Annotated in this window: 36 protein-coding genes; 6 read left to right on the top strand and 30 right to left on the bottom strand. The window is 40.5% G+C overall.

The window, feature by feature from the left end:
• Positions 1 to 250 (top strand): integrase core domain-containing protein (locus L877_RS13830; RefSeq protein ID WP_156922982.1); only part of this gene is annotated, 250 nt, incomplete at its 5' end.
• Here the strand turns inward: L877_RS13830 and L877_RS12125 are convergent.
• The 4 genes from L877_RS12125 to L877_RS13400 form a co-directional block, all read right to left on the bottom strand.
• Complete coding sequence (locus L877_RS12125) at positions 230 to 1,051, bottom strand: endo-1,4-beta-xylanase (RefSeq protein ID WP_051437673.1); 822 nt, start codon at positions 1,049 to 1,051, stop codon at positions 230 to 232. The genes L877_RS13830 and L877_RS12125 overlap by 21 nt on opposite strands.
• 475 nt (positions 1,052 to 1,526) lie before the next feature.
• The gene (locus L877_RS0104215; protein WP_026835022.1) at positions 1,527 to 2,261 is read right to left on the bottom strand and encodes an alpha/beta hydrolase family protein; all 735 of its coding nucleotides are present in this window, start codon (positions 2,259 to 2,261) and stop codon (positions 1,527 to 1,529) included.
• A 28-nt stretch (positions 2,262 to 2,289) separates the two neighbouring features.
• Positions 2,290 to 3,684, bottom strand: coding sequence for a family 43 glycosylhydrolase (locus L877_RS0104210; protein ID WP_034785070.1), 1,395 nt, complete (start codon positions 3,682 to 3,684; stop codon positions 2,290 to 2,292).
• A 491-nt stretch (positions 3,685 to 4,175) separates the two neighbouring features.
• Positions 4,176 to 5,552, bottom strand: a complete 1,377-nt coding sequence (locus L877_RS13400) for an alpha/beta hydrolase-fold protein (protein WP_051437672.1) — start codon at positions 5,550 to 5,552, stop codon at positions 4,176 to 4,178.
• A gap of 245 nt (positions 5,553 to 5,797) precedes the next feature.
• Between L877_RS13400 and L877_RS0104200 the strand changes: the two genes are divergently transcribed.
• Positions 5,798 to 6,322: an S-ribosylhomocysteine lyase gene (locus L877_RS0104200; protein ID WP_026835020.1), complete on the top strand. Its 525-nt coding sequence runs from the start codon at positions 5,798 to 5,800 to the stop codon at positions 6,320 to 6,322.
• On the opposite strand, the gene L877_RS12115 is transcribed toward L877_RS0104200, so the two are convergent.
• The 10 genes from L877_RS12115 to L877_RS0104150 all read right to left on the bottom strand — a co-directional run bounded on the left by L877_RS12115 (position 6,317) and on the right by L877_RS0104150 (position 18,182).
• A complete protein-coding gene (locus L877_RS12115) occupies positions 6,317 to 7,783 on the bottom strand; it encodes a carbon starvation CstA family protein (RefSeq protein ID WP_051437671.1) in 1,467 nt (488 codons plus the stop codon). The two genes, L877_RS0104200 and L877_RS12115, sit on opposite strands and share 6 nt — an antisense overlap.
• 56 nt (positions 7,784 to 7,839) lie before the next feature.
• Positions 7,840 to 9,897, bottom strand: a complete 2,058-nt coding sequence (locus tag L877_RS13395) for a CDP-glycerol glycerophosphotransferase family protein (protein ID WP_051437670.1) — start codon at positions 9,895 to 9,897, stop codon at positions 7,840 to 7,842.
• A gap of 84 nt (positions 9,898 to 9,981) precedes the next feature.
• Positions 9,982 to 11,025 carry a zinc-binding dehydrogenase gene (locus L877_RS0104185; RefSeq protein WP_026835019.1) on the bottom strand — a complete coding sequence of 348 codons (1,044 nt, stop codon included), beginning with the start codon at positions 11,023 to 11,025 and terminating at the stop codon, positions 9,982 to 9,984.
• 1 nt (position 11,026) lies between these two features.
• Positions 11,027 to 11,752 carry an IspD/TarI family cytidylyltransferase gene (locus tag L877_RS0104180; RefSeq protein ID WP_026835018.1) on the bottom strand — a complete coding sequence of 242 codons (726 nt, stop codon included), beginning with the start codon at positions 11,750 to 11,752 and terminating at the stop codon, positions 11,027 to 11,029.
• Positions 11,753 to 11,780: 28 nt separating this feature from the next.
• Positions 11,781 to 13,442 (bottom strand): phospho-sugar mutase, encoded by a 1,662-nt coding sequence (locus L877_RS0104175; protein ID WP_026835017.1) that lies wholly within the window; start codon positions 13,440 to 13,442, stop codon positions 11,781 to 11,783.
• Complete coding sequence (locus L877_RS0104170; RefSeq protein WP_026835016.1) at positions 13,435 to 14,373, bottom strand: GDP-mannose 4,6-dehydratase; 939 nt, start codon at positions 14,371 to 14,373, stop codon at positions 13,435 to 13,437. The genes L877_RS0104175 and L877_RS0104170 overlap by 8 nt, the downstream gene beginning before the upstream one ends.
• Positions 14,370 to 15,404: a GDP-mannose 4,6-dehydratase gene (gmd, locus tag L877_RS0104165; protein WP_026835015.1), complete on the bottom strand. Its 1,035-nt coding sequence runs from the start codon at positions 15,402 to 15,404 to the stop codon at positions 14,370 to 14,372. Before gmd ends, L877_RS0104170 begins: the two co-directional genes overlap by 4 nt.
• A 9-nt stretch (positions 15,405 to 15,413) precedes the next feature.
• Positions 15,414 to 16,484: a mannose-1-phosphate guanylyltransferase gene (locus tag L877_RS0104160; RefSeq protein WP_026835014.1), complete on the bottom strand. Its 1,071-nt coding sequence runs from the start codon at positions 16,482 to 16,484 to the stop codon at positions 15,414 to 15,416.
• Positions 16,485 to 16,507: 23 nt separating this feature from the next.
• Positions 16,508 to 17,470 (bottom strand): type I phosphomannose isomerase catalytic subunit, encoded by a 963-nt coding sequence (locus L877_RS0104155; protein ID WP_026835013.1) that lies wholly within the window; start codon positions 17,468 to 17,470, stop codon positions 16,508 to 16,510.
• A gap of 7 nt (positions 17,471 to 17,477) precedes the next feature.
• Positions 17,478 to 18,182 (bottom strand): glycosyltransferase, encoded by a 705-nt coding sequence (locus L877_RS0104150; protein WP_026835012.1) that lies wholly within the window; start codon positions 18,180 to 18,182, stop codon positions 17,478 to 17,480.
• Positions 18,183 to 18,353: 171 nt separating this feature from the next.
• Between L877_RS0104150 and L877_RS0104145 the strand changes: the two genes are divergently transcribed.
• Positions 18,354 to 19,991, top strand: coding sequence for a glycerophosphodiester phosphodiesterase family protein (locus tag L877_RS0104145; protein WP_026835011.1), 1,638 nt, complete (start codon positions 18,354 to 18,356; stop codon positions 19,989 to 19,991).
• Here L877_RS0104145 and L877_RS0104140 read toward each other — a convergent pair.
• From L877_RS0104140 to L877_RS0104065, 16 genes are all read right to left on the bottom strand, one after another.
• The gene (locus L877_RS0104140) at positions 19,988 to 20,392 is read right to left on the bottom strand and encodes an acyl-CoA thioesterase (protein WP_026835010.1); all 405 of its coding nucleotides are present in this window, start codon (positions 20,390 to 20,392) and stop codon (positions 19,988 to 19,990) included. The genes L877_RS0104145 and L877_RS0104140 overlap by 4 nt on opposite strands.
• Before the next feature lie 10 nt (positions 20,393 to 20,402).
• Positions 20,403 to 21,326: an antiterminator LoaP gene (gene loaP / locus L877_RS13390; RefSeq protein ID WP_051437669.1), complete on the bottom strand. Its 924-nt coding sequence runs from the start codon at positions 21,324 to 21,326 to the stop codon at positions 20,403 to 20,405.
• Positions 21,327 to 21,347: 21 nt separating this feature from the next.
• Positions 21,348 to 21,986, bottom strand: a complete 639-nt coding sequence (locus tag L877_RS12100; protein WP_084554761.1) for a DUF4230 domain-containing protein — start codon at positions 21,984 to 21,986, stop codon at positions 21,348 to 21,350.
• Between the two features lie 14 nt (positions 21,987 to 22,000).
• Positions 22,001 to 22,489, bottom strand: coding sequence for a flagellar export chaperone FlgN (gene flgN, locus L877_RS0104125; protein ID WP_026835009.1), 489 nt, complete (start codon positions 22,487 to 22,489; stop codon positions 22,001 to 22,003).
• 49 nt (positions 22,490 to 22,538) lie between these two features.
• Positions 22,539 to 22,919, bottom strand: a complete 381-nt coding sequence (gene fliS / locus L877_RS0104120; protein ID WP_026835008.1) for a flagellar export chaperone FliS — start codon at positions 22,917 to 22,919, stop codon at positions 22,539 to 22,541.
• A 122-nt stretch (positions 22,920 to 23,041) separates the two neighbouring features.
• Positions 23,042 to 25,300, bottom strand: coding sequence for a flagellar filament capping protein FliD (fliD, locus tag L877_RS0104115; RefSeq protein ID WP_026835007.1), 2,259 nt, complete (start codon positions 25,298 to 25,300; stop codon positions 23,042 to 23,044).
• A gap of 126 nt (positions 25,301 to 25,426) precedes the next feature.
• Entirely contained in the window at positions 25,427 to 25,831 is a 405-nt protein-coding gene (locus L877_RS12095) for a flagellar protein FlaG (protein WP_051437668.1), read from the bottom strand.
• Between the two features lie 186 nt (positions 25,832 to 26,017).
• On the bottom strand, positions 26,018 to 26,236 hold the full coding sequence (gene csrA / locus L877_RS0104105) for a carbon storage regulator CsrA (RefSeq protein ID WP_026835006.1): 219 nt from the start codon (positions 26,234 to 26,236) through the stop codon (positions 26,018 to 26,020).
• A 4-nt stretch (positions 26,237 to 26,240) separates the two neighbouring features.
• On the bottom strand, positions 26,241 to 26,693 hold the full coding sequence (fliW, locus tag L877_RS0104100) for a flagellar assembly protein FliW (protein WP_026835005.1): 453 nt from the start codon (positions 26,691 to 26,693) through the stop codon (positions 26,241 to 26,243).
• A 168-nt stretch (positions 26,694 to 26,861) separates the two neighbouring features.
• Positions 26,862 to 28,346: a flagellin N-terminal helical domain-containing protein gene (locus L877_RS13385; protein WP_051437667.1), complete on the bottom strand. Its 1,485-nt coding sequence runs from the start codon at positions 28,344 to 28,346 to the stop codon at positions 26,862 to 26,864.
• A 10-nt stretch (positions 28,347 to 28,356) separates the two neighbouring features.
• On the bottom strand, positions 28,357 to 30,216 hold the full coding sequence (locus L877_RS0104090) for a flagellar hook-associated protein FlgK (protein WP_026835004.1): 1,860 nt from the start codon (positions 30,214 to 30,216) through the stop codon (positions 28,357 to 28,359).
• Positions 30,217 to 30,265: 49 nt separating this feature from the next.
• Complete coding sequence (flgK, locus tag L877_RS0104085) at positions 30,266 to 32,047, bottom strand: flagellar hook-associated protein FlgK (RefSeq protein ID WP_026835003.1); 1,782 nt, start codon at positions 32,045 to 32,047, stop codon at positions 30,266 to 30,268.
• 64 nt (positions 32,048 to 32,111) lie between these two features.
• Positions 32,112 to 32,627 (bottom strand): flagellar protein FlgN, encoded by a 516-nt coding sequence (locus L877_RS0104080; RefSeq protein ID WP_026835002.1) that lies wholly within the window; start codon positions 32,625 to 32,627, stop codon positions 32,112 to 32,114.
• Positions 32,628 to 32,657: 30 nt separating this feature from the next.
• On the bottom strand, positions 32,658 to 32,927 hold the full coding sequence (locus tag L877_RS0104075) for a flagellar biosynthesis anti-sigma factor FlgM (RefSeq protein ID WP_026835001.1): 270 nt from the start codon (positions 32,925 to 32,927) through the stop codon (positions 32,658 to 32,660).
• A gap of 104 nt (positions 32,928 to 33,031) precedes the next feature.
• A complete protein-coding gene (locus L877_RS0104070) occupies positions 33,032 to 35,302 on the bottom strand; it encodes a DNA gyrase/topoisomerase IV subunit A (protein WP_026835000.1) in 2,271 nt (756 codons plus the stop codon).
• A 17-nt stretch (positions 35,303 to 35,319) separates the two neighbouring features.
• Positions 35,320 to 37,251 (bottom strand): DNA gyrase/topoisomerase IV subunit B, encoded by a 1,932-nt coding sequence (locus L877_RS0104065; protein WP_026834999.1) that lies wholly within the window; start codon positions 37,249 to 37,251, stop codon positions 35,320 to 35,322.
• A gap of 226 nt (positions 37,252 to 37,477) precedes the next feature.
• On the opposite strand from L877_RS0104065, the gene L877_RS0104060 reads away from it, so the two are divergent.
• From L877_RS0104060 to L877_RS0104050, 3 genes are all read left to right on the top strand, one after another.
• Complete coding sequence (locus tag L877_RS0104060) at positions 37,478 to 38,377, top strand: hypothetical protein (protein WP_026834998.1); 900 nt, start codon at positions 37,478 to 37,480, stop codon at positions 38,375 to 38,377.
• Positions 38,378 to 38,382: 5 nt separating this feature from the next.
• The gene (locus L877_RS0104055) at positions 38,383 to 39,642 is read left to right on the top strand and encodes a chloride channel protein (protein WP_026834997.1); all 1,260 of its coding nucleotides are present in this window, start codon (positions 38,383 to 38,385) and stop codon (positions 39,640 to 39,642) included.
• Between the two features lie 83 nt (positions 39,643 to 39,725).
• Positions 39,726 to 40,994 carry a diaminopimelate decarboxylase gene (locus L877_RS0104050; RefSeq protein ID WP_026834996.1) on the top strand — a complete coding sequence of 423 codons (1,269 nt, stop codon included), beginning with the start codon at positions 39,726 to 39,728 and terminating at the stop codon, positions 40,992 to 40,994.
• Positions 40,995 to 41,422: the final 428 nt, after the last annotated feature.

The following is a 41,422-nucleotide window of genomic DNA, read 5'->3' as shown; positions in this document are numbered from 1 at the left end:
AAGTATGAATAGTGACGGTGGTCGCTGTCATGATAATGCTCGATGCGAGAGTATGTGGGCAAGGTTCAAAACGGAGCTTCTCTACGATAGATATGATACCAAATCTATGACTGTCAAAGAGTTAAAAACAGTTATCTGGAGGTACTTCATGTCCTATTGGAACAACCGAAGGATCTGCTCTGCTAACGGAGGACTCCCTCCTGCAGCTAAACGCAGGAAATACTATGATTCACAGCCCGTTGCGGCATAGTGATAAATTTTCCCAAAGAAATCTGCCAACCAATATTGACAATTTCATATTATAGTCGTTATAAAACAAACTAACTTTATTTGTTAAGCCCCAGTAACTAAGTGTCTCATTGGCATACTGGAAGGCGCGCTTTACAAATGCAGGTCTTGTTGTCTTGCCACCGTAGATAGCAGACCAACCGGAACTTGTTGCATGTAAGTACTCATTCACAACATCCCAGCAATATACAACACTTCCGTATTTGCTACTGTAAACATGATTCATAACAGATTTGATATAGTACTCCATTCTCTGATACATTTGGTTCTGGCTTACATATCCATAATTCTTTGAATATCCTACACGGAAGAACCAATCAGGAGTTTGACTGTGCCATATTAATGTATGTGCCCGAACGCCAAGTCCATTGTTATAACAAATTTGTAATACCTTATCAATTGTGCTAAAATTAAGTTTTGGAAGATAAGAATCCTGGCAATTAGATGGCACGTAATATCCCTGATTTTTTGCCTCTGATTGAGACATAAGATTTGGAGAATATCCAAGAATAGCATCTGGTTTCATCTCATTTTCCAATGTAATACTGTTGTACTGTGTCTTAATGTGATTTAAAGTTGATGAGTTCTGCAACTGAGCTAATGTGACGCAATTACCGCATCTTCCCAGTGCTTTTCCATAAGTTGATAATAATGTATCTGATGCTGCTTTGCTCTCTGGAGCTGTAATTGCGAGCATCGAAAATACCATTATTACACTCATTATCACACCCATAATACGCATGCTTAACGCATGTTTTTTCATTTGACAAAATACCTCCTTTTTATATGTTTTGCCCAATACTTACTTTTTTATAATAGAGTTTTTTGTCAAATTTAACAATGATTAATCTCGCTAGAGTTTTGATATATTCAGCATGGCATTTGACAGATTCTGATTTGTCATGAAATGATCAGCTCCTTCATTTCCTGCTCTACTGCGATTGGATTTTGTGTGTTTAACATTCTATGGTAATACTGTGTGGAAATATTTCTCTGTAGTGCATCCAAGACAGTATCTCAGATTGTGGACTCACTGAGTCCACAATCTGAGGATTCTTGTCTATCTTTCATAATCCCATTCTCCTACTAAAGTATACTCTTTGCTACACTACGACTCTTATCTACCAATGACATGTCAATCTGAGTTTTTATCATATCATTATAGTCCTTTCACTTCTAATCCCACAAAAAAATAGCCCGCCTAAAAGACGGACTATTTTAATAATATTTTTGATATTTTATTTCCAAAACCCTCTTACAGCTTCTGCCAAATCATCTAGATGATCATCAAAGCAGTGATTTGCTCCTCCTATTCCAACTAACTTAGCATTCTTGTAAAGTCTTTCGGCCTCCTCACCAAAAGAATACGGTATTATTTCATCATCCATTCCGTGAACTATATACACCGGTCCATCATATCTAGCTATCTCGTCCTCCACATGAATTGTCTGAGCTACGCGAACATAATCACCTGATATCTCCCAATCATCAGCTATTATCTTCTCTGGGATGTGCCTTGGGTCAATCTGGATTCCCAACAAATTTCCCTGTCTAGTTCCCTCCGGGATATTCCAAGCCGGAGATAATGGAATAATCCCTGCAAAGTAGTCAGGGCACATTCCACCTACTAACATCGTCAGAAGTCCTCCCTGAGAATGCCCACTTAGGTATAATTCAGTGGCAAACTCGAGAGATCCGGCGTACTTTACAGCAGCCAGAGCATTGGTAACCCACTTATATAAAGTGTGGTTATAAAACTCTCCATCACTTTCTCCGTGTCCGTACATTTCCACACGAAGAACAGCGATTCCCACATCATTCATTGCCTTTTGAACTGTGACAATATGATCTTCCTCCATATGTCCGGTAAATCCATGAATCAACACGCAAAGCGGACATTGTTCCACTCCTTCCGGCATATCTAGTTTTGCATGCAGCCTGGTTCCATCACTATCAATAAAGAATTCTTTCATACTACTTCACCTCATCCTTTATTATTAATTATATAAACTCGAAGTCTCTGATTCCCACATTTCCATTACCTCTATATGTGAGATATAATGCCGCTACTCCATCCGGAATATTAACATCCGTTTCATATGACTCCCAAATATCTGTGTATTTTAGTTTCACCTTTCCGAGCACTTCTCCATCCCATGACGTCCTAATCTCGATTTCACCATCTCCATATCCTCTGGCAGAAATCTTCATTTTCTTCACACCCGAATACTCAAAATACTTGAATCCAACAGCAGATCCATCAGTTACATTGGCAACAAAACTGAGTTCTCTATCTCCGTCTCCACCATCTTGCATGACCTTTGGAGCCTTTCCATCACTGACATATTTATCCATTCCAGGTGCCATGAGATTGCAGGCAATATAGGCAGGATAAATCCCCCTAGCTTCCAGTGGACCTCCGTTGAGACCACATGAAGTAATCTCGACCTGCGGAATATTTCCATCTGCATCAAAGCTAATCTTCTCGGCACAGCCCTGCCTGCTGTACCAAGTATCGTTGGTATGTCTGTGGTAGAAGATATACCAATCCTCTCCTATCTGAACTATGCTTCCATGGTTATTGGCCCCCGCTGCACCAGGCATATCTGCCGGCTTGTAAGTATCTATATGAAGATCCGTATTACTTACAATCACGCCTCCGTAGGAAAATGGTCCGAGAGGTGAATCACTCACAGCATAGCAAAGCTCATGCATAACACATGATGAATATACAAAGTAATACTTATCTCCACACTTTCTAATAGATGATGCCTCGAAGAAAGTATGATCCACAAAGTCTCTTATATCATCACACATACATCCTGGAGCAACCAACCTAGGTTCCTCTATGATTGTAAGCATATCTGGTCCAAGTACTGATGCCATAGCACCGGTTCTCGATTTATCTCCGGGGCCACAAAAGCCACTATAGAGATATGTCTTATCCCCTTCTGTGAGCACTGCAGGATCAAACTGAGGTTCATCTCCCTCTCTATCACCAAGCTTTGTTCCATCTTCATAGCGAACATATCCATAGAATTTATATTCACCTGCAGGTGTGTCACATACTGCAACAGATATAACTGAGAGATGATCTAATACATAATATAAGTAATATCTTCCATCCGGTCCAACAGTCACATCAGGAGCATATAAGCACATTGACCCATCTTTATTTGCAGGATCCTCTTCTTTTCTATAAATCACTCCCTCATAACGCCAATTTCCAAGATCATTTATAGGTGCTGAATAACATATATAATCACCCATGCAGAACACTGCACCATTATAATAATCATGGGAGCCGTAGACATAAACCCTATCATTAAATACATATGGTTCCCCGTCTGGGATGTATTCATAATGAAGAAGATACGGATTTACTGCTTGTTTAATTCCCTTTTTAGCAGATATTTTTATGATTATTTCATCAACATTATTTTCAATTTCACAAGCAAGTTCCGCATTAGTAACCCACTGAAGTTCATCGCTATCTGTTGTAATTCTTGCTTCAAATTTATCAGATATTTCTCTCGATATACCATTTATTTCTAGGAATATTTTACAAGATTTCCCCGTATTATCTTCTCCATCGAGGATAAATCTTGCGTCCAAATTTCTTATATTTCCATGTTCAACTTTTTCTACTATTGTAGTTTCATTTTTTATTTTTCCTTTAAAATATTCCGTTGAACTCTCACCACTAACACTTATCAATTCCACATCTTCGCTGTGTCCCTTTAGACTTGTCTTTTTTAATACATTAAGATTAAGGCAGACTATTTTCTCAAAACTTATGCCCGCTGATGGCTTTTCAAACATAATTTCCCTCCAGTTTTTAAACACGGATTTGCCCAGGCTCTCGCAAGGACAAATCCGTGAATTTATCAGTGATTAAATATTCTCTTTGCAAAGTTGTAAAGACTTGCTCTCCAAACTTCCCAGCCGTGAGCTCCTGTAGACTCTTTACCACTTGTTGTAAATCCACCTGTCTCATAGTAAACATGAGGGGTTCCATTCTCTACAAAGTGCTCATGATAGGTACGTGGCCAATCACCTACTATCTCATCGCCAATACCCTTAGTTATAAATACAAGTGTATTATTCTTGTACTGATCTGACAATGCGAATGATTCCTTAGTAAACAATCCACCCTCATTGGTGTAAGGAAGCAAACCAGGAGCTGGCTCAAATGCTCCGATATATGCAACCTGATCTAACATCTTTAATCCAATATTAAGAGCTTCTCTACCACCCATAGAGTAACCAGCAATTGCTGTATTATTTCTATCTGTGAGTGTTGAATAATGTGAATTGATATATGGAATCAAATCAGTCTTAAACTCATAGTAGAAGTTGTCATAATCAGAATATCCATTGCTCTCTCCATTGAGATGTGTAATAATTCTAGGAATTACTACGATCATATCCTTGGCCTGACCCTTAACAATAAGGTTCAAAAGGATAAATGGAATCTTACCTGACAACCAGCTGTTCTCATCATTGTTTCCACCGTGGAAAAGATATAGAACAGGATACTTCTTATCTGTTGAGTAGTTTCTTGGTAAGTAGATATTGCAAGGCTTTTCCTCACCACTAACTGTGGCAGTATAAGTAATAGACTGGAATGTCAATTGCTCATAATCAGGATCATCCAATTCTACTCCCTCAGGTGTTTTGATATAGCTATCAAAATTCTTCATTCCATTAGGGTCGTTGGAATTGTTAAATCCGCCATAATCTTTCTCATCTTGTTCCTGAGAAATATTCCAAGATGGTTCTACTGTAGGCGCCACTGTAGGTTCTACTGTAGGTGCCACTGTAGGCTCTGCTGATGGAGCTACGCTTGGTGCTTCTGTTGTTGCCGCGCTAGCTACTGGCTTTGCTGTCTCAACATTAGTAGCTGGCTTAGTATTATCTGCTGCCTTCTTAGCTGCTGAGATAACTACTTTTACAGTTCCAAGCTTTCTGGTCTTTTTCTTGAGTTTCTCTGAAACTTTTACTTTTGCTGTTCCGGCTTTCTTTGCTGTAACAACACCTTTCTTGCTAACTTTTACTTTCTTATTGTTAGCTTTGAAAATATACTTTGCTTTCTTATTCTTATTCTTGATCTTAATTGTAACTTTCTTTCCAACCTTCACTGAATAAGATTTTTTTGCAAGACTCGCTTTCTTTGCTGCGTCTGCTTGTGTACTTCCGACTCCTGAAAGTACCATCGTTGCTCCCAATGTAAGAGCAATCAAACTTTTTGCTTTTTGGTTCATTTCCAATCCTCCAATCATATTTCATTTAGTGTTATTATTGAACGGGAAAACATCCTTTCCCGTTGCTTGCAAAAAAAATGAGACTACTCCCCTAACGATATAGTCCCAAATAAATAATTCATCTTTATTTTAATATTTTTTTCACTTTATGTCAAGACAATGCCAAGAAAAACATTGAGCATATCCAATGGTTGTGCTATAATTGGTGTGTAGTTTTTCAAATCACAAAAAAAGGAGATCCAATTATGGAATTAATACAAAGTTTTTCTGTAGATCATACACTTATCGTACCCGGTATATTCACAAGCAGAATTGATTATCTCGGTGATTATACTGTTACCACTTATGACATTAGACTAAAGAGGCCCAACAGAGAGCCGGTTATCGATGTCGCTGCAATGCATACACTGGAGCATATAATTGCGACTTACCTGCGCAACGAACCAGATTGGAAGGACGAAGTTGTATACTGGGGACCTATGGGATGTCTTACAGGTTTTTACCTAATACTCAAGGGAAATCGCGAACCACGCGAACTTCATCAACTATTATTGAATGCATTCAAGTCTGTTGAAGATGCCACCGAAGTTCCTGGATCCAATCCGGAAAACTGTGGACACTACCTCATGCACAATCTTGAAATGGCCAAGTGGTATGCTCGTGAATTTGCCGCATACCTTGAAGAAAATGAAAAAAATGCCGCCATCTACGAGTATCCCAAGACAGAACGCCTTGTGACAGATGATGGACAGCATTTCTATGATTCATAATTTAGGAACATTTTTCTTTTTTATGTGAGGCCTTATACGGGTTCTATACAGTTCTATTACATATGATCTAAAGGCTACCAATGCAGTTCCCGCACCTACAATATAGGACAGTTTGTTATCAAATCTAAAGCCCTCCGGAGCAAGGAGGATATAAGTCGCACTTACTGCGGTCATAAATGTTGCGGGAATAGCTGTGATAAGTGAACCATAGCGATACTTGCCTTTTTTGAGCAAGTACGCTGAGGCCATCCACAGTGCTAACATCGCCAGGGTCTGATTACTCCATGAAAAATATCTCCAGATTATCTGAAATCCATCTTTATAGGAGATGGCATACCATGTGAGAAAACCACCAATTGCCAGCAATGGAATAGTAATGAGTAGTCGATTCTTTATATACTTTTGTTCTAATTTGAATGCCTCGCCCAGGATAAGTCTTGCACTTCTAAATGCAGTATCACCTGATGTAATCGGACAGATTACAACGCCGGCAATAGCGAGAAATCCCCCGTATGACCCAAGAACCTCATGGGAAATATCATATACAACATTCGATGCACCACTTTTTAATGCATCATTCAAAAGCTGTGTTGTTCCGTAAAACGACACGCCAGCAGCAGCCCATACAAGAGCTATTACCGCCTCGCAGATCATGGCTCCATAGAATATACTCCTACCCTCTTTTTCTGATTTTATGCACTTTGCAATCACGGGAGACTGCGTAGCATGAAATCCCGAGATTGCACCGCATGCAACTGTGATAAACATATATGGCCACATAGGCGTATTCTCAGGGTGTAAGTCCTTTATTACCAATTCAGGAATGGTATATTTCCCGCCTGAGAGAAGAATTCCTCCCATGACCGCTACAGCCATGACTATGAGCAGAATTCCAAAAACAGGATATATCCTTCCTATCAACTTATCAATAGGCACGAGCGTCGCCACGAGATAATAAATCAATATTACAACGGCCCAAAATGTTCCATTCATCCACGACGGTGTAAGTTTATCTAATAACTCCGCTGGACTTGTGACAAATACCGTTCCACACAGCACAAGCAAGACAACAGAAAATACTCGAATTACTCTTTCTTCAATTTTTCCGAGATATTTTCCTGACATCTCAGCAATAGATGCACCTTTGTGTCTGGAACTAATCATACCATCCATATAATCATGAACAGCACCACCTAGTATCGAACCAAAAACAATCCACAAAAAAACTACCGGTCCGAATACTGCTCCCATCAATGCACCAAATATCGGCCCTGTACCGGCAATATTCAAAAGCTGAATCAGAAACGACTTCCACCTAGGCATAGGCACACAATCAACACCGTCATTTATGGCAATAGCTGGCGTCTGCCTGTCATCCGGACAAAATATCCTCTCTGCCACACGACTGTATAGCAAATAACCTATTACTAAAGTCCCAAAAGCAATAACCAATGAAATCATACTTCCATTCTCCTTTTACATACTTTTGCTGGATAAATTTATTCAGCTCCAATTATCTATAGGATAAAATCATCAAGATTTCTTCTCTCATATACCTCTAAAGCACCACCGCGAGTAGCATTATATATATTAACTCCTCTCTTCATGGCATGTTCTTTGAGAAGTGTATATGCATTGAGAGATCCGTCGAGGAAATATTTTTCATAATCATCTCCCTCGATTCCAAGCTTTCTCATCCTGGCGATAATCTTTTTGGCATCCTTTGCCTTGAGATTATCATCTGTATAATCCTTAATAAAGTGTGTATTTCCGCTAAATGTGGATGTACAATCACATCCAACAAGGTATATTTCCTTAAAGCCCATATATACAGCCATCTCAATCATAAGTGACATAACCGTAGATCCCGATGGAATATAATATGCAAGTGGGCTTGAATGAACTCTATACTTCGCCTTGGCGATATTATATAATATCACAGGATTTTTAGGTTTCTGACGAAAAATATTATAAGTCGTTATATTGGTGAAAAGAGGAATATCACCGATAGCCTCATCAATTTCCTCACTTCGGTACTTCGCACATATTCTATCAATCATAAAATAGTAATCAGGACGCCACTTTGTCTGATCAAAAACTTTAGTAACCAAATTACATCCAAATGTAATTTCACCTTTTTCTTGCAAGCCCTCAAGATCGGATATCTTCAGGCTCGGACCATTTCCAATCAAGAAACATCTCTCGCCCTTGTGCTTATTCTTATATGAGCGAAGAAGCTTGCTATTGTCCGTAACGCACAAACCCATGCGTCTAAATAGTCCGCTCAACTTGATATAGTTGTCTCTAGCCGCCTTTCTGAGAACATTTTTGCAATGAATTGTTCCCTTGTACATGCTATAAAGCGGTCCACAATCCAGACTTATAGTCTTCTCCACAACTCGCTTTGCTGCATTGGCATCGTCAAGATAATTGAATTTTTCTGTAAATGCCTTGTATTTATCGTCATACTTAAAGTTCTCAAACTGATCTCTAATAGCATCCAACAAATCCTTCTGAGTCTTGACAATAGGGCCCGGAAGCTCATCAATATCAAAGTAAAAGTCCCTGACTTCACCCTGATACTCATCCAGGTCATACATATAAAATACCATCGGTCTCTTCAAGTTTCCATAGTCAAACATCGTAGAAGAATAATCAGTAATCATCATATCACTTATAATATACAAATCATTGACATCATCTACCTGAGTCACATCGATAACATTAGTCACGTCGCTTGCCACGTCCTTGAAGCCGATTTGATGATGGGCTCTAAAGAGGAGAATATAATCATCTCCCAATTCCTTCATGAGTTTTCCGAAGTCTAGCTCAGTATTGTACTGGAAACCATCGCCCTTCTTGAACTGATTATCTCTCCAAGTCGGAGTATACAAAATCAGTTTTTTGCCCTCTGGAATGCCGATTTCCTCCTTGATTCGAGCTACATCTTCGTCTGTAAACTTGAAGAGGGCATCATTTCTTGGATAACCTGTTTCTATGATGATATCTTCTTTACCCGACTTATCAAGTCTAAAACATGATATCATCTTCTCTGAGTAGAATCTTGATGGAGATACGAGGTAGTCCATCTTGCGTCCCTTGACATAATACTTCTTGTGCATCTCAGCCAAAGTCTGTCTTGGATCCACCTCATACTCAATGTCATTTCCAAGTTTCTTAAGAGGTGTACCATGCCACGTCTCCACATATACCTGACGTGGACGTGGAATCAAGTAATTCGGAAGGGCCACATTGTTAAACCAATACTTCGCCTTGGCATAGAGAATATATGCAGCTCTTGAATCCTTCTTAACAACTCTTGTATTTCTTCTGACCTTTAGATCTCTATGTGCCTCAACATCTGTCACAATCCAAACATATCTAAACTCCTTGTACTCCTCGGCTGTCATCATATATTCATAGATTGCTCGGAGATTTCCTCCACATCTCTTTCCACTAAATGCCTCAAAAACCACAAGGTGTTCGTTGAGAATTGGATGAGTAATACACTCCTTCCAAAACTTTGCTCTCTTCTTTAAAAATCTCTTGTTCTTCTTTGAAATCAAAGCACACATAATAATCCTCCAAAAATCAATAGGTTATTCTTTCGCAAGGAAATCCCACTGTGCTGTGGGATTTCTGAATATTTTACTTGAATTTTATTTGTCGAAGTGCATCCACTCCATAATCGTCTTTCCAAAATTAGTCTGACTATCTAATTCAAATGCTCTCTTCATGTCATCAATTGTTCTCACCTTGACAACAGCTCCAACAATATTTTTTAGATAATCCACTAGTTCCGGATGACTCTTGTAAAGCTCAATAGTCTTCATAAAATCAGCTCTACCACTTCTAGAACTTCCGAAAACCCTCAGGCCTTTTTCCAAAATCATTCTCGTATTAATAGCTACCGGATTCTCTGAAACACCGAGTATAGATATAGTTCCCTCAGGATTAATATAATCTATAATTTGGTTAATTGCCTTTGGCGCGCCCTCGCCTCCAACGCACTCAAAACCATGGTCAATCTTCAAACTTTCAGGAATCTTATTAACTAAAAATGTATCATCTGCAAATGAAAAATCAGATAATTTATCTCTATTTAATCCAAATACATAGAGCTTTGTATCAGGAAACATTACATGGAAAAATAGTGCCGTAATAAATCCCAGATTTCCATCTCCCCAGATTCCCACTGCATCTCGTCTCTCGTGGGCAATCTTATCAAACCTAGACAGGGCATGAACGCTGACTGATACTATCTCTGTAAATGCAGCCACATGTCTGTCAATATCAGGTGGAAGTCTGAGGATTCTATCTCTTCGAATCTCCACAACATCCTGCATGAACCCATCAAATCCACTGGCTCTAAACTTGGAAGTTCTCCTGTAATTCTCCCCTATTATCTGTCCATCTTCGTTTAATTCCTCGGGTGTGTTGGGGATCATCACAACCAATTCTCCCGGTTTAAACTCTCCCTTCGAATCGTGCAACACTTCACCTATTCCCTCGTGAATAAGGGCCATCGGTAACTTTTCCTTTAATACTTCTTCTCCTCTCGTCCCTTGATAATACCTCTGATCGGCATTACAAATAGACAAGTACGTCGGTCTTACTATCACATTTTCATTTCTCAAATCAATATCTGAGAATTCAATCTCAATTCGTCTCGGTGCCACAAGACGATATACCGCGTTTAACATCTTATTCCTCCGTCTCGTTCTCTACTTTCTCTTTGATCAAGCTCTCTGCTACTCTAAGATCATACGGATAGGTGATTTTGATATTAAATACTTCACCATCCACAATATGAACTTTTTCGCCCTTCATAACGTAGATTTTGGCCGCATCGGTGAGAATCTCCTTCTCCTCTGGGCTCAATCCCTCATATAACTCTCTCAATCTCAGTGCCTTAAATGTTTGCGGTGTTTGTCCCTGATACATCTTCTTTCTTTCCGGAATATCGCTAATTGTCAAGTTGTCATCACTACAAACTATAGTATCTGTAGCTGCCACGGCTGTATCGCATGCGCCATACTTCTTGGCATACTCGATATTCTCCTGCAATATTCTCTGTGTGACAAATGGTCTGACAGAATCATGAGTTACGATAATAGTATCCTCATCTAACTTACCTTCGCCGTCAATGTAAGCTATCGCATTCATGATTGTCTCATTTCTCGTATCTCCACCCTGAAGAACGACCACTCTCTCCTCGTCCTTGATATACTTCTTCACAAGATTCTTAGTATGGCTGATCCACTCTGCCGGACAGAGCACTAAAACCTTCTCAAACTCGCTCTGCATATAAAATTTCTCCAAAGTGTGAATCAGTATAGGCTTGTCTCCAACGAGCAAATACTGCTTAGGCTTTCCTACATTACCCATACGACTACCTACGCCACCTGCTAAAACTACTCCGTATATCATTTGAAATATTCCTCCTTAATACCGGGTTCTATAATCCAGAAAAATATTCTCTGAACCCACATATGATTTCTTCTGCCTTTTCTCTATTATCTCCCTCAACAAGATAATAAATCTTGATCTTCGGCTCCGTGCCGGATGGCCTGATGATAATGCTTATATTGCCCTCCAACTGGAATTCCAGAACGTTGGACTTAGGAAGATCTTCAACTCCCTGACTGTAGTCCTTGGTTCCAACAACCTTTACTCCTGCTATATTCTCCGGAGTATTTTCTCTAAAATCATTCATTATCTTCTTCATTTTCATGACACCCTCGGCGCCAGGAAATGTGATGGATTGCAAATCTTCTTTAAAATAGCCATATCTATTATACAACTCATCTAGGACTTCTAGCAAGTTTTTTCCGATTTTCTTGTAATGTGCAAACATCTCACATATGAGAAGTGCCCCATTCACCGCATCTTTGTCCCTTACATGTGGTCCAGACAAGTAGCCATAACTCTCCTCAAAACCAAATACATATCTGTCAACTTGATTCTTCTCTTCCAGGAATCCGATCTGCTCTCCTATAAACTTAAATCCGGTCAATACCCTTCTAACCTCTGCACCGTACTCCGCTGCAACTTTATCAATCATTCGAGTGGATACGATGGTGGTAATTACTACAGGGTTATCCGGGAGCGAACCATTTTCCCTTCTTATACTACAAATGTAGTTAAAAAGAAGGATTCCCATCTGGTTACCATTTATTAATTCATAGTTTCCCTCTCCGTCCCTGACAGCAATTCCAATTCTGTCAGCATCCGGATCAGTGGCAAGAAGCATATCGCTTCCCACTTCTTCTGCCTTCCTAAGTCCAACTTCCAACGCCTCGCGAATCTCCGGATTCGGATATGGACAAGTCGGAAAATCACCATCCGGCATCTCCTGCTCCGGTGGGATAACTATGTTGGTATATCCATTCTCACGAAGACATCTGGTAACCGGCATTCGACCAGTGCCATTAAGTGGAGTATATACAATTGAGACAGCTTTGTCAATATCCTTTGGATTCAATGCCCTCTCGGAAACAGCATCAATATATGCCCCTATGACATCTTCTTCAATATAATTAATTCTCTCAGACTCGATTCCATCGTCAAAATCAATATTTCTCACATCTTCGAACATATCGAGTTTTTCTATCTCAGCCAGAATCTCCTCTGCCGCCTCTAGAGTTATCTGGCAGCCATCACTGCCATATACCTTATAACCATTATACTGCGCCGGATTATGGCTGGCAGTAATAACGATTCCTCCATCACAACCAAGCTTTCTAACTGCAAAGGAAAGCGCCGGAGTCGGCATGAGTTCTCTATAAATATATACTTTAATATTATTTGCCGCAAACACACTTGCCGCCACTCTGGCAAAAATATCAGACTTATTTCTACTGTCATAGGCAATCGCAACCTTCGGAGAAGAAAAATGTTCCGCAAGATAATTGCTATATCCCTGGGTCGCATGAGCAATAGTATAGATATTCAGCCTATTTGATCCCGCTCCAAGCTCTCCTCGCAGACCACCGGTTCCAAATTCTAAGTCTCTATAGAATCTCTCGTTAATCTCTTCCGAATCCCCTTTTATGGATTCAAGTTCTCTCAAAACTTCCTTATCTGTCACATTTTCAAGCCAATAATTATACTTATTCATATAGTTTTCTCCAATACTTAATTGTATCTGTAATTGTTGTTTCCAAATCATATTCCGGCTTCCACCCCGTCATACTACTGATTTTTCCTATGTCCGCCTCTATAACCGGAACATCCACAGGACGAAGCTTGTTCTCATCTACAACAACCTCTACATCCGCTCCGGATAAGCGAATAATGGCATCAAGAATCTCTCGAATACTTATGGCCTTTCCGGAACCAACATTGTAGGTTTCACCGGCCTTCCCCATGCGTCCCAGATACTCATATGCTCTGACAACGTCCCTAACATCGGTAAAATCTCTCTTTGCCTCCAAGTTTCCAACACGCAAAATAGGTTCTCTAAGCCCCTTTTCAATCTCCACAATCTGCTTGCAAAAATCCGATACCACAAACACTTCACTCTGCCCCGGCCCAATATGGTTAAATGCCCTCACAAGAACGATATCCAACCCATAAGCCTTCGCATATATAGTCCCAAGCATATTCTGACATCCCTTGGTTGCCGCATAAATATTCCCGGGACGAAGGACTGTCTTCTCCGCAATCGGGACTTCCCGGACATCAATAGTGCCATATTCCTCACCCGAGCCAATCAATACTGCCTTCCCCTTGTACTCGGTTTCTCTCATGGCATCCAGAACATTTAGCGCGCCCTTGATATTCACATCAACTGTCAACTGCGGATTCTTCCAAGAGAGCGCCACCGAACTCTGAGCAGCGAGATGAAAAATACAGGAAAATGTTCCGCTCTCCAACAAAGCCTTCACTGAAAGATAATCCAGTATATCTAGATCAGCCACCTCAAATCCCTCAGCATCTATCGCCTCATTCTCCATCTTGGTGACAACAACCTCATATTTATCTTCCAAAAGGCGCCTCGTCAGGTACTTTCCAACGAAGCCGGCACCTCCTATTATCAAAGCCTTCATTGTAATCCTGCCTCTTTTCTAGCTAGCTGCAAATCGTGTTCTGCCATGATTGCACAGAGCTCTTCATAACTTGTTTTCTGCGGATTCCATCCAAGCTTAGTCTTGGCTTTTGTAGGATCACCGAGAAGGTTTACTACATCTGTAGGACGGAACCACTGTGGGTTTACGCTTACGAGAAGCTTTCCCGTCTCCTTATCATAACCCTTTTCATCAAGACCCTCACCGCGCCATTCTATCTCCATGCCATCATTTTTGAATGCGAGCTCGGTAAACTCACGAACTGTGTGTTGCACGCCCGTGGCAATCACATAGTCGTCCGGTTCATCCTGCTGCAAAATAAGCCACATACACTCCACATAATCCTTGGCATATCCCCAATCTCTGAGGGAATCCATATTTCCAAGTTCAAGGTGATCCTGGAGCCCGCATGCAATACGTCCTGCTGCCAGAGTAATCTTACGAGTTACAAAGTTATCTCCCCTGCGCTCTGACTCGTGGTTAAACAGGATTCCATTGCAGGCAAACATTCCATACGCCTCGCGATACTGCCGAATCATCCAATATCCATATTGCTTCGCAACAGCATATGGACTATAAGGGTGAAACGGAGTCTTCTCATCCTGAGGACAAGCCTCGACTTTTCCGTAGAGTTCAGATGTAGATGCCTGATATATTCTACATGTTTTGTCAAGTCCGGCAGTATGCACTGCTTCAAGAATTCTAAGAACTCCCAATGCATCCACATCACCTGTATACTCAGCCGCGTCAAATGAAACTTGAACATGACTCTGAGCTGCCAGGTTATATATCTCATCCGGCTTAACATTTAATACAATTCTAATAATGCTTGAAGAGTCGGACAAATCGCCCTCGTGAATAATTAATTTATCCATAATATGATCGATTCTTTCTGTGGTAGAAACCGATGCTCTTCTGATAATTCCATGTACCTCATATCCCTTCTCCAACAAAAGCTCTGCGAGATATGAGCCATCCTGTCCTGTAATTCCCGTAATTAATGCTTTTTTCATAACATCCTCCTAGATATATTCTCGTCTATTACAAATCTTTAGATTCTCCAAAACCTTCTTAATATCTCCTGCGCTGCTCTTCTTGCAGACAAGTAGAGCATCATCTGTATCAACTATTATCACATCATCAAGGCCCACAGCCGCAATTAACTTATCTGAGCCCTCTATGATAGAATTCTTAGTCTCAACAGTGATAACATTGCCGGATACTGCATTTCCATATTCGTTGGTAGGGCGAATTCTTCCCACTGCCAACCAAGAACCAACATCATCCCAGCCAAATGTTCCCGGAATGACAAATATATTATCCGATTTTTCCATAATTCCATAGTCAATGGACTCCGCCTGCATATTTTCAAATTCTTTCTCTAAAACTATTTCCTGTGAATCGGTTCCAATAGCTTCTCCAATATTACTAAGTCCCTTATACATATCCGGCATATAATCTTCAATTTTCTTGAGTATCGTCGATACTTTCCAGACAAACATTCCACTGTTCCACAAGTATGATTCGTCTTGTAAATAGGCTTGGGCTGTAGCTAAATCAGGTTTCTCCACAAATTGCTCAACCCCATATGCTCTTCCAACATTCTCATCCGGGTCAAACTTTATATAGCCATATCCTGTCTCTGGATATGTCGGAGTAATTCCTATTGTCGTGAGATTCTCACCTTGTTCAGCCAGCTCACATGCGTCTTTCAAAACGCTCAAAAACATGGCATTGTACATAATTAGATGATCCGATGGAAGCACAATCATGAGTGCATCATCATACTTTTTCTTGATATGAACCGCTGCCAGACCAACGCATGGTGCCGTATTTCTTCCTACCGGCTCACACAGAATATTTTCCTCCGGAATCTCCGGTAACTGCTGCATTGCCAGTCCTTTGTAATCTCTATTTGTAACTACGTAAATATCCTCTACATCCACAAGCGGCTTAACTCTATTAATTGTATTCTGAATCATCGTAGTTCCGTCATCAGTCAAACTCAAAAACTGTTTGGGCAAGTTCTTCCTACTCTTAGGCCAAAATCTCTCTCCTCGGCCTCCCGCCATTATCAAAACCGTTATCTTCATAGCACCCTCCTTTGCCAGATATCCTACATTTTCGTCAATAACACTTCGGCATTACCCTCGAGATAATACTCTGCAAATCCAGCCGGCAAAAACCAACTGTCTCCCGCCTTAAAACTATACTTCTTTCCCTTATTCTCCAGGACCCCCTCTCCCTCTATTATTAGCAGCGAGTGAAAGCTCATGGGGTCACACCAAAACTTCATCTTTCCATTCTTTATATTCAATCTCATGACAGAAAAATATTCGCACTCAATAAGTTGCCTGATTTCGCCACCGGGAACATTTATAATATTATTTTCATGTACTTGATTTGGAATAATAGGTGATGTGTCGAGCACCCTTAGAGCTTCTTCTCTGTGCAATTCTCTAGCTCTTCCATACATGTCTCTTCGATTGTAATCAAATATCCTAAAAGTTGTATTGGAACTCTGCTGAATCTCCGCCAATACCACTCCTGCGCCAATAGCATGAATTGTTCCTGGCTTTATATAAAAAACATCGCCCGGATGCACTTCTACTTTATTGAGATATCTTACAATCTCTCCCGTCTCTATGGCCTCCCTCAGTTGTTTCTCACCAAGCTGTTGCTTAAATCCGTAGTAAATATATGCTCTTGGCTTCGCACTGATAATATACCACATCTCAGCCTTGCCCTCTTCGCCTGCCTCAGCATTTGCCAATTCATCCGAAGGATGCACCTGAATAGACAAACTGGATTTGGCATCAATAAACTTTATAAGAAGCGGGAAACGGTCATTTCTGGAATAAGAATAACCCACATACTCTGGGAATTCATCGAAAATCTGATTCAATTTTTTGCCCTTAAATATACCATTTCTTACAGTATTAATACCATCGCTTATGGAACACAACTCCCAACTCTCGGCGATGGTATTACCTCTTACTTCTTTACCGTACATTCTCTCCAACTCATGTCCACCCCATATATAATCCTTTAATACTGAGTCTAATTTAAATGGATACATATATGTTTTAACCTCTAATCCTTGTTGCAGTAAGTTTAATTAGCGTTTTAATATAACTAATAATAAATGGAATCAATCTTCTCTTCGACTCCCCATATATTCTCTTATCGAACTCTATCGGAACTTCACCAATCTTGAGCTTTTTGTTATCCTTGGCAAGTCTTAGTTTTAAGAGCACTTCTTGCAACACGTCATAGTTCTTACAAGTCAACTTGACTTTCTTTAACTGGTGGGTGCGATACATGCGATAATCTGTCGACACATCCTTGGCTTTGATTCCAAGAAACAATCTAAATGTTCCATTCAAAATATGAGACATCACAACAGAACTCTTGGCATCATTGGTCTTACCGCCCTCCACATACCTAGAGCCTATAACTACATCGCATCTATCATCCACAAACTTCTTATAAATCCTTGGAATATACTTTGGATTATGCGAACCATCGCTATCGAGTATCAAAAACTTATCCTTCTTGGCACATCTTATACCAGTCCTGAATGCACCACCAAATCCCGGATACTTCTGATTGACATATCTAGCGCCATACTTCTTGCAAACCTCCGCTGTATTATCAAGAGGCTTTTCTGTATCGACCACGATAATTTCATACTCTTCTCTCGTCTTTCCAAGATTCTCTATAATCTTTGGCAATAGCACTTTTAAATTTTCTTCTTCCTTGTATGCTAGCAAAACAACACTAATTCCCATGTTTCCTCATCTCCCTTTCTGCTCGACTTTTGTTGCTATATCACATTACATTATAACACAAAATTGTAGTTATCCGCAACCCTATCTATCTCTATCTTTTCACATATCCTCTTTATTCTCATCCAATCATGTGTTATACTTAACATATCTGAGAAAATGGAGGATAATACTATGAAACATAATTATTATAAAAGAATCTTGCTGACCCTAGCAGCATTTATACTTAGCACACTCCCATTGTTCTACAACGAACAGAATATTTTCGCACAAAAAAATAGTCCGTCAAGCATAAAGCAATACAAAAAAATCAGAAATGCATTCAAGAAAATACCTGAAACTCTGACTATATACAGCGGATACAAGAAGAAAATCAAGATACAATTACCGTACAAAATCAGATGGTCTTCCGCAAATCGGAATATTTTTACTGTGAATAAAAAGGGGCAAATCAAAGCAAAAAAAGTCGGTCAAACTCAGTTGACAATCTCTGTAAAAAAAGCAAGAAAAACTGTGACCGTCAACGTTTTACCCGGCACTATATCACTAAACCAGGATTCAAAGAAATTATATATAAATAGGACATTTACGCCCAAAATAATATTCAAACATGTTAAAGATAAAAAGCTTAAAATGGTATCTTCTAACCCGGAGGTTGCAAGCGTCAATAAAAGTGGTATGATTACTGCTGTCACCCCGGGATCAGCTACCATAACCTATAAAACCCAAGACGGAGCAATTGCAAGCTGTCTTATCGCTGTAAACAGAGGATATAGACTTGGTTTTGAAAATGAAATAACGACCATGGAAGTCGGGAGCACTACCATGAATCCGGTCAAAAAATCAAGCCAATTCAATGATATCATAAGTTACAAGAGTTCCAACGAGAACGTAGCTGTAGTCACATCCTCAGGAAAAATAATAGCTCTTTCTCCGGGCGTTACCACAATCACAGCCTGTGGATCTCAAGATTCGTGCGTCAGCAAGGTAACTGTCACAAAGAAAATCCTTGCCACGTCAGCAAGTGCGAATACTATAATCAAACAAACAATTCTCCCAAGCACTGCTGCCCACTTTATTGCACATAGGGGATATGTAAATGGCGGTGTGGAAAACACTATAACTGCATTCAAAAATGCGATAATAGCTGGATTCTGGGGCGTAGAAACAGATATTTACTCCACAAAAGACGGTGTATTTGTCCTCAATCACGATGGAAAAGTGTGGACAAATGGGAGAAAAGCACCCTCAAATCTCACAGATAAAGACGAAATTGAAGGTATAATAAATAAACTAACCTATGAACAGGTAGAAAACCTTTCTCACGGAGAGATACCAACTCTAGAATCACTACTCAAACTGGTTGAACCTTGGGATATCACTCCACTTTTGGAAATTAAGAATCTAGTCAGAGGAAACCAGAAAACTCTTGACCGCAACAATGAACAAGAAATAGCATCCCAAGTCCACCGACTTCTCAATCTCATTGACAAGTACAGCATGACTAAACGATGCTACATAACGAGTTTTTCCAGCACGTACCTAGAACATGTACGCGCGCAGAATAAGGATATAAAAATCCAATTTATTACAAACAAAAAGGAAGTTGACCTAGACTATTTAGAGTCCAATAATTTTGGTCTTGACTGGGCAATAGCCTCTTCCAATAAAGAGACAATCAACGAGATTAAGAAACGCAAAATCAATCTATGCCTCTATATTGCTGATACACCCGAGGAGGCCAAAAAAGCAATCGAGCTCGGAGCCGACGCCATCACTTCAAATGTCAAGGTCTTCGAAAAAACCAACTAGGCAAATTCTAAAAGTTTTTTATAAAACTCCGGATACTCTTTGTCGAATCTCACAAACTTACCATCGGATCCGACAAAGCAGTGTTCCGAGTGACCGATACAGCAAATTTCCCCCTGCGCATCAGTCATCTCATATAACAGCTTCAACTTTACACCTTTGCAATTTTCCACTTTTACCTGTATGAAAACTTCGTCGGCGAAAGTGGTTGGTTTCTTGTACTTACAATCCACTGCAACTACAGGAGAGCCAATCCCTTCTTCCTCCATCTTATTATATCCCCATCCTATCTGCTCCAGAAAGTAAACCCTCGCCTCTTCCATCCACCTAATATAATTGGAGTGATGAGTTATTCCCATCTTATCCGTTTCATAATACTGTACTTTATGCTTATATGCTTCCATAATTATCCCATCACTTTCCATTATTTAATATCATTATTTCATCTTCTTCGAATTCCACATTGGACATGTCTCCAAAGACATTTAATAAAACTTTATATCTGCCATTCTTCTCGGAAACCAACTCGCCCCTCATACCAGAAAAGACTCCCGACTTTATCAGAACATTTCCAGGAGGTATCTCCGCTCCCAAGTGCAATCCCTCTAACAAACTCTCCATGTTAAAAGTCAAATGTTCCGATGAACTACCACGACTATTCTTGTGAGAAGCACCACTCTTCGGCGGTTTTTGCACTTTTGGGTTTTCTTCTTCTTGTCCCTTTTCCTCTTCTACCTTCTTCTCTTTCACTTCTGTTTTGTCTTCCTCGTCACCCCACAGCGCCTTCTTCCAAGCCTCAAACTCCTCAGTTGAAACTTTCTTGGCAACTTCTAGCCCTATCTCAACTGGCGTAGGTCGACCAAAGACATCCACATCGATCCAGGCAAGCCGTCTGTGCCTGTCAATTTTCTTAATCATGCCGCGATAATCCTTCAAGGCGCCATTTAATATCACAAGCTCATCTCCCAGGATAAGCCCCTCCGACATTCTTATTGTATAATCTTTATCAACAACCGATCGGATAAATTTTTCCTCATGGGGGTATATGGGCACAGGAGTATCCTCGTGACATATGAGCTTAGTCATTCTAGGAACTTTGGCCAGCTCATCTCTCACCCAACTAATTGGATCTTCCCTCTCTTCCTCACTCAAAGGTTGAACAAATATATATCCCGGGAAAAGATTCCTCTCCTGCACATGCCACTCGCCTTTATATCTTTTTTTGCACTCATAACGCGGAATGAACATTTCCTTGTAACACTCCGGATCCATGTACTTTTTACACAAAAATACAGTCTCCGATTCCTTACCTGTCTCCACCTGTATTACATATAGCAAAACACACACCTCTTTAAATAATTATTTAAACTCTATTCTATAATCCTCAAAATGCTGTTTCAGCATACCAGTTATAAGCTTTTCTCCATTAACTCTGGCCTTGTCAAGAAGTCCCGCCTCTATAGCTTCCTTCTCAGCTTCTACATTCATCTTAGTCGTCTCTTCTCCAAACTCCTTTAGCTTAATCGGATTGAAAGCACTGCTCTTCTCATTATATACTTTAAATGACTTGGGGTCAATTCTGGATCCAAAAGTTTTCACCTGTGGAAGCGTGACCATAACTACCTTTTTCTCCTCGTCAACATCCCACTTTATCTCAGAAAAATCATATCCGGCTTTAATCTCAAAGTCATAGCTAAAAATAACATTGGAGTGGGTGAAAGGCATGTCAAATAGTCCGAAAAAGTCCATCGACTTATCCACACTCTTTACCTTTGTCACCCTTGACTCCTGAGTAGCCAGTTCTCCGATATCCTCAAAGCCAATGGCTATAGTCTTGTCCTGCGTGTTATACTTCTGCCAGATAGTAGTCCCTAGCACACCAATAGCCGCGGCAATCACCGCGACTATTATTATACCTATAAATTTACCATATATCTTCTCTAAAAGTCTACCTAAAATACCCTTTGTTTTCTCTTCCGTATTGTTATTGCCTAACATTAAATGTCTCCTTATTATTTGTTTTTGTCAAAAAAATATGACTGCTCTGCCTGATGAGTATTGGCCATATGCTGATAATATCCTTCGGATATTTTTCTATTCATATGAAAGCTTTTTATCTCTTTTTTCTCATTGGCAAGATATATTTTAAAGTGCTCGCTATTCTGCTTTTCCAATGCCTGAATCTGTATACCCAACTCGGATATCTCTCTAATCAGATCCTGCATTGTCAAAATATCACTTTTATATGCATCTCTATTGGCCTTTATCACTGCCTCCATTCGCTTGAACAGTGAATCGAATCCATTGTCGATCTGAGTAAGTTCATCTATCAGCTTCCCCTTCTCATCGACTATCTCCTGAAACTTATCATAGTCTAGTTCGTCAGCTTTTAGTGCCTTTTCTTGCTCACATGTCAACTCATATATGGACTTTAACACCCTCTTCTTTCTATGCAAAGAATCGGTCATCATACCAACATAAATCGAATCGTTCTTTACCATAAACTGCCTCCTGTCTCAAATGCCTGAACCACTGATGGCATACCACAAACTAGTCCACCTTTTGATTGTTAAGCTGCATCACTTCTTTCCAAGTGTCTCGCATCTCTCTAATCCTACCTAGTCCTTCTTCTATCATCTCTTTGTCCTTGTGAATATTTCCATCTATAAGACAATTATATATGTATTCGAAGACTCTGTCAAAGTCTTCCCAAACAGGATACTTGTGATCTAGTGTAATTCTGAATTCCAAAATTATATCCTGTGCTCTTTTCAAATTCTCATTACATTTTCCATAATCATTTTTTTCCAATGCTATCAGTGCTATATTACAAAACTTGATTGCACCATCGTACAACATAAGCGTAAGCTCTGCCGGTGATGCTGTTAATATCGCGTTTGTCTTATAAGAATCTGCCATGTTTGTATTCATAATTTTGTCCTCCCTGAAACTCCCCCAAAGAACGGGGTTGTGCAATATACAATCGCCCTGTGGCACTCTCTGCCACAAGGGCGACCGTCATAGTTCAAACCAAACCACCCAATGCCAAATTATCAATTGCCAAACAGTGACGACAAGTTGGTCTGTTGCGCCTGAAGCTTCGCCATTGCCGACTCCATCTTGGAGAACTGTTTGTAATATTTTTCTTCTATTTCCTCCAACCTTGTCTCCCAGTCAGAGATTTCCTTTGTATAATTCTTAAGTTCGTCTTTAATCTTAATATCATTATAGAATGTCAATGCACTACTCACACTGCTCGATGCCATCTTAGAATTCATAGCGCTACTGAGATTTCCGAAGATTCCCGACAATGCTCGCATCGTCGTCTCCGGATCATTTTCCAGCGCCGCTCTAAGCTTGTCTTGGCGATCTCCAAATGTGGCATCATCCTTGTCGCCGTAGATGTGATACTTTCCACCTTCAGTCCAATCATTTGATGTGGTAATTCCAAATGAAGAAAGAGAGTACTTCTGTCCATCCACTTCGAATGTAGATTGCATAGCGCCTTTCATTGCCATAATTATTCCATTAAGTGTGCTGTCTCCCCTGAAAAGTGAGTCCTTAATCTTGTCCTCATAGAGTTTGATTTCGTCCTCCGACATGGCCTTCTTCTCCTCTTTGGACAGTGGCTCATATCCCTTTGCAGAAGATGCAGTATACAACTTATTCATCTCACTGATAATCTCATTATACTGATTCAGGGCAGTTTTAATTGTGTCATAAACTGCACTTACATCATTGCCCACAGTGAACTTAACAGTCTCACCCGGAGCAGTAGTATTATTGAGCGTAATACTCAATCCATTGACAGAAACAGTAGTTGACTCTGAAGTAAGTTCTGCTCCATTGAGCTTGATAATGCTATCGCTAGCACCGATAAATGCCATGCCCTTTGGACCACCTGCTCCGCCGTTAATAACAGCCTTGCCCTCAGCATCTGTAGTGATATCAGCAAGTCCCAATCCTGTAAGTGCAGAGCCTCCAAGAGAATATGATCTCTCTTCGATTGAAGCATAATCACTTACAGCTGATGTAATACTTGACTTGATTGAATCCTCAGTAATGCCTTCCATTCCAGAGAAACCAGATACACTAACTTCTCCGCCTGTCTTGTAGAACTTATCAAGGGCATCCTCACTGAGTCCTGCTCTTATCTCGCTCTCTGACATTCCTGAATATGTAAGAGCTTCAATATCTGTCTTCACTTCACTGTTAGTGCTAACCTCTTTGTTGACAAATGCAACAATATCTGAATCCGCCTTTTCCTTGACTGCCTTGTCAAAATCTTCCTTGACATGTGCAGCGATGTACTCTTCCTTAGTCTGGCCGGTCTCCGCTCTTGCAGCTTCACTCATAGTATCATATCTATAAGCATATATGTCTTTGTTCTGGCCAACTGGATTGCCATCCTTGTCATAGTACCTTCCTCGCAAAGAATCTTCAGCTTCTGACTTTATCCTGTCATAATTATCAGTATAAAGTTTTGCCTTCACATACTTTGTAGCTGCATCCCCTGCTGCTGCATTCTTTGAGTCATAGGATACTTTAGCCAAACCATCAAGAGCTGTATTATATGCATCTGTTCCAACACCGGAACTCTGTAAAGTCTTAATGTATGAATCAACTTTTTTCTTGTCGGAACTATTCATGCTATCGTATCCGATTCCCTCTAGAACCGCATTTCTCTTAGTCAACTCTTCTGAAGTAATTCCCGAAGAAGTAATGGTAAAGGAATTAGACATTCCACTTTCCTTACTACTAAGGAAAAATCTCTTCTGAGTAGTATCAAAATTGGCATTAATTCCTGCACTCTTCAAGCTGTTGACAAAATCACTTATTGTTGTATTTGCAGTTATCTCAATATCAGTTGATTTGGCTGAATCCCCAACTCCTGTTGTAACAGTAATTCTCTTATCAACAAGACTTGGATCAATATCTGCCAACTTTGTGCTTGTAGAATTCACATTCTTAAGCGCAGATCCAGTCAGATACTCCGATGTGGCAATCTGACTTACCTCCATCACATAGCTACCATTAGTAGCTGAGTTAGAGGCTGTCACCGATATCTTACTTGCATCTGATACAGATGCTTTCTTTGCATTATAAGTACTCTGCAGTTTCAACTTGGAAGCCTGCTCAGTGTACAACTTATATAATTTTGAATTCAAATCTGTCCACTTTGTCTGCTTCCATTCCAATTTGGTTTTAGCATTATCGACCTTAGTCTTTTTCAGACTTTGTGCAGACATCAGAGCACCGACTAATGCCTCTGTGTCCAAGCCGGATGCTAATCCTGATAATCTTATCGCCATACTATTTCCTCCGATCCTAGGATATGTCTGTTACACATTGACACTCCTAAATGTTCTTGTTAGCAACTCCTTTTGCACCAAGAGCACGTGTACTTGCACTTGAAGCAAGAATACAAAACCCGCAATCTATCTACGCTCGTCAACTAGGATGCCAGCCATCTCCCACATTTTCTGAAGCATATCAAGGGACTCCTTAGGTGGAATCTCACGAATAACTTTATCTGTTTCAGAGTCAATAACCTTGATAGAAACTCGATGCGTCTTCTCATGGTATGAGTATTCACATCTTGTCTTATCCATCTTTCGATTGGCACTCTTTACAGCATCCTCGATTGTTGCTTCACTAGCTGCACGCTTTTTCTTCTCGTTGTAACCTTCTTGCTTGTCACTTTCTTCCGACTTCTCGACCCTTTTATCCTGCCTATTAAACTTTTGAATCTCACTACTTGTTGAAGTTGCTACTGCTGACTGAGTGGCGACTTCTTTTGCAGAATAATTTGAGTTTCCGCCGGCAATCTTCTCAATTTCCATACTTAACACCTCCATGTGTAGTTATTTGTATTCTTAATTAAAAATACATCTAGAGTCCTCATTTTACTTATCGGCATGTTTTCAGAAATAGTTAACATCTTGAAATAAAATATTCCGACACAATCAGAATATTTTACAAAAAAACCCTCTCCTATAATGGGAGAGGGGACAAATGCTATATTAAATTTATTTCAACAACTGTGAAAGCGCTGCAGGGTCTGCTCCATTAGCTGCTTCTACATTAGCCTGTTGAATCTGAGAATAAATCTCTTTTCTGTAGATAGGTACGCTCTTTGGCGCATCAATTCCTATCTTAATCTGATCACCCTTTACATCCAAGATTGTGATCTCAATGTTGTCATTTATAATAATTGATTCATTGACTTTTCTTGCAAGCGCTAACATAATATCACTCCTTATCTTCTGACTTCAGCTTGTCATATACTTTGTATTTAATCTCATAGTCGTCGTTTTCAACGATAACTTGGGCTCCCTTGCGGGTATCAGAATTAATAATGATTGGTGCCATAAGATTAACTGTCATCTGAGTGATATCAGATGGAACTGTCATAGTGAGAAGAATAACCAAATTTTCTTCTGTCAACTCACCCATTCCCTTTAACAACTCATCCTCAACTACAGGATTGTAATCCGGCTTTACAATTAGCGGATTAATAACAGGGATTGCAAGTCCCGGCTCATCAAGACTCTGAAACCATGATATCGTAGTCTTCTCTTTTTCTGAATCAAAGAGTATGGTATAATTCTTATAATCTTCAAATCCCATAAGTCCACGTTCCATAGTGATAATCTTGTCATCTGTAAGATCAATTTCCCCAAAATATTTTGTCTTTACTAACATGAAACACCTCTCATTTCCTAATCATCGCACTCTTCTCTTGTCGATGATTATAAACCAAACCACCTTGTCTCCTTGTTAACTGTTACACGACATATGATAAATCACAATACTATTTTACTATATTCCAGCGATATTATCAACTTTTTTTGCAATGTTAAAGCCCTAATATTATATGTAATTTAATAGCGAAGAACCGAGTATCTTGGAAGTCGCCTGCAACGATGCCTGATACAGAAGATCTGCCTCGGTATAGTTTACATATGCCTCCTCGAGATCCACTTCTTCGTTCTCGCTCTTGGACTCTTTAGTGTCAATTTCCAATGACTCAAGCTTTGATTCTGTCATCTTCATTCTGGCATATCTGGCTCCGTGATCGGCAACAGCCACATTTAGTGTGTTTTTCGCTTGTTGAAATACCGTTATAGCCTCTGAATATGAGTTTGTCAAAACTGTATTCTGAAGAGTCATCTTGGACTCAATTTGCTTCTTGAGCTCATTTAACTTCTCAAGCGTAGCAGTATCATCCTGATTACAATCAGCGATTCTCTTGTTCACGTTCTGAAGATCCTTCTCAGTAATCTCCAAGTTCTGAATCACCTCATAGATACTATCTACAATTCTATTTACATCCATATCAAATGCATTACATCCCAGTGTATTAACCGTCAGGTTCTGACTGAAATTTATCTGATAATTGATTTCCTGCTCTCTTGTTGCAGAAAAATTCTTCGTCACTCCCGTTTCATTGTCAACCGAAGTACACTCAAAGTAATGTTCCGGTCTAATATCATTTTCCTTAAAATTCGTCTTGGAGTATGAAACATTCAAATCCGAACCGGCTCTCACTGAGTCATATATTCCATCGCCAAATACCAACTCACCGGTTTCTGGAACAAAATATATCTCCCCATCACCCGGTTTATAATGGTCATTGAACTTCGCATCATCTGCTATTTTCTTCACGGTGGCAGTGACGCTTACTTCGTTTCCGTCGGCATCCTTATATGTAACCTGAACATCTGAATCATCACAATCCTGATAAGAAACTCGAATCCTGTGTGATGACAAATACTCAGGTGCATCTGAAGCATATTCATCCGCAGTTTTTGTCTCGTCAAAAGCCGCGCCACCGTATACATATGAAAATGATCTGATGGATTCAACTTCCAAATTTTCAGAAATTGTATATGTAGCATTGCTCTGATTTGCACTAAATAATAGTGGCACATCAGTTCTGTATCCCGTAAAGAGATATCTTCCTGCAAAGTCTGAGTTGGCATTCTGCTGGAATATAAAGTCCGCATTCTGTCTCAACTGCTTTGCAATAGTCTCTCTGTCATCATATGTATTGGTGCCATTTGCTGCCTGTGTAACATAATCAATCATGGTATCCAACACAGTATTCGCCTTCTTCATAGGCTCTTCTGTGGCATCCATCCACCCTTCTGCATCTCGACAATTCGCACGGTACTGCTGGACTTCTACAAGTGTCGTACGAAACTTAAGTGATCTTACGGCAATTGTAGGATCATCTGATGGCTTTTGAATCTTCTTCTGAGAAGAGAACTGTTCAAAATACTTATTGTAAGCCACCTTATTCTTCTGAATATGGAGTTGTGCATTATTTCTCATCATATTGTTAGTAATTCTCATATGGCACCTCCTATACCGCTGTTCCGTTAATCAACTTGTCAAGGACTTCGTTCATAACTGAAAGAACCTTGTACTGATTAAACAGCAAATTCTGGTAAGTGACGAGGTCCTGTGTCTCCTCATCCTCATCTGTTCCAGATATAGATTGTCTCCTTATATCAACCGCGTCGCGAATATTTTTCTGACTTGTTTCCAACGTAATCATCTTTCTGGCATCCACTGCCACATCTGTAGTCATAGCTTGGAGGAATGCATCCGGTGCTCCTCTGAGAAACATCTTGGAATCATCCTTCAGTGCGGATAATCTCTGCAAATTCAAGCTCTCTGACTCTCCCGAATTGGCCATCTGATTAAAGGCAAGCTTGGTAGGGTCGTCAGCAACTTCTTTGGTAATACATACATTTAGAGCTGTCATATAATAATAGCTTCCCTTGTATGTACCGTCTGCGCTCCCAGCCGGCATTGAATCAAAGGCTGCAGGGACCTCCCCCGACTTGTCTGCAAACGTAAAATTCTCACCAGTAGTAGGAATTGTCGCATTAAATACATCAATTCCGCTCTTCCCCGAAGCATCAAATCCCTCCTTGTGGATGTCATTGAATCTCTGAGCATAGGTTCTCGTAAATTCGTTGAGCTGAGCCATATAATACGGAATTCCCTTGAAGTCCACATCCTGTCCTATCGAGACCGTCGCCCCTCTGTCCACGGCGCTTCGCAAACCTCTGGCCTCTTCCAAGGTTGTATTTGCATTCAATACAAAGGAATATGTAAATGTTCCGTCATCCTCCGGCTCCACTGAAAAACTCTCATAGGTATATGTTGAGCTAATTATATTTATTTCCCCTTTTTCCTGAGGAATCGATAATTTTCTTATATCATTAATTGATGCATTATTGATTTTTAAAACCAATTTTCCATCTGAATTCTCCATCAGAGACTCGGCTGTTCCCTTTAAAGCCTCTGTATTATTGCCATCTCTTATCTCGAACAGTGCCTGAAGTTTTCCTCCAAGTGCTGTGCTATATTGATCAAATGGCGTTCCATTTTCTCGGGTCACATTGTAGAGGCCCTTAATATCATTCTGCCCCTTCATGATTTCCGTCTCAGTATAAATCAATTTGTTGGTCTGAATAGTATCTACGAGAATTCCACCGTTTACGTATACTAAGAATTGATTTCCACCAACTCCATCTGCCGGTGGTTTCTCTACCACATCGATGTGACAAAAATCAGACAGCTCATCCAGGAGAACTGCTCTCTGATCTCGAAGATCATTGGCCGTATTTCCGTAGCTCTCAAGTTTATTAATCTGACCTGTGACTGTGGCAATCTTTTCCGCCAGAGCATTTACCTGCTCAACGGCATTCTTTATCTCGATATTGGCCTCTGCCTGCAGACTTTTGAGATTGTTGGCTGAGTCCTGTATAAATTCAGTAAAAGTCTCCGCATAAGTGAGTATCTCCTGGCGACGTGTCATATTTCCGCCGTCTGCAATTGTAGCACTGAGTGTCTTGCACAAATTGTCAAAAGATGTAGTCAAGCCACCTTCTGTCTCATCGGCCGCATATATGTATCTCTCTAATTCGGTGAGATAATATGAACTTGTAGAATATTTGTTATAAGTTGAATTGCTTGCTTCATACTTGGTATCATAGTAATCACTGTGCTGTCTCTCAATATCACTTGCAAAAACTCCGGATCCCTGTACCTTAATCGAGCTGATATTTCTAGTCTGCGCTGTAACATTAACAACCTGCTTTGAATACCCCTTTGTACCTATGTTGGCAAGGTTATGAGCAGCAGTTTGCATGGATGCACTGTAGGCATGTATTCCAGATCTTGCTATATCATATCCGTCAAATGTTCCCATAGCTCTTACCTCCTCTTTTTCTCGTAATTGAAAAATGTTCCTCGAGCATTTACAATCTCTCTATCAAATGTTCCAGCATCTGATCAATAACAGTTATATATCTAGACGATGCATTGTAGCATTGCTGATACTTAAGCAGGCTGGCAAGTTCCTCGTCCGATGAAACTCCCATGATATCCTGTCTCTGATCTTCAACTGCCTTTACTGTAACTTCCTGATTTTCAATAATTCCATTCCATACATTTCCCTGAGTGGCAAATTCACCTATCATCGAATTATAATAATTCGAAAAACTGTAAGTCGCAAGTGATGTGGGATCCAGAGATAATTCTCCACTGTGCCATTCATCCATAAGGCTTTTACAAATATGGCTTACGAATCCATCTACAAAGCCTGTTTTAGGATTGGCATTGAGTGGCAACTTGGATGGGTCTTTCTCAAGTTCTGGGTTGACCTCAATCTGACTTGCTGTATATAGAGTATGGATGTCATTGTAATCCTCCTCATTATACTTGTAAACCTCCATAGTCTGGAGAAGTCCCTCATCATTTATCGCATTAACTGTCACTTTTTCATAGCGATCAACATTTCTTCTCGTAAATAGTTCTATGCCTATACTCTTGTCTGCGTCATCACCTATCGGAGCATTTTCCTCATCTAAAACTTGGATTGTGGATCCATCCTCCAATGTGAGAGTCTTGTTAGGACATAGCTTGTCATTAATAAGAGTTACAACTTCGTGTACCAATTGGTCGAACTGTGCTTCAGTCCTCATAATCACTGAAGGTGCAACTGTAGATGAATAAATACCAACTTCATTGCCATAGTCCTCTAAAGCTCTGTTATATGCAGCCGTATCCAGGTTTCCTGTGGCATCCATAAAATCTGTTCGCTTAGGGCGCTGTGGCATGTCGGTGAAAATTCCCTCACGATTTCCTCTGGCAACCAAAATTCCCTTGAGAGAACCAATGTCTGAGTTATTTTCCGCCGAGTAGTTAAGCTCTCCTCTGATGAAAAAGTCCCCTCCTGATGCTCTAACCGGCTTGAGAAGCCTGGATTCTTCGCTCTCATATGCGGTTGACAACTTGAATTGAGTCTCTGATGAGAGGAGATAATCTCCCTCCGAGAGAATGGAAATCGTTCCATCAATTTCCTCGGTTACATCAAAGTCAATATAAGTTCCAAGCTTATCTAAGAGTATATTTCTCTCATCTCTATAGTCATTGGCATTATTACCTGCCGCTTCGTATTTTCTAATCAATATGTTGGTATCGCGAATCTTTGAAACAATATCATTGATATCCTTGACTTGTGCAAGGACCTCCTGATTCATGTTGTTCTGATAGTTCACCAGTTCCTGTCTGAGGATGCTGGCGCGATCAGCAAATTGTCCCGCCTGAGATACCAACGCACTTCTGTAAACAATATTGTCCGGCTCCTTAGATAAGTTGTCAACTGCCACCCAAAGATCATTGAGGGATTGAACAAATTCTTCGCCCTCCATTTCTCCGAAGAGTTCCTCCAACTCACCTACCGCCGAGTAGTTTGCCTCATAGAAACTCTGCTTACCAACTTGCATTCTATACTGATCATCCAAGAAGCTGTTTCTAATCTGACGGGTGTTTACAATCGTTGTTCCCATTCCAACTTGGATTGGATTTCCATGTGATCCAAATGCATTTTTGTAAAAAGAGTCCGCGATGATTGTCTGCTGTCTCGTGTATCCCTTTGTTGTTGCATTAGCTAAGTTATGTGCAGTTGTATTCAATGAAGTCTGAGCAGATTGTAGACCAGACACTCCTGCATTAAAACTTGTCAATAATCCTGACATCCAGATCACCTCTCTTTCCAAATCTATCTATTTACACAATAGAAGTACACGGTGCTCCGCGCATCTACTGCTTAGCATCAAACATTCCAGCTCCTTCATCAAACATATCAACCTGAGCTGCATTGTTCGAATAATTGCTACTTCCCGAAGACATCCGTGTACTTCTCATTACATTTATATTGTACTCAACCATTTCAAGAGCTTGTGTCAACAAATCTTGATTCTGGGCTGTGAGTTCTTTCATTCTATCAACGGTCCTTCGCATCTTATCATGAATCTCTCTCAGCCTTTTCTGATCCTCTGGTTGCTTATCGAGACTGTCAGCAATCTGTTGAAGATTAATACTTCCCGGTCTCTTTCCCAAAACTGTTGCCATATCAAGGGATACCTGTTCTCTCTTATTTTCTAAGATGCCGATTTCATCAACCATCTTTTGTTCTTCACCGGTTATCCTCTCTAAGGCACGAAGATCGTTGGCAATAACTGCTCTAATCTTATCCTCCTCTATTGGAATTAGGGAGGCATATAACTTCTCTTCTCTTTCAAGAGTGTTAATTAATTCTTCAAGTAAACTCGCCACGAAATACCCTCCTACCAAATCAACGGAACATTATCCTAATAATCTTCCGACTAAATTATCTGCAACATCCTCAATCGGAACGTTATAAGTACCTGACTTCATTCGCTCCACGATGTCATTGACCTTATCCTCTCTGATATCTGAAGCTTCAGATGTAGCCTGCTTGGCAATCTGATAGTCCTTTGCAAATCCAGATAGTGTAAAGCTGTCGCCCTTGCTTACTTGGGATGCTGTATTAGTAGGTGTTACTTTGTTTGGTTTATAAACTTGGTTTACCTGCATATAAGCATCTATTCTCATATCGGGTTCCTCCATTCTGTTTTGAAAATAAAAAACATATCAACTATGTTTCTAAACTATGTATCGGATAAGTTCAAAAAATAATTAATATGTTTTCTAATTTTTTATTTTTTCTGGTCTAAAGCGAGTACAGCTTTTTGTCCTTTGGCAGCTCTCTTGCGGTTTCTGACTTTCTTGGCACTGAGCATCTTGCCGTCGACTTCAAAGGACTCTGCATCCACATCTACTACTGTAGAATATTTGATGCTATCCTGTTTGTCAAGCGTAATCGCTTTAATTCCGCGGCTGGTTTTCTTAAGTTCCTTGACCTCGCCAATAGAGAATCCAAGAGAAAGTCCCTTTTCCGTCAGAATAATAACTTTTTTGTTGGCATCGATAATATCGGAGCCAACTAAAGCCTCAACTGCCACAACTTCATCGTCATCACCATCGAGCTTTGTTGCGCTGATAACCTGCCTATTGGTATCAAACTCTGCACCTGACACCAACTTAATATATCCACTCTTGGTTACAAACATGAGTATACTCTCGAAAAGTTCCTCAAATGGAATATATAACACTGCTTCCTCGTCATTTTCCATCTTGGTAAGCGTGTGAATAAGACTTCCCTTATCTCGCAACTTGCACCTTGGAATCTTGTCTGCTTTGACCTGATGCATATTTCCCTTGTTGGTAAATATACAGATCTTATCGGTGTTCTGCATCCTCATAATGTGAGGGAATTCCTCTCTCGCCTCCTCGGAGGTTCGCAAGAATGCCGCCTCGTCAAGAGACTTAGTATATCCAAATCTATCCATGCAAACATAGATATCTTCGATTTTTACTTCCTCTACATAGGCCTTGGCTACCACATCCTCAAGCGTTGTCCTTCTCTCACGGCCAAACTTCTTCTTGTATTCGCGAAGCTTAGCTTTTATAACCTTATATAGTTCCTTGTTATTTGAGAGAATCTTCTCGTACTCTGCTATCTTGGCAAGCAATTCATCATTCTCCTGATGGAGCTTTAGAATCTCAAGTCCAATCAATCGGCTGAGCTGCATAGCCAATATAGCATCGGCCTGTACTTCAGTAAAATCAAGCTCTGCAGCTTGCTTCTTAGACTCCTTGGACTTAAAATTAATTCCCTCTGTCTCTCCCTTGGTAAGACATGCCTTAACTTGCTTAATTGTAGAGCTTCCTCTGATAATCTCGATAATCAAATCGATGACATCAGTGGCCTTGATAAGTCCTGCCACAACCTCCAGCCTGTTTCTTGCCTTCGCTAACAAGTGCTTATACTCCTTAGTATATAGCTCTTCCTGGAAGAGAATAAACTCCTCGATAAGCCCCTTGAGATTAAAGAGCTTTGGCTGCTGATTGCTAATAGCCAAGAGGTTGACGCCATATGTGTCTTCCATATGAGTCTTCTTGTAAAGACCGTTGAGCAAATTGTCAATATCTCTGTCTTTTTTGACCTCTATTACAATTCGAATACCCTCTTTGGAGGACTCATCTCGAACATCATATATTTCGTCAAAGACCTTGTCTTTCATAAGACTCGACAAGTTCTCAACCAACTTGGTCTTGTTTCCTGAAATTGTATATGGAATCTCGGTAATTACAATATTGGTTCTGCCATAATCACCCTTTTCTATAACAGTGCGGGCGCGAAGCTTAATTCGCCCCTCTCCCTTTTCATAAATCTCCGGAATCTCCGCAGCATTGGTGATGATCCCCCCCGTAGGAAAATCAGGAGCAGGGATGTAATCCATGAGCTTTTGAATCGAGATGCCGGGTCTGTCCATACAAGCAATAACCGCATCGACGACCTCTGATAAATTGTGAGGTGGTATATTGGTGGCCATACCAACTGCAATTCCCGTAGTTCCATTGACAAGGAGATTGGGAATGGTAGCCGGAAGCACCAGCGGCTCCTTCTCACTCTCATCAAAGTTCGGTCCAAAGTCAACGAGTCCCTTTTCAAGGTTCTCGAGCATAGTCATGGCAGCTTCTGACAATCTGGCCTCGGTATATCGCATCGCTGCTGCTCCATCTCCGTCAATAGAGCCAAAGTTTCCATGGCCATCCACCAATGGAGCATTCAAGGAATAATCCTCTGTCATATGAACCAAAGCGTCATAAATAGAACTGTCACCATGTGGATGATACTTACCCATGGTATCTCCCACTATACGAGCACTCTTACGATGTGGCTTGTCCGGAGACAATGACAACTCCTTCATGGCATAGAGAATTCTTCTCTGAACCGGCTTTAAGCCGTCCCTAACATCCGGAACGGCACGTGATACAATTACACTCATAGCGTAATTTCTATATGAAATCTTCATCTCTTCCGAGAAATCTAATTGAATAATGTTCTCATCTGAATGAGCCATGTCTTCCTCCTTCGGTATTACGTAATATCAATCTCCGCATACCTTGCTTCTTCCATAATAAATTCTCGTCTAGGTGGCACATTGCTTCCCATGAGAATTCCCGTAATCTCATCGGCCTCCACTGTATCACTTATTGATACCTGAGCCAAAATACGGCTGTCCGGATCGAGTGTTGTCTCCCAAAGCTGTACATCATCCATCTCTCCCAATCCCTTATATCTCTGAAGGGAATTAATCTTTAACCCCTTCTTTCTAAACTTCTCGAGTTCAAAATCATCAAACAAGTACTCGCTCTTCTTGACCTTTTTCTTCTTCTCATAGTCTTCATAGTCCACCTTGTACAATGGTGGAAGTCCACGATATACCTTACCTTGATATATAAGTTCCGGCATAAACCTATAGAAAAATGTCAGAAGAAGGGTACTTATGTGGGCGCCGTCCACATCCGCATCTGTCAAGATAATAATCTTATCATATCTCAACTTAGTGATATCAAAATCATCTCCTATACCACATCCAAAAGATGCTATCATGGACTTAATCTCGTTGTTGAGTAGTATCTTCTCCAGCGGAGCCTTCTCGACATTGAGAATCTTACCCCTGAGCGGAAGAACCGCCTGAGTTCTTCTGTTGCGAGCTGTCTTAACAGTTCCGCCCGCAGAGTCTCCCTCCACGATATAGATCTCACACTCCTCCGGCTTTCTCGAAGAGCATGCAGCCAGCTTACTCTTGGTATCAACATTCAAGAGTTCTTTCATAACTGATTTTCTGGCCTTATCACTGGCAGTTCTCGCCTTATATGATTTTCTTACATTATCTAAAATAGTCCGCAAGGTCTCGACATTCTTGTCCAAATATCTCTGAACCTCAACGCTAAATACGTCATCCACTGCTGTCTTGGCATCCGTGTTGCCCAGTTTATTCTTGGTCTGACTCTCAAACTGAGGATCCGGATGCTTAATGGAGACAATGGCCACCAGACCATTTCTTATATCCTTGCCGTCATAATTATCTTCGTTGTTCTTAAGATATCCCAATTCCCTCGCATATTGATTCATAACTCTTGTGAGAGCCATCTTGAAACCGGTTACAAGTGTACCACCGTCGGTCACATTGATGCGGTTACAATAGGAATTGATCTGCTCTGTATACTCATCAACATACTGAAATGCCACTTCTACTTCTATATCCCCACTGCTGCCTTCTATATAAATGACATCGTCATGGAGTTTCTTGGTATCTCGATTGATGTAATTGATATAGCTCTTTATACCATCTTCTTCTAGGAAAACTCTCTCCTCACCTGAATTCTCATCAAAGAACGTAATCTTGAGATTCTTGTTGAGGAAGGCTATCTCCTTTAACTTCTTTTTAATAGTCTCAGGCTTAAATGTTGTCGTCTCGAAGATCTCGTCATCTGGATAGAAAGTGACCTTCGTTCCGGTATTGCCCTTGGCACACTTTCCCACAACCGGAAGAAGCCCCTTCTCAAGCTTGACAACCGGTTTACCACCATCTTTGTACTCGTCTCTGTAAACTTTGCCGTCTTTTCTAACTTCGACAATGAGACTCTTGGACAGAGCATTGACAACAGAAGCTCCCACACCGTGAAGACCTCCTGATACCTTATATACTGTATTATTAAACTTTCCGCCTGCGTGTAATATGGTATATACTACTCTCACAGTCGGTATCTTCTTAGTTGGATGTATATCAACCGGAACACCTCGTCCGTTGTCCTCGATTACCACTCCACCATCTTTCTTAAGAGTGATTCCAATCTCAGAACAAAACCCAGCCAGGTGCTCATCTATACCATTATCTAAAATTTCCCATATCAGATGATGAAGACCTCTTGATCCGGTACTTCCTATATACATTCCGGGGCGCTTTCTAACAGCCTCCAATCCCTCTAGTATAACTATCTGACTGCCATCGTACTTATCCATAGATTCCCTCTTTCTCAGGTAATAATCTTTACAATACAAGTGTAATTATAATCGAACATTAGTTTTTTTTCAAGTGTTTTTTTTACAAAAATACTTGCAATGATAAATAATTTAATATATAATATGACAAGACATAAAGAAGAGATAGCACAATTTATCTCTTCTTTATGTATTATGAAACAGGTCGGACTATTTTTACATTGATTTTCCAGAAAGGAACGATTATATGATTAAAAAAGGAATTAAAGTATTATCAAGTTCACTACTCGCAGCTGCTCTTACAATCGGCTCTCTCGGAGTCAGCGCAGGAAGTGCAGATGCAGCCAAAATCTACATCCCAGTAAAGACTAAAAGCACGATAACTATTTTACAGGGCATGAAGCACATTATTAAAGTAAAAAAAGCAAGAAAAAAGGTTAAGTGGAAAATCAGCTCCAAGAAGCGCGCAAAGATTAAAGTCAGCGGCAAGAACAACAGCAAGTGCACTGTTAAAATCAAGAAAAAAGCTAAGACCGGAAAGTTCCGTGTCATTGCAAAGATGGGCAAGAGTAAGCTCATTGTAACTTACAAAGTTAAGAAATTGCCTGACACAAGAACACCTCTTCAGAAGAACAAAGATGCTATGAAGGCAGCTAAGACACCTGCTGCAAAGTTCAATGCATTTAAGAAGATTGTAAATTCAAGCACTGCAGTTAATGAGAACGGTGACAGAATCATCATCGTTAAAAACGCAGATGGTTCTTCAACATATGCTGTATATGAGAATTCTACAAATTCATTTAAGTTTGCATGGGTTAACGGAACAGCTACAACTGTTGCAGAGCAAAAGGCCGTAGAAATCGTAGTTTCTGCCTCAAATCCGACAGTTGGTAATATTACTGTAGCAGAGATCAACAAACTGGGAATTGGGCTTCCTTCAATAGGAGCATGTACCGGAAAAGCTCAGGCAGCACTTTCAGGTATTAAGCCAAATGCATCATATACTTGGACTATGACTTCAACATATGAAGATACATCTTCCAGAAAGATGCTCAATGATATTACTTCTGAAGGATATCAGAAGATCGATTCACTCTTGAGAGCACAGGCAGGAATTACTCTTGCTAGCATTGGCTTTGGGAAGTAATTCTCATGAATAAACAGATTAAGCACAAGATAAAACACAATTCCAATAGATATCTTACTATGATTAAGTGGATGGTTCTGTCACTTGCATTGGGACTTTTTCTGGGACTCATCGGAGTTACCTTCGGAAAATGTATCAAGTTTGTGACAGCCTTCCGACTTGACCACCCTTGGGTATTATATCTATTGCCTATAGGTGCGGTGATGATAGTATATTTATATCATCTTATGCACGATGACAAAGATAGGGGAACCAACTTGGTAATCTCATCCATCCACTCAGATGATGAGATTCCACTTAGGGTTTCCCTGCTTATTTTCTGCTCAACTATATTTTCACACTTTGTGGGGGCTTCTGTAGGACGCGAAGGAGCGGCACTTCAGTTGGGTGGCTCTGTTGGAAGCTATCTTGGAAGACTATTTAAATTCGATTCAACCGACAAGAAAACTCTAATAATGGTGGGCATGTCCGCTGTATTCTCCGCAATGTTTGGAACACCTATCGCCGCTTCATTTTTCTCACTTGAGGTGATAAGTGTGGGAATCATGCACTACTCTGCACTTCTTCCATGCATCATCGCTTCATTTACGGCGAGATTTGTGGCAAACCACCTGGGCTCACCGGCTCCGCAATATGACATCGGAACATTTTCCGGGCTTGAAATCATCACAGTTCTTCAAGTGGCGGGGCTCGCTGCATGCTGTGGATTAATCTCCACCATTTTTTGTATCTCACTGCGAGAGGGCGAGGTATTGGCGAAAAAATATCTTTCCAACAAATATCTCAGAGCATTTATACTTGGATCGACAGTACTTGTCATCACACTTATTCTCGGCAATCAGATGTACAACGGTGCGGGAACCGACTACATCGCAGCTTGTATGGAGGGGAATGACCGAGCACTCGGATTCCTTTTTAAGATTATATTTACCGTTTTGTGTATTGTGGCCGGATACAAGGGCGGTGAAATCGTGCCTTCTTTCTTTATCGGGGCATCCTTTGGATGTTTTCTGGGAAAAATGATCGGCATGGACGCTGGCCTTGCAACGGCGGTAGGAATGGGCGCCGTATTCTGTGGTGTTACCAATTGTCCTGTCACCTCGCTGCTGATATGCCTTGAGCTCTTTGGCTTTACAGGCGGCGCATACTTCTTGCTGGCTTGCGGAATCAGCTATATGGTCTCAGGATACTATGGATTATATACCAGTCAGAAAATTGTCTACTCCAAGTTTAATTCGAACTATATAGATAAAAAGACTCAGTAATTACAAATAAGAAATTATTGACACGAAAATATTTTTAATTTATACTAGACAAGTAAAAACATAACATAGAAAAGGAGATAAAAATGGAAAAGAAAACAATACTTAGTTTGGAACAAGTCAAAGAAATAGAAAAGACATATCCAACACCTTTTCACATCTACGACGAAAAAGCCATCAGAGCCAATGCTCGCGCACTTAAGAATGCATTCTCATGGAACAAGGGTTTTAGAGAGTACTTCGCTGTAAAGGCAACTCCAAATCCTTTTATTCTTAAAATTCTTCAGGAAGAGGGATGCGGCGTTGACTGCTCATCATATACAGAGCTTATGTTGTCTGAGGCCACTGGTTTTAAGGGCACAGATATCATGTTCTCATCCAATGTAACTCCGGAAAAAGAGTACAAGAAAGCATATGAATTAGGTGCATATATCAACCTCGATGACTTTACACATATCGATTTTCTCAATGATTTAACGGGAATTCCGGAGACAATCTGCTGCCGTTATAATCCGGGCGGAGTTTTTGAACTTGGTACGGATATCATGGATAATCCCGGAGATGCCAAGTACGGATTTACGAAGGAACAGCTTATCGAGGGATTCAAAAAATTAAAGGAACTCGGTGCCAAGAACTTTGGTATCCACTCATTTATCGCAAGTAACACAGTAACTAATGAATACTATCCTACACTTGCCGGCATACTCTTCGAGCTTGCAGTTGAGCTCAAGGAAAAAACCGGTGTGAACATCAAGTTCATCAACCTCTCCGGCGGTGTTGGAATTCCATATACACCAGACAAAGAGCCTAATGACATTGCTGTAATCGGCGAAGGCGTGCGCAAGCAGTTCGAGAAGATTCTTGTTCCTGCAGGTTTGGGCGATGTATCTATCTTTACTGAGTTGGGACGTTTCATGCTCGGTCCTTACGGCCAGCTTGTGACAAAGTGCATCCATCAAAAGCACATTTATAAGGAGTACGTCGGCCTCAATACTTGTGCCGTTGACCTTATGCGTCCGGCTATTTACGGCGCTTATCATCATATCACAGTTCTTGGCAAGGAAAATGAGCCATGCGACCACAAGTATGATGTGACTGGTTCACTTTGTGAGAACAATGATAAATTTGCAGTTGATAGAATGCTTCCAGAGATTAATATCGGCGACTATCTTGTAATTCACGATACAGGTGCTCACGGATATGCAATGGGCTACAATTACAATGGTAAGCTCAAGTCCCCAGAACTCCTTCTCAAAGAAGATGGTTCTGTGCAGATGATTCGCCGCGGTGAGACTCCAAAGGATTACTTCGCAACATTTGATTTCTGTGATATTTTGAAAGATATGAAATATTAATTAATGGGGCTGTCGCACTTGTGTGACAGCCCTTTTTAAATTGGGAAACGCATATTGCTGGTCTTACCCTGCGGTCGTAAGACAATTTGGAATCGCATATTGCTGGTCTTACTCCCTACGGTCGTAAGACAATTAACAGGAAAAATTCTTAAGCCAGGGAAGTATGATTCTTGGAAGTTGATTTTTCCGTACTCGTTTTGGAGGTGATGGGTTTGCGTTCAGCATTTTGGGGTAAAAGTACGGCTAGATATCTTGATTATGCAAGTTTTTCCGTACTTACCGGCAATTGAGAATTTTGCGTTCAGAGTTTTTTGGGGGAAGTACGGCTAGATTTCCTGATTTCGTGTTTTTTTCCGTACTCGTCGTGGATTGAGAGGTTTGTGTTTGACGTATTTGGGGGAGAGTACGGCAAGATTTGAGAATTTTGA

The organism is Eubacterium xylanophilum ATCC 35991, from assembly GCF_000518685.1.
Lineage (GTDB): Bacteria > Bacillota > Clostridia > Lachnospirales > Lachnospiraceae > Eubacterium_F > Eubacterium_F xylanophilum.
The sequence above is the reverse complement of the archived record's forward strand: the minus strand, read 5'-3'. Positions and strand labels throughout refer to the sequence as shown.

Bases quoted from the DNA above. Each gene is read 5' to 3' on its own strand.
- L877_RS13395 (WP_051437670.1), bottom strand. From the start codon at position 9,897: ATGTGTGCTTTGATTTCAAAGAAGAACAAGAGATTTTTAAAGAAGAGA.
- flgN (WP_026835009.1), bottom strand. From the start codon at position 22,489: ATGGTAAAGAACGATTCGATTTATGTTGGTATGATGACCGATTCTTTG.
- flgK (WP_026835003.1), bottom strand. From the start codon at position 32,047: ATGTCAGGATTATTGACAAGTTTTAATGCAGGAGTGTCTGGTCTACAA.
- L877_RS0104060 (WP_026834998.1), top strand. From the start codon at position 37,478: ATGATTAAAAAAGGAATTAAAGTATTATCAAGTTCACTACTCGCAGCT.
- L877_RS0104055 (WP_026834997.1), top strand. From the start codon at position 38,383: ATGAATAAACAGATTAAGCACAAGATAAAACACAATTCCAATAGATAT.
- L877_RS12100 (WP_084554761.1), bottom strand. From the start codon at position 21,986: ATGTTAGGCAATAACAATACGGAAGAGAAAACAAAGGGTATTTTAGGT.
- L877_RS0104170 (WP_026835016.1), bottom strand. From the start codon at position 14,373: ATGAAGGCTTTGATAATAGGAGGTGCCGGCTTCGTTGGAAAGTACCTG.
- L877_RS0104175 (WP_026835017.1), bottom strand. From the start codon at position 13,442: ATGAATAAGTATAATTATTGGCTTGAAAATGTGACAGATAAGGAAGTT.
- L877_RS0104140 (WP_026835010.1), bottom strand. From the start codon at position 20,392: ATGGAAGCATATAAGCATAAAGTACAGTATTATGAAACGGATAAGATG.
- L877_RS0104160 (WP_026835014.1), bottom strand. From the start codon at position 16,484: ATGAAGATAACGGTTTTGATAATGGCGGGAGGCCGAGGAGAGAGATTT.
- L877_RS0104180 (WP_026835018.1), bottom strand. From the start codon at position 11,752: ATGATATACGGAGTAGTTTTAGCAGGTGGCGTAGGTAGTCGTATGGGT.
- gmd (WP_026835015.1), bottom strand. From the start codon at position 15,404: ATGAAAAAAGCATTAATTACGGGAATTACAGGACAGGATGGCTCATAT.
- L877_RS12115 (WP_051437671.1), bottom strand. From the start codon at position 7,783: ATGATTTCATTGGTTATTGCTTTTGGGACTTTAGTAATAGGTTATTTG.
- L877_RS0104065 (WP_026834999.1), bottom strand. From the start codon at position 37,251: ATGGATAAGTACGATGGCAGTCAGATAGTTATACTAGAGGGATTGGAG.
- L877_RS0104150 (WP_026835012.1), bottom strand. From the start codon at position 18,182: ATGGGAATTAGTGTTGTTTTGCTAGCATACAAGGAAGAAGAAAATTTA.
- fliW (WP_026835005.1), bottom strand. From the start codon at position 26,693: ATGTTAGTAAAGACAAAATATTTTGGGGAAATTGATCTTACAGATGAC.
- L877_RS0104090 (WP_026835004.1), bottom strand. From the start codon at position 30,216: ATGGGAACATTTGACGGATATGATATAGCAAGATCTGGAATACATGCC.
- L877_RS0104070 (WP_026835000.1), bottom strand. From the start codon at position 35,302: ATGGCTCATTCAGATGAGAACATTATTCAATTAGATTTCTCGGAAGAG.
- L877_RS0104145 (WP_026835011.1), top strand. From the start codon at position 18,354: ATGAAACATAATTATTATAAAAGAATCTTGCTGACCCTAGCAGCATTT.
- L877_RS12095 (WP_051437668.1), bottom strand. From the start codon at position 25,831: ATGGAAATTGAGAAGATTGCCGGCGGAAACTCAAATTATTCTGCAAAA.
- L877_RS0104155 (WP_026835013.1), bottom strand. From the start codon at position 17,470: ATGTATCCATTTAAATTAGACTCAGTATTAAAGGATTATATATGGGGT.
- L877_RS0104200 (WP_026835020.1), top strand. From the start codon at position 5,798: ATGGAATTAATACAAAGTTTTTCTGTAGATCATACACTTATCGTACCC.
- L877_RS12125 (WP_051437673.1), bottom strand. From the start codon at position 1,051: ATGAAAAAACATGCGTTAAGCATGCGTATTATGGGTGTGATAATGAGT.
- L877_RS13385 (WP_051437667.1), bottom strand. From the start codon at position 28,346: ATGAGAATTACTAACAATATGATGAGAAATAATGCACAACTCCATATT.
- L877_RS0104215 (WP_026835022.1), bottom strand. From the start codon at position 2,261: ATGAAAGAATTCTTTATTGATAGTGATGGAACCAGGCTGCATGCAAAA.
- L877_RS0104075 (WP_026835001.1), bottom strand. From the start codon at position 32,927: ATGAGAATAGATGCTTATATGCAGGTAAACCAAGTTTATAAACCAAAC.
- L877_RS13400 (WP_051437672.1), bottom strand. From the start codon at position 5,552: ATGAACCAAAAAGCAAAAAGTTTGATTGCTCTTACATTGGGAGCAACG.
- csrA (WP_026835006.1), bottom strand. From the start codon at position 26,236: ATGTTAGCGCTTGCAAGAAAAGTCAATGAATCAATTATTATAAATGAC.
- L877_RS0104050 (WP_026834996.1), top strand. From the start codon at position 39,726: ATGGAAAAGAAAACAATACTTAGTTTGGAACAAGTCAAAGAAATAGAA.
- fliD (WP_026835007.1), bottom strand. From the start codon at position 25,300: ATGGCGATAAGATTATCAGGATTAGCATCCGGCTTGGACACAGAGGCA.
- L877_RS0104185 (WP_026835019.1), bottom strand. From the start codon at position 11,025: ATGTTAAACGCGGTATATCGTCTTGTGGCACCGAGACGAATTGAGATT.
- fliS (WP_026835008.1), bottom strand. From the start codon at position 22,919: ATGAATACAAACATGGCAGATTCTTATAAGACAAACGCGATATTAACA.